The 49,056-nt window shown below is 46.6% G+C and carries 47 protein-coding genes; 22 read left to right on the top strand and 25 right to left on the bottom strand.

The features are described from left to right. Window positions 1–261 precede the first annotated feature (261 nt). Window positions 262–1,323, top strand: a complete 1,062-nt coding sequence (locus tag PJF56_RS21035) for a D-alanine--D-alanine ligase family protein (protein ID WP_283764682.1) — start codon at window positions 262–264, stop codon at window positions 1,321–1,323. Between the two features lie 158 nt (window positions 1,324–1,481). Here PJF56_RS21035 and PJF56_RS21030 read toward each other — a convergent pair whose 3' ends face one another. The 7 genes from PJF56_RS21030 to grxC form a co-directional block, all read right to left on the bottom strand. Further along, window positions 1,482–2,852 (bottom strand): IctB family putative bicarbonate transporter, encoded by a 1,371-nt coding sequence (locus PJF56_RS21030; protein WP_283764681.1) that lies wholly within the window; start codon window positions 2,850–2,852, stop codon window positions 1,482–1,484. A gap of 22 nt (window positions 2,853–2,874) precedes the next feature. Then, on the bottom strand, window positions 2,875–3,462 hold the full coding sequence (locus PJF56_RS21025; protein WP_283764680.1) for a 3-isopropylmalate dehydratase small subunit: 588 nt from the start codon (window positions 3,460–3,462) through the stop codon (window positions 2,875–2,877). Between the two features lie 167 nt (window positions 3,463–3,629). After that, a complete protein-coding gene (locus PJF56_RS21020) occupies window positions 3,630–5,237 on the bottom strand; it encodes a calcium-binding protein (RefSeq protein WP_283764679.1) in 1,608 nt (535 codons plus the stop codon). Between the two features lie 88 nt (window positions 5,238–5,325). Further along, window positions 5,326–6,075: a calcium-binding protein gene (locus PJF56_RS21015; protein WP_283764678.1), complete on the bottom strand. Its 750-nt coding sequence runs from the start codon at window positions 6,073–6,075 to the stop codon at window positions 5,326–5,328. 71 nt (window positions 6,076–6,146) lie between these two features. After that, window positions 6,147–7,079: an alpha/beta fold hydrolase gene (locus PJF56_RS21010; RefSeq protein WP_283764677.1), complete on the bottom strand. Its 933-nt coding sequence runs from the start codon at window positions 7,077–7,079 to the stop codon at window positions 6,147–6,149. A 92-nt stretch (window positions 7,080–7,171) separates the two neighbouring features. Then, window positions 7,172–7,651 carry a tRNA adenosine(34) deaminase TadA gene (gene tadA, locus PJF56_RS21005; protein WP_283764676.1) on the bottom strand — a complete coding sequence of 160 codons (480 nt, stop codon included), beginning with the start codon at window positions 7,649–7,651 and terminating at the stop codon, window positions 7,172–7,174. Between the two features lie 7 nt (window positions 7,652–7,658). After that, a complete protein-coding gene (gene grxC, locus PJF56_RS21000; RefSeq protein ID WP_283764675.1) occupies window positions 7,659–7,964 on the bottom strand; it encodes a glutaredoxin 3 in 306 nt (101 codons plus the stop codon). 137 nt (window positions 7,965–8,101) lie between these two features. Here grxC and PJF56_RS20995 point away from each other — a divergent pair, with 137 nt between their 5' ends. Continuing rightward, on the top strand, window positions 8,102–9,562 hold the full coding sequence (locus tag PJF56_RS20995) for a DASH family cryptochrome (RefSeq protein WP_283764674.1): 1,461 nt from the start codon (window positions 8,102–8,104) through the stop codon (window positions 9,560–9,562). Window positions 9,563–9,572: 10 nt separating this feature from the next. Here PJF56_RS20995 and PJF56_RS20990 read toward each other — a convergent pair whose 3' ends face one another. Together PJF56_RS20990 and PJF56_RS20985 are read right to left on the bottom strand one after the other, a co-directional pair. Then, entirely contained in the window at window positions 9,573–10,055 is a 483-nt protein-coding gene (locus tag PJF56_RS20990) for a TM2 domain-containing protein (protein WP_283764673.1), read from the bottom strand. Between the two features lie 121 nt (window positions 10,056–10,176). Beyond that, the gene (locus PJF56_RS20985) at window positions 10,177–12,678 is read right to left on the bottom strand and encodes a vWA domain-containing protein (protein ID WP_283764672.1); all 2,502 of its coding nucleotides are present in this window, start codon (window positions 12,676–12,678) and stop codon (window positions 10,177–10,179) included. Window positions 12,679–12,810: 132 nt separating this feature from the next. Here PJF56_RS20985 and PJF56_RS20980 point away from each other — a divergent pair, with 132 nt between their 5' ends. Further along, window positions 12,811–13,794 carry a DUF4351 domain-containing protein gene (locus PJF56_RS20980; RefSeq protein WP_283764671.1) on the top strand — a complete coding sequence of 328 codons (984 nt, stop codon included), beginning with the start codon at window positions 12,811–12,813 and terminating at the stop codon, window positions 13,792–13,794. Window positions 13,795–14,037: 243 nt separating this feature from the next. Further along, on the top strand, window positions 14,038–14,874 hold the full coding sequence (locus PJF56_RS20975) for a pentapeptide repeat-containing protein (RefSeq protein WP_283764670.1): 837 nt from the start codon (window positions 14,038–14,040) through the stop codon (window positions 14,872–14,874). Here PJF56_RS20975 and PJF56_RS20970 read toward each other — a convergent pair. Continuing rightward, window positions 14,849–16,915: a prolyl oligopeptidase family serine peptidase gene (locus tag PJF56_RS20970; RefSeq protein ID WP_283764669.1), complete on the bottom strand. Its 2,067-nt coding sequence runs from the start codon at window positions 16,913–16,915 to the stop codon at window positions 14,849–14,851. The genes PJF56_RS20975 and PJF56_RS20970 overlap by 26 nt on opposite strands. Window positions 16,916–17,174: 259 nt before the next feature. Between PJF56_RS20970 and PJF56_RS20965 the strand changes: the two genes are divergently transcribed. The 5 genes from PJF56_RS20965 (at window position 17,175) to PJF56_RS20945 (ending at window position 20,036) form a co-directional block, all read left to right on the top strand. Beyond that, window positions 17,175–17,489, top strand: coding sequence for a hypothetical protein (locus PJF56_RS20965; RefSeq protein WP_283764668.1), 315 nt, complete (start codon window positions 17,175–17,177; stop codon window positions 17,487–17,489). Window positions 17,490–17,642: 153 nt separating this feature from the next. Continuing rightward, entirely contained in the window at window positions 17,643–17,831 is a 189-nt protein-coding gene (locus PJF56_RS20960) for a hypothetical protein (protein ID WP_347179603.1), read from the top strand. 76 nt (window positions 17,832–17,907) lie between these two features. Next, window positions 17,908–18,471, top strand: coding sequence for a peptide deformylase (gene def / locus PJF56_RS20955; RefSeq protein ID WP_283764666.1), 564 nt, complete (start codon window positions 17,908–17,910; stop codon window positions 18,469–18,471). A 9-nt stretch (window positions 18,472–18,480) separates the two neighbouring features. Then, complete coding sequence (locus PJF56_RS20950; protein WP_283764665.1) at window positions 18,481–18,681, top strand: hypothetical protein; 201 nt, start codon at window positions 18,481–18,483, stop codon at window positions 18,679–18,681. A 20-nt stretch (window positions 18,682–18,701) separates the two neighbouring features. Continuing rightward, window positions 18,702–20,036 carry a PrsW family glutamic-type intramembrane protease gene (locus PJF56_RS20945; protein ID WP_283764664.1) on the top strand — a complete coding sequence of 445 codons (1,335 nt, stop codon included), beginning with the start codon at window positions 18,702–18,704 and terminating at the stop codon, window positions 20,034–20,036. A gap of 14 nt (window positions 20,037–20,050) precedes the next feature. Here the strand turns inward: PJF56_RS20945 and PJF56_RS20940 are convergent, their stop codons facing one another. The 4 genes from PJF56_RS20940 to PJF56_RS20925 form a co-directional block, all read right to left on the bottom strand. After that, window positions 20,051–20,653, bottom strand: coding sequence for a hypothetical protein (locus PJF56_RS20940; protein ID WP_283764663.1), 603 nt, complete (start codon window positions 20,651–20,653; stop codon window positions 20,051–20,053). A 185-nt stretch (window positions 20,654–20,838) separates the two neighbouring features. Beyond that, the gene (locus tag PJF56_RS20935; RefSeq protein WP_283764662.1) at window positions 20,839–21,084 is read right to left on the bottom strand and encodes a 2Fe-2S iron-sulfur cluster-binding protein; all 246 of its coding nucleotides are present in this window, start codon (window positions 21,082–21,084) and stop codon (window positions 20,839–20,841) included. 31 nt (window positions 21,085–21,115) lie between these two features. Continuing rightward, window positions 21,116–22,585, bottom strand: a complete 1,470-nt coding sequence (gene cobQ / locus PJF56_RS20930) for a cobyric acid synthase CobQ (RefSeq protein WP_283764661.1) — start codon at window positions 22,583–22,585, stop codon at window positions 21,116–21,118. A 33-nt stretch (window positions 22,586–22,618) separates the two neighbouring features. Continuing rightward, on the bottom strand, window positions 22,619–23,143 hold the full coding sequence (locus PJF56_RS20925; protein WP_283764660.1) for an Npun_F0494 family protein: 525 nt from the start codon (window positions 23,141–23,143) through the stop codon (window positions 22,619–22,621). Window positions 23,144–23,207: 64 nt separating this feature from the next. Here PJF56_RS20925 and PJF56_RS20920 point away from each other — a divergent pair, with 64 nt between their 5' ends. After that, window positions 23,208–23,651, top strand: a complete 444-nt coding sequence (locus PJF56_RS20920; protein ID WP_283764659.1) for a peroxiredoxin — start codon at window positions 23,208–23,210, stop codon at window positions 23,649–23,651. A gap of 242 nt (window positions 23,652–23,893) precedes the next feature. Continuing rightward, window positions 23,894–24,910: a GTPase ObgE gene (gene obgE, locus PJF56_RS20915; protein ID WP_283764658.1), complete on the top strand. Its 1,017-nt coding sequence runs from the start codon at window positions 23,894–23,896 to the stop codon at window positions 24,908–24,910. Between the two features lie 20 nt (window positions 24,911–24,930). Here the strand turns inward: obgE and PJF56_RS20910 are convergent, their stop codons facing one another. Further along, window positions 24,931–25,647, bottom strand: coding sequence for a hypothetical protein (locus tag PJF56_RS20910; protein WP_283764657.1), 717 nt, complete (start codon window positions 25,645–25,647; stop codon window positions 24,931–24,933). A 119-nt stretch (window positions 25,648–25,766) separates the two neighbouring features. On the opposite strand from PJF56_RS20910, the gene PJF56_RS20905 reads away from it, so the two are divergent. Continuing rightward, window positions 25,767–26,189, top strand: a complete 423-nt coding sequence (locus tag PJF56_RS20905; RefSeq protein ID WP_283764656.1) for a hypothetical protein — start codon at window positions 25,767–25,769, stop codon at window positions 26,187–26,189. A 27-nt stretch (window positions 26,190–26,216) separates the two neighbouring features. Continuing rightward, window positions 26,217–26,552 (top strand): rhodanese-like domain-containing protein, encoded by a 336-nt coding sequence (locus PJF56_RS20900; RefSeq protein WP_283764655.1) that lies wholly within the window; start codon window positions 26,217–26,219, stop codon window positions 26,550–26,552. A gap of 114 nt (window positions 26,553–26,666) precedes the next feature. Here PJF56_RS20900 and PJF56_RS20895 read toward each other — a convergent pair whose 3' ends face one another. Both PJF56_RS20895 and uvrA read right to left on the bottom strand, forming a co-directional pair. Next, entirely contained in the window at window positions 26,667–27,623 is a 957-nt protein-coding gene (locus PJF56_RS20895; protein WP_283764654.1) for a sulfotransferase, read from the bottom strand. Window positions 27,624–27,628: 5 nt separating this feature from the next. Next, window positions 27,629–30,469, bottom strand: a complete 2,841-nt coding sequence (gene uvrA, locus PJF56_RS20890) for an excinuclease ABC subunit UvrA (RefSeq protein WP_283764653.1) — start codon at window positions 30,467–30,469, stop codon at window positions 27,629–27,631. A 169-nt stretch (window positions 30,470–30,638) separates the two neighbouring features. On the opposite strand from uvrA, the gene PJF56_RS20885 reads away from it, so the two are divergent. Genes PJF56_RS20885 through PJF56_RS20875 form a run of 3 tightly spaced genes read left to right on the top strand, consistent with a single transcriptional unit; the run spans window position 30,639 to window position 31,579 of the window. Beyond that, the gene (locus PJF56_RS20885) at window positions 30,639–31,112 is read left to right on the top strand and encodes a type II toxin-antitoxin system VapC family toxin (RefSeq protein ID WP_283764652.1); all 474 of its coding nucleotides are present in this window, start codon (window positions 30,639–30,641) and stop codon (window positions 31,110–31,112) included. A gap of 2 nt (window positions 31,113–31,114) precedes the next feature. Next, on the top strand, window positions 31,115–31,309 hold the full coding sequence (locus tag PJF56_RS20880) for a hypothetical protein (RefSeq protein ID WP_283764651.1): 195 nt from the start codon (window positions 31,115–31,117) through the stop codon (window positions 31,307–31,309). A 3-nt stretch (window positions 31,310–31,312) separates the two neighbouring features. Beyond that, a complete protein-coding gene (locus PJF56_RS20875; RefSeq protein ID WP_283764650.1) occupies window positions 31,313–31,579 on the top strand; it encodes a hypothetical protein in 267 nt (88 codons plus the stop codon). 26 nt (window positions 31,580–31,605) lie between these two features. On the opposite strand, the gene PJF56_RS20870 is transcribed toward PJF56_RS20875, so the two are convergent. From PJF56_RS20870 to PJF56_RS20850, 5 genes are all read right to left on the bottom strand, one after another. Continuing rightward, window positions 31,606–32,292: a Uma2 family endonuclease gene (locus PJF56_RS20870; protein WP_283764649.1), complete on the bottom strand. Its 687-nt coding sequence runs from the start codon at window positions 32,290–32,292 to the stop codon at window positions 31,606–31,608. Window positions 32,293–32,350: 58 nt separating this feature from the next. Continuing rightward, window positions 32,351–33,097 carry a Uma2 family endonuclease gene (locus PJF56_RS20865; protein WP_283764648.1) on the bottom strand — a complete coding sequence of 249 codons (747 nt, stop codon included), beginning with the start codon at window positions 33,095–33,097 and terminating at the stop codon, window positions 32,351–32,353. A gap of 386 nt (window positions 33,098–33,483) precedes the next feature. Further along, window positions 33,484–35,715, bottom strand: a complete 2,232-nt coding sequence (locus tag PJF56_RS20860; RefSeq protein WP_283764647.1) for an APC family permease — start codon at window positions 35,713–35,715, stop codon at window positions 33,484–33,486. A gap of 301 nt (window positions 35,716–36,016) precedes the next feature. Then, a complete protein-coding gene (locus PJF56_RS20855; protein WP_283764646.1) occupies window positions 36,017–37,192 on the bottom strand; it encodes a homocysteine biosynthesis protein in 1,176 nt (391 codons plus the stop codon). Between the two features lie 2 nt (window positions 37,193–37,194). Then, the gene (locus PJF56_RS20850) at window positions 37,195–37,362 is read right to left on the bottom strand and encodes a hypothetical protein (RefSeq protein WP_283764645.1); all 168 of its coding nucleotides are present in this window, start codon (window positions 37,360–37,362) and stop codon (window positions 37,195–37,197) included. A 163-nt stretch (window positions 37,363–37,525) separates the two neighbouring features. Here PJF56_RS20850 and PJF56_RS20845 point away from each other — a divergent pair, with 163 nt between their 5' ends. From PJF56_RS20845 to PJF56_RS20820, 6 genes are all read left to right on the top strand, one after another. Then, window positions 37,526–38,884 (top strand): hypothetical protein, encoded by a 1,359-nt coding sequence (locus PJF56_RS20845; RefSeq protein ID WP_283764644.1) that lies wholly within the window; start codon window positions 37,526–37,528, stop codon window positions 38,882–38,884. Between the two features lie 3 nt (window positions 38,885–38,887). Then, entirely contained in the window at window positions 38,888–40,210 is a 1,323-nt protein-coding gene (locus tag PJF56_RS20840) for a DUF1822 family protein (RefSeq protein ID WP_283764643.1), read from the top strand. 188 nt (window positions 40,211–40,398) lie between these two features. Further along, entirely contained in the window at window positions 40,399–41,265 is an 867-nt protein-coding gene (locus tag PJF56_RS20835) for a PstS family phosphate ABC transporter substrate-binding protein (RefSeq protein WP_283764642.1), read from the top strand. Between the two features lie 133 nt (window positions 41,266–41,398). Further along, window positions 41,399–43,423, top strand: a complete 2,025-nt coding sequence (locus PJF56_RS20830; RefSeq protein WP_283764641.1) for a HAMP domain-containing sensor histidine kinase — start codon at window positions 41,399–41,401, stop codon at window positions 43,421–43,423. A gap of 36 nt (window positions 43,424–43,459) precedes the next feature. After that, on the top strand, window positions 43,460–45,889 hold the full coding sequence (locus PJF56_RS20825; protein ID WP_283764640.1) for a CHASE2 domain-containing protein: 2,430 nt from the start codon (window positions 43,460–43,462) through the stop codon (window positions 45,887–45,889). A gap of 12 nt (window positions 45,890–45,901) precedes the next feature. After that, a complete protein-coding gene (locus PJF56_RS20820) occupies window positions 45,902–46,624 on the top strand; it encodes a hypothetical protein (protein ID WP_283764639.1) in 723 nt (240 codons plus the stop codon). Window positions 46,625–46,637: 13 nt separating this feature from the next. Here the strand turns inward: PJF56_RS20820 and PJF56_RS20815 are convergent, their stop codons facing one another. From PJF56_RS20815 to pyk, 3 genes are read right to left on the bottom strand one after another with little or no spacing between them, the layout of a single operon-like run. After that, a complete protein-coding gene (locus PJF56_RS20815; protein WP_283764638.1) occupies window positions 46,638–46,799 on the bottom strand; it encodes an element excision factor XisI family protein in 162 nt (53 codons plus the stop codon). 34 nt (window positions 46,800–46,833) lie between these two features. Beyond that, a complete protein-coding gene (locus tag PJF56_RS22290) occupies window positions 46,834–46,947 on the bottom strand; it encodes an element excision factor XisH family protein (protein WP_430540901.1) in 114 nt (37 codons plus the stop codon). Window positions 46,948–46,957: 10 nt separating this feature from the next. Next, window positions 46,958–48,715, bottom strand: coding sequence for a pyruvate kinase (gene pyk, locus PJF56_RS20810; RefSeq protein ID WP_347179601.1), 1,758 nt, complete (start codon window positions 48,713–48,715; stop codon window positions 46,958–46,960). Window positions 48,716–49,056: the final 341 nt, after the last annotated feature.

Below are 49,056 nucleotides of genomic sequence, written 5' to 3'. Positions count from 1 at the left end.
CTTTTTAAGGGGGATTTAGGGGGATCTTTTCCGACTGTACCTCATTACCGCGCGAAGCGCGGTAAGTGTATCAACATAGGGTCTTCCCAATTGTGCCCCTTTTTCCTCAAGAACATCGATTCTGCCCATTACCCATTACCCATTACCCATTACCGCGCGAAGCGCTGTAACAGTATTGAGAAAGAGAAAATCCCTAAATTTTTTAATTTTTAATTGATATAATAAATTCTTTGTTGTTGACAGGGAGAGGAAAACAGGGTTATGAGCCAGAAGCGGATAGGACTGTTGTTTGGGGGATGTTCGGGGGAGCATGAGGTTTCGATGGTTTCGGCAAAGGCGATCGCCGCAGCGCTGCAAATGGGAGAAAATGGCGATCGCTACCAAGTCCTTCCCTTCTATATCCGTAAAGATGGTTACTGGTATGAACCAGAAACCGCCGCCCAAGTCCTGGAATCGGGTATACCCTTATCTACAGAGATCCCACCGGTAGGGAGTTTGTGGGAGTTTCCCCAGCAAGTGAACGAGATTGACATATGGTTTCCGATTTTACACGGCCCCAATGGTGAAGATGGCTCCATTCAAGGCTTGCTGCAACTGATGCAAGTGCCCTATGTGGGTTCTGGAATTGTGGGATCGGCGGTGGGGATGGATAAAATTACGATGAAAATGGTATTTGCCCAAGCGGGTTTAGCCCAAGTTAACTATAAGGCAGTGACTCGCGCTCAGGTGTGGTCTAATCCTTGTGTGTTTCCGAAACTCTGCGATGAGATAGAAGAGGCGCTGGGTTATCCCTGTTTTGTGAAACCGGCTAACCTGGGATCGTCGGTGGGTATTGCTAAAGTGCGATCGCGCCAAGAACTGGAAAACGCCCTAGATAATGCCGCCAGTTATGACCGTAGAATTATCATTGAAGCGGGTGTAACTGCCAGAGAAGTCGAATGTGCCGTACTCGGCAACGACTATCCCAAAGCGTCGGTAGTGGGCGAAATCACGTTTGAGAGCGACTTCTACGACTACGAAACCAAATATACTGCGGGCAAAGCCGATCTGTTCATTCCGGCTAACTTACCCTCCGAAGTGAGCGATCGCATCCGAGAAATGGCTATTCAAGCCTTCCAAGCCGTAGATGCCTCCGGATTATCTAGAGTAGACTTTTTCTATGTGGAGTCTACGGGGGAAGTCCTCATTAACGAAATCAACACCCTACCCGGCTTTACCGCCACCAGCATGTACCCCCAACTCTGGGCTAATACCGGCACTCCTTTCCCGGAACTGGTACATCAGTTGATTGAATTCACCCTAGAAAGACATTCAGTTAATTAGCCGCTCAAGAGGCAAGAGGCAAGAAGGGAGAGGACTTAGGGGGGAGTCTTTCAGTCTGAATAGACTTTTGCCCTTGTCTCAGGGTTAATCGAATCGATTATATTACTGGAGTGGGAGCATCTTGCTCCCTAAATTTTTATAGCGCTGCGCTATACCTATTACCTATTACCGCGCGAAGCGCTATAACTAGAGATAATAGCTACGGTAAACCACCAAAGGGTATTGACCTGGGGACGATACCAAACCGTGTCTACTGCGCCATGGGCCATCATACCGATCGCGATCGCCAATGCTCCCATTAACCACCAGCCTTCAGGTGAAGCCATCTCCCGCAGACGTTGCAGTTGTTTCCATCCCTGAGAAAACGTGACGGCTAAAAACCACAGGAACACGCTTAAACCAATGAAACCGGTTTCTACAGCCGTTTCTAGTAACACGGAATAGGCGCTGAGGGCAGAATATTTGGGAGTCATAAACAGGGGATAGATCTTATTAAAGGCGCTATTCCCTGGGCCAATACCCACGATCGGATAAGCTTCTATCATCCGCAGAGCGCCCATCCAGACATTGATGCGGAAATTATTGCTGCTATCAGAGCGACCGGCAAAAATACTAGAGACGCGATCGCGCACGGGAGGCACAAAAAACACGGCGATCGCAAATAAGGCCACCAAAACCCCAAAAGTCAAGGGAAGGGCGAACCTTTGCCAAAAGGGAGATAACTTAGCGCTCCACCAATACACCGCCAATAGACCAAAGGCCGTTAAAGCCACCACAAACCCGATCCATCCCCCCCGGCTATAGGTCAACACTAAGCAGGCAGAATTGACCGCAAACGTCAAGATCGCCAACATTTTGGGAAAAAAGCCCTTCCAAATCCAAACCGCCGCCAAGCCCCAAATAACCGCCGGTAAGAGATAGCCGGCCAGTAGATTAGGATTGCCCAAATAGCTATAGACGCGGGTGACATCAGCAGAAGCAGAAGACGGATCGACCCAAGTGGCCAGCGATCGCGCCCCAAAAAAGTATTGACGAATGCCATAAACCGCTACAGGCAAACTGGTTAATAGATAGATCGTAATTAAACTAGAGCGAATCCGTTGATTGCGAGTTAAGCGAGCCGTAAACGCAAAAAACAGTAAATACAGACCCAGTTTAATCAATCCCTTCAGGGCCGCCATTTTTACTGGCGAAAGGGCCGTAGCCACCAGGGAAATGACGGCAAACAGGAACACCACCCCATGAATCGGAGTGGCTAGGGGTTGTTGCTCCTGACTCGGATCGTCGGAGAGGGTGAGTAAAATCCAGAACCCTCCACAGGCGGCTAACAGCACACCAATTAGAGTTGTGGAGACAAAGGGGCTAAACCCTAGAACCAAGGCCACCAGAGTCGCGCCGATCCAGTCGGCATACTGCATGATGGCACTACCAGAGCGCCAGTTTCTCAGCGATCCGACGATCCGATGGAGTAGCGATCCTTGCAGCCAAGGATCGAGGGCAAAATTGGATAAAAGCAGAGTTTCCCACACAGTGATCGTTAGAGAATAGGGATTAGAACTGAAGATAGGGTAATTGGGCGGCGGTGGCGCGAATGGAGTCTACCCCTTGTAGGAGTTGGCCGCAACTGTCCCATGTGCCTGTGGTAAACATTTGTTGGGCCCCAGCGCTCAGGTGAATGGGGCTGGTGTTGCCGTCCCAGGTTAAAGTCAGGGTATTGAGATCTAGGGTAAGCGGAATTTGGGGGTTAGCGGCGATCGCCTCTTGCAGCGCCTGAATGACCTGGCTCGAAGCCGTCACACAGGGCAGTCCAATCGCCACACCATTACCAAAGAAGATTTCGGCAAAACTTTGGCCGATAATGGCTTTGATTCCCCAACGGGCGATCGCCTGGGGAGCATGTTCGCGACTCGAACCACAGCCAAAATTACCATTAACCACTAAAATTTTCCCATCTTGATACTGGGGGCGATCGAAGGGATGTTCGCCCTGCATTTGGGCCCGGTCATCCTCAAAGACCACCTCTCCTAAGCCATCGAACGTGACACAGCGAAGAAAACGGGCTGGAATAATGCGATCGGTGTCGATATCATCGCCAATTAATGGAATTCCGGGCCCAGAAATTTGTTGAATTTGACTCATAGTGAGGCTCTAACGGGTACTGTGTTGACAGCGCTTTTCTCTGGACTAACCCCTATCACGAGTGGGGGCAATTCATGAATTACCCCCTGGGGGTTAATGACCGTCAAAAACGCTATTTTTCTCTGTTCAGTTATTGTACGTCATCACCGCCAAGCGAGCTGATTTAACTATGGAATGGGAGGAGAAAAGACTTCCGCACCCACTTGCATTTGAGCCGCAGACATAGAGATAAAGTTGCCACTGCTTAAGCCGCCCGTGTAATCCACCAAAACCCCTAAACTTTGTCCAGTGGCTGCAATGCGAATTAAGGTATCGTTAGCAGAACTTCCGGCTAAATTGAGACTGATGTCAAACTCCAAGCTAGAGAAGGTTAAACCATCGGTCAGACCAATTAAATCGTCTGTACCATTCCAATCAAGAATTTGATCGATTAAACCGGGATTATCCGTGGCTTCATCGGTGCGGAAAACAAAGGTATCTGCATCTGCGCCACCGGTGAGTAAATCAGTACCTAGATCGCCAATGAGCAGGTCTTGTCCTGCTCCACCATTGAGCAGATCGTTGCCTTGTCCACCGCGCAGGACATCATTACCTACGCCTCCGGAGAGTTGGTCGTTACCGAGGTCTCCGCGCAGGAGGTCATCGCCATCTTCACCCGCGATAAAATCGTTGTTTTGTCCTCCTAACAGGCGATCGCCGCCTCCCCCTCCGCGCAGGTTATCATCACCTTCATTGCCTAAAATTACCTCACTCAAGGATGACCCCGAAACCTGGTCATTCCCATTTAAAGCCCACACGCCACCGGCATAATTGATTAGGGAGTTTGTCCCTTCTGTAGCACTCAGCACAATTACATCATCAATATCCGTGGAAATTAGACGAGGGATAGGGAATCCTGAGTCAGGAGTTAAAGTCGGATCGGTCGGGGTTGGAGTCGGGGTTGGTGTTGGACTTGGAGGCGCTACGGGGTCACTCGGAGGTGCTACAGGATCGCTTGGAGGCGCTACAGGATCTGGATTCGTCGGATTTGGATCTGTCGGATCTGTCGGATCTGCGGGATCTGCGGGATCTGCGGGGTCTGCGGGGTCTGCGGGATCATTGGCTGCTGTCCCCACTTCTATAGCAGCAGAACCCAAAGAAAAGGTAGAACTAGCGCGACCCGTTAGATCTCCCAAATATATGAAATTGGAGGTGTCATAAGGATTAAACGGTAAGGGAGTAGTGGCTTGATCAAAGTTATAGTTGCGAAGAGATCCCGTTAAAATTTGGTTCCCATTGGCTGAAAGGGTATAGCTATTACCCTCAACTGCCAGTGCATAGTTAGTCGCATTTGTCGTGTCAAAATCAACGGATTCAGTGGCCGTATTAAAATCAGTAGCTGGAGCCGAAATCTTGTTAGTTTCAAAATCGAGTTCAATCTCACTTTGACCGCCATTACTGACAGCTAGAACACTGAAGCCAAACCGAGTGTCATCGGGACTATTTTCTGAATCAATTCCCAGATTAAAGGATAAGGTATAGCCAGCCGTGGGATCGAGATTGGGAAAATTGGCATTCACCGGAGCGAGTTGAAACGGAATCAGGCTGGTTGCCTGGTAATTGGTGTAACCCACAAAGCCAGTCTGTCCATCTTCAGTAAAATCTGTATTGAGAGTGACTCGATTATTGCCTAGGGTTTCATTGGCCGCAGGAGTTGGATTAACTTGTTGTAAGCTCAGTTGTCCTTGTTGAGCCGGCCGAGTACCTAAATTTCCGTCAAAAAGAGTGGTTGCCAAAGTTCTATCCTCACTAAAAATGGATCGCTATGATTTTGGTTATTCCAGACTACAAGATCGGGTGTTGAATTTCCTGCTGGTCTTAAATTTAGGGGATCAGAGGAAAAAAGACATTAGAACCGACTTGTAAATCGTTCGGAGTAATGGGGGTAAAGTTAGCTGGCCCCAAGCCTAGGGTGTAGTCTACAACAATGCCTAAACTTTGACCCGTCGAGCCAATAACAATTAAGGTATCGTTGGCTCCTCCTCCGGCCAGGTTGCGACTGGTATCAAAACCGAGATTAGAATAGCTTAATCCATGGGTGAGGCCGATAGAGTCTTGGGTTGGATTCCAGTCCAGGATCAGATCGACTACATTGGGATTAAAGTTGGCTTCATCGGTACGCAAAACCAGGGTATCAAAGCCGGCCCCTCCAACCAGGTTATCTACGCCTAAATCTCCAATGAGGAAGTCTTGTCCAATTCCTCCGTCGAGGACATCGTTACCTTGGCCCCCTCGGAGGGTGTCATTCCCTGCTTCTCCAAACATCTGGTCGTCACCGAGGTCTCCTCGCAGGAGATCGTCTCCGTTTTCACCAAAGAGCAGGTCTTCGTTTTGTCCTCCTAAGAGGCGATCGCCTCCCGGGCCACCTCGCAACTGATCGTTGTTCAGGTTACCTAAAATCACTTCACTGAGGTTCGATCCATAGATGGTATCGTTTCCCGCTAGGGCCCAAAGTCCTCCGGCATAGTTAATGAGGGAATTCTGTCCTGGCGTAGAATTTAAGCCAATGAAGTCATTGAAATCCGTTGCTAATAGACGGGGCGGAAAAAAGGAAAAATCAGGTGTGGTTACCATAGTGATTCAATCAGGATTAAGGGGCGATCGCCCACTCTTCTTAAACAGACAAGGGGCAAATCATCCCTAGTTTAAGGGATAAAGAGGTCATTCTTTTGGCTTTTGATTCCTTGGGTCTCAATCCAATTACGGATTAACTCATTCACTTGAGTGGGGACTTCATCATGGGGACAATGGCCTGCTTGGAGGAAATGTTCGGTCAGATGGGGATAGTATTGATGGAACTTGGGACTTCTTTCCCTGGCGTTCATCCAAGGGTCAGCTTCTCCCCAAAGCACTAACAGGGGACAGGTGAGTTGTTGCAAAAGATGATCGACTTTTGCGCCGGGAGGGGTTTTGAAGACGGCAGCAAAAACATCCGGGGCCCCAACATCGCAGGAGGGGCGATAAATTTCTTCTACAAGTTGGTCAGTGACGGCGGTTTTATCCAGATAGACTTTGAGTAGGGTTTTGCGGATGGTTGAGCGCCGACGAGCATATTGGAAGAGCCAAAAGTTAATCCCAGGTTGGAGAAATAACCAACGGGTGACCTTACCGATGGTGGCTTTGATGGGGTTGGGTGGGGTTTGGGGTTCACTATCAGAAAAGGGCCCGGCACTGTTGATTAAGACTAAGCCTAGGGCTGACTGGGGATAGTGAGCGGCGACGCAGAGGGAGGCATAACCGCCGAGGGAATTTCCGGCTAGGATGACGGGTTGACCGATGACTTGGGTAATAAAGTCATGGAGTTGATCTCGCCAGAGGTCTCCACTATAGGTTAATTTGGGCTTGCTAGAGCGCCCAAACCCTAGTAAGTCAATGGCCCAAACCTGAAAGTTTTCCTGAAGTTCGGCGATGTTTTTACGCCAGTGATCGGTTGAGGCTCCAAACCCATGGACGAGGAGTAGGGGAGGGTGTGAGGGATTGGGTTTTCCGGCTTGGGTGTAGTAGATGGAGTGGGTGCGCCACTGCCAATATTGGCCGGTTGGGTGGGATGGGGGGTGAGATGAAATGGTGGTTTGCATGGATTGGGTCTGGATATGAAGAAGTGTTAATTCATATTAATTATTGTAACGCAACGTTATGGCACATTCTGGGGAGGCGGATAGGAGGGGTGCTATTGTCTTCGTTGTGCAAACCAGGATTGTAACTGCTGGCGACAGGGAGATTCAAGAATTCCTGATAATACCTGAAGACGGTGGTTGGAGGCGGCGCTATCGGGCAGATTTAAGACGGTGCGAATGGCTCCGGTTTTGGGGTCATCAATTCCATAGACGAGCTGGTGTAACCGAGCGTGGATGATGGCTCCGGCGCACATGGGGCAAGGTTCGAGGGTGACATAGAGGGTACAGCCTTGTAGGTTCCAGGAGTTGAGGCGATCGCAGGCTGCACGGATGGCTATGATTTCAGCATGGGCAGTGGGATCGCGATCGCCTTCTTTCTGGTTTGCCCCTTCTGCCAGCAACTGCCCCTGGCGATCGAGAATGACCGCGCCTACGGGCACTTCCCCGGCTTCTGCTGCGGTTTGTGCCAGCTCAAGAGCGCGAGTCATCCAATGGCGATGATGTTGGTACAGGGGATGGGTGAGGGGAGACACGGGGATTTTATTGGGTGAGGAGGGGGTTGAGTTGTCCTTGTCGGTCTAGAGTATATAACTCATCACAGCCTCCGATGTGGCGATCGTTAATAAAAATTTGCGGAACCGATCGCCGTCCTTGAGAGCGTTCTGCCATTTTGCTTCGACCGGCTTCATCGCCATCAATCTTATATTCAGTATAGGAAACCCCTTTCCACCATAATAAGAGTTTGGCTCGGATACAAAACGGGCAAGTTTGCCAAGTGTAAATTTCCACGTTTGCCTTAATCTTTTCTGACGGACGACCTAACCAAGAATTGAGGAAATCGAGCATAGGGTAAAATTATTCGATTACGATACTGACTTTCATTTTAATCAAGCCTTGCTCCTTTTATGGCAAACTGAAGAAAAGCCTGCTCAATCAATCCAATTATCCCCTAGGCAAATCTCACCAGGAGATTTCGTAGACTCATGAGCCAAAAACCGATCCTTCTTTGGTATCGTAACGATCTGCGATCGCACGATCATGAACCCCTAACCCAAGCCCTGAAAACCGGCGCTGTGGTGATTCCGGTCTATTGTTTTGATGCTCGTTGGTTGCAAAACACCCATTTTGGCTTTCCCAAGATGGGTGTTTTTCGCGCTAAATTTCTCCTGGAAAGCGTGGGGACGCTACGGCAAAAATTAAGGGATCTCGGCAGCGATTTAATTATCCGTCAAGGGTTACCGGAAAACGTCATTCCTGAGTTAGCCATAACCTTAAACGCAAGTGCTGTTTACTATCATCAGGAAGTAACAGCCGAAGAAAAGTTAGTCGAAACGAAACTCCACAAAGCCTTAAGCCAGCATCAGATTAGCACTCAAGGGTTTTGGGGGTCTACACTCTATCACATTAACGATTTGCCTTGGGCGATCGCCAAAATTCCCGAAGTTTTCACCCCCTATCGCAAAGAAGTCGAAAAACGCTCTAGGGTGCGCCCCACTTTCCCCACTCCCGATACACTTCCCCCTTTACCCAATCTCCATCCGGGCAACCTTCCCAGCTTAGAAGAATGGGGACTCGAACACCCCCGATCTGACCCGCGAGCCGTTTTATTTTTCCGGGGTGGAGAAAAAGCAGGATTACAACGGATACAAGATTATATTTGGCAGGGCAATCATCTAGAACATTATAAACAAACTCGCAATCAAATGTTAGGGGCCGATGGTTCATCTAAGTTTTCGCCCTGGTTAACTTGCGGTTGTCTATCCCCCCGTTTCATTTATGAAGAAGTACAAAAGTATGAATCAGAACGAGTTAAAAATGAATCCACCTATTGGCTGATTTTTGAACTCATGTGGCGGGATTATTTTCGCTTCATTTGTGCCAAACATGGCAATAAAGTCTTTTATGCGTCTGGACTGCAAGGATTATCTTTCCCTTGGAAACAAGATTGGCAACAATTTGAACGCTGGCAGGAAGGAAATACTGGATTTCCTTTAATTGATGCCAATATGAGAGAATTAGCGGCTACCGGCTTTATGTCCAATCGCGGTCGGCAAAACGTCGCCAGTTTTTTAACCAAAAATTTGGGCATGGATTGGCGCATGGGTGCAGAATGGTTTGAATCCTGCTTAATTGATTATGACCCCTGTAGTAATTGGGGAAACTGGAATTATATGGCAGGAGTGGGGAACGATCGCCGAGGCTTCCGCTATTTTAATATTGCTAAACAATCCCAAGATTATGACCCAAAAGGGCAATATGTCAAGCATTGGTTACCGGAATTAGCCAATGTTCCACCGACTAAAATTCATCAACCTTGGAAGTTGTTAGCGGTGGAACAAAAGCGATTTGGCGTACAGATGGGGGTGGATTATCCTTTACCCATGGTAGATTTAAGTGAATCGGTACAAATGAATCGTCATATTTATGAAATCACGAGATCTTAGGGAATTATGATTACAGTTCCTCAAATCGGTACAAAACCACCCCAGTCTGTGGATGATTATCTACAGTGGCATAACCTTTTTTGAGCATCTCGATTAACAGGCTTTCCACCTCATGAAAATCTAAACCGGTATCTACTACTGCTTGGGTGACTGAAATTTGTCCTCCTCGTGCAGCCGCAGCTTTGACCACTTTCACTTTAGCTGGTTCTGGCGCTTGCTTTTCGGTTACGTCCACAACTTGACAGGGAATCGTCTGACGATCTAAGGGGACACCTGCGGGGGATAAGCCATGTTTGGCCCGATATTTGAGGTTATATTCATCGACCATGTTAGGAATAAAGATCAAGTCAATAAATTGACCGACCCCAAACAGGCCAAAGGTACAACACCAGAGGATTCCTGTAGCGATCTTGCCATTATAGAGGCGATGGATACCGTTGGCTCCAAACATGCCGAGGAACCAGAGGATGTAGCTTGTACTAACCTTGTTCATGGGTTGAGTATAGCGAGTATAGGAGAAGCAGAACCTGCTGTTTCTCCTATGCTAACACGGAAAACTGTGGGGGGTTGAGGGGGATTTTGGCGATCGCCCCCAACCCCTTGCCGAAAGTCCTTTACGATACGCTATAATACTCAGTCTTAGGATAAACGCTGAGGATCAGATCCCCCACTTCAAAGAACATGCCCTCTTTTTCCGACTTAGAAAACTTCAAATCCCCAGATTTAGCAGCCAGTTCATCCGCAGTATAAGCAACAGCGTCTAACTCATCGGGAATAAGTCCCGTTGCCCCAATATAAAACACCAACGGCGAAACCTTGTCTCGGTAGAGCGTTTCTAAGGCTTGATTTACCTTCGCCAACCCTCCACTTAAGGCTTCCACAAACTGCTCGGTATCCACCGTTTCTCCTTGCCATTTTTTCTCCAGCAAGCCGACTAAATCGGATGCACCCAACTGATTCAAAATATCGGTCATGCTGCCGTTTTTCTCCAATCCCAAGAATTCATCAAAAATCGGTTTCATCAAATCATCAACCTTGGTCACTTTTGTCCGCTTCGATAGAGTTTTATGACCAAATATCACCGCCCGGTCTAGGGTTTGATCGAACGTCGGTTTATCCAGCTTGTCTCCAGTTTCCTGCTCATAAACCTCATAAAATCGGTCTAAAAACTTATTCGCTGAATGCAATTGACCTAAATTGAGAATTTCACAATTGCCCAACTCAATTTTATAACTCACCCGCGAATCGACTTTACCCGTATTCAAGGCTTCTTCTAAATCTGAATACTCCGTAGTCGTGGGAAAATTCAGATACAAACTCTTGGACAAATAATGCTCCTTCAGGGCAGCCACCTGATCGGCGGTATAGGTATCCGAAACCTCTTTTAGATGGGCAGAAAAGAGACTTGATAATACTCGCAAAATCGCCGACCGCGAAAAGATGCCCTGCACTTGAGTATAATCGGCTGCCATGGGTACAATGGGCAATGGGGTTAAATCAATTTCGTATTCTGTATTGCCATCAAACGAGTCTGCATTGGAGAGTAAATTCTGTTCTTTGAACACCTTAAAGACTTTGCGATTACTAAATTTAACCTTTAAACTCTCCACATTTAACTGACCATCGCCAACCAGGGTATAGTTGTTGTAAGACTTCAAGTCATTGAGCAGAATTCCCGCTACTTCAGTAATGGGCGTTTCGTCGTCAGCTTTGACTAATTTCACCGGCCGAGTGATGAGTAAATTGATGGTTGCGGTATTACGGTTAATATCAAATGACCCCATTTGCACATATTCGCCTCCATCTAAATATTCAGTGGTCAGCCAAGGTTTGACCAGGTTGCCATCATCATCTCGTTTGCCAGGGACGCGCTTTACTCCTCGCCGTTGATAATGGTCTTGCAAATGTTTGAGATTGAGAATGATTTGGTCTTTGTGGGTCTCGAATAACTGAATCAGCTCTAAAATGGGCAAGTTTTTGTTGACGGGAACTTCGGAGATAATCTGGTGTTCTGTTAAACTTTGGGGTTCATAGATTGCCTGGTCTAAGGCTTGGGATAACTCCACCAGTTGACTATTGGTGATGGCTTTGCTATGCCCCTGGGATAAGGTGGCATCAAAGGTGCTGACGAGGGCATATTTAGCCTGATTTAAATTACCATCAATCAGTTGCGCTTTGGCGAAGGCAAAGACGGATTCATCGGTTTGAGCCAGGGGAATGTCGGTGAGTTGCTCAAATTCGGTTTGGGTGAGTTTTTGATATTTATAGAAGATGCCGTCATCGTCTGGTTTGAGTCCCAAAATTTTCAGTTTTCCAGCGTTGCCATTGAGCTTATGAGCGCTATGGGAGAGGAAGATTTGATAGTCGTATTCTTTGAAGAGGGGTTCTTCGATCGCTTCGGCGATCGCCTCCCCTAAAATCTTGGAAGTGTTGTACAGTGCATCATAGACCTGTTTGACTGTGCCCGCTTGCACGCAAGTTCCGGACACCAGGTTGGCTAAACGGGAGAGCAGCTTAAAGTCGGAACTGGCAGAATAGGCGATCGTGTTCAGGAAAACGTTGCTCTGGTTCAGATTCTGGCAAATTTGTTCTAGGGTTTCTACTTCCGATCGCACATTTGGATGGTTTGCATACCCATCACTATGCAGCGCGATCCCGGTTAGCTCATCCGGTTGAACTAGCTCAGTTGCCAGTTGCAACGCTTGGGAAATGCAGGTTGCACCGGAAACCCTAATGTTTTGAATCTCTTGCAGATAGGAAGAATTGAGCTTCATCACTTCTTGAATGGGGACGCGCTGGAAGTGAGAGATTAAATTGCCTTGAGAGGAATAAGAAATCAGGGTAACCAGCAGTTGAGAATGGGTGTATTCTTCTAGAGTGAGGAGCTTGATCAGGGTTTCTTTGAGGGGGTTGATGTCATGGTACATCGAGCCGGAGCGATCGATCGCGATAATACTATGGGCGATCGCCTCCACTGCTTCCGTATTCGAGTTCTCTTGCTTCTGACTTAACGGTTGGCGATCGACTCGATAATAAGCCTTTGGCTCACCTGCAAGGTTATAGAGGACAAACTTAGTCGTCGGTACAGAGGTCAATTCAGCAGCGTTCTTCACCATAGGTTATCCAAGCCTCTTGCATCATTACCCCCCTATTCTAATTGGTGTTGATTATTTTGTCAACTAATGACTAAGCCCTAGGCACACTTGCACTACTAATATTAGTAATTTTTGATTACCACATTTAACATCATGTCTAAAATCATTGACCACGATCGCCTATTTAAAGAACTACTCTCAACCTTTTTTGTAGAATTTCTGCAATTATTCTTCCCTCAAGTCATCAACTATATTGACACCCAATCTATCATTCTATTAGACAAAGAAGTATTTACCGATGTCACCGAAGGTGAAAAACACGAAAGTGACTTAATTTTCCAAGTCAAATTTCGCGGAAAACCCTCTTATTTTCTCGTTCATGTAGAAGCACAATCGAGTTCCAAAAAAGACTTTGAACGGCGCATGTTTGTCTATTTTGCTCGCTTACATGAAAAATTCGCCTTACCGGTTTATCCTATTGTCCTCTTTTCCTATGATACCCCTCTCAAGGAAGCTAAAAATAAATATAAAGTCACCTTTCCTGACTTAAACGTTTTACAATTCAATTATCAGGTCGTGCAACTCAATCGCCTCAATTGGCGAGACTTCCTCAATCAGCCCAACCCCATAGCTTCTGCTTTGATGGCTAAAATGAGAATTGACCCCCAAGATAGACCAAAAGTCAAGGCCCAATGTTTACGATTATTAACAACGCTGAAGCTAGATCCAGCCCGGATGCAGTTAATTTCAGGATTTGTGGATACCTATCTCAAGCTCAATGCCTCAGAAGAGATACAATTTGAACAAGAAATTAGCACATTTACCCCACCAGAACAGGAGTCAAGTATGGAAATCATCACCAGTTGGATGGAAAAAGGCATTGAACGAGGTATAGAACAAGGTATCGAGCGAGGCATAGAACAAGGCATCGAGCGAGGCATAGAACAAGGCATCGAGCAGGGATCAATCCGAGAAAAAGAATTAATCACCCGTCAAATTAAGCGTAAATTAGGCGAAATCAATCCCGAACTCGAAAGCCAAATTAAAGCCCTAGATATCGATCGCCTAGAAGCCTTGGGAGAAGCCCTACTAGACTTCAATTCTGTTGAAGATTTAATCGCCTTTCTCCAACAATGAATTAGCGACATCTTCATGCCCCCTCTTGGAGTGAGAGAGGGGGTTGGGGGTGAGGGCTAACGACACTCCTTAAAACGGCCTAATAACATTCTCCATCCCGGTCGAGAAAATCGGGCGCACCAATATCCCCCCATCCCCGACACCCCACACCACCCTGGTACACAAGGAAATCTCAGAATATGATTGACACAAGGAAAGCAACCAAACGATTTCCCCCAAAACTCAATTGATGAGGAACACGCAATGAAGGCTTCAGAATTATTAGAACGCTATCGTGCCGGAGAGCGGAATTTTTGCCAAGTCAACTTGGCAAACGCAGACTTGCGCCAAGCCAATCTCTGCGAAATCAACCTAACACGAGCGAATCTCGTCAAAGTGAATTTGGCGGGGGCAACCCTAGGGGGAGCCACGTTTAGTCAAGCCTTTATGAATCAAGCAACGCTGACTGGAGCGAACCTGATTGGGGCACACTTGGAAGAAACCTGTTTACACGAAGCTTTCCTCAGCGATACTAATCTCCAAGGAGCAAATTTACAAGGGGCGAATCTAAGCGACAGCAATCTCAATGAGTCGATTTTAAACCATGCCAATTTACGTGGGGCTTGTTTGAGTCGAGCCAAACTGATTAATGCTTCTATGCACCATGCGATTCTGGAATATGCGAATTTAACCCACGCTATTCTTAATGGTGCGATGCTCCAGCAAGCTAAGTTAGCCCATAGCATCCTAGCCCAATGTACGTTAGAAAATGCGGATTTGGAACAAGCGGATCTCAGTCAAGCCATTCTCATGGGAGCCTCTCTGCGCCGGACGATTTTGCGAGAGGCGAGTTTACGCTCAACGAATTTAATGGGGGTTTCCTTTCGTTCGGCCGATCTCCATGGAGCTACCCTCTATCGGGCCCAGATGTGCTGGACAAACTTCACCCAAGCAGATTTGAGTGAAGCAGTATTAATGGATACAGATTTTACCCTGTCCAACTTATCGGAGGCGAATTTAGAGGGTGCGTCAGTGACAGGCGCTCAGTTTCCCAATGGATTTGATGTGAATCTACTTAGGCAATATCGAGAACTTGGCTAAGAAAGGCCCATTTATCCGCAATTTCTTGGATTTGTTTGCTGGTGGGTTTTCCCGCGCCATGGCCGGCTTTGGTTTCAATGCGGATCAGGACTGGGGATGGGCCTTGATGGGCAGCTTGGAGGGTGGCGGCAAATTTGAAACTGTGGGAAGGAACAACGCGATCGTCGCGATCGCTTGTTGTAACCAGAGTAGCTGGATAGGCGGTTCCCGGTTTCAGGTTATGCAAGGGAGAATAGCCATAGAGGTTTTCAAAGTCTTCTGGATTGTCGGCACAGCCATATTCATCGCACCACGCCCAGCCGATGGTAAATTTATGGAAGCGCAACATATCCATAACACCGACAGCAGGAAGGGCAGCACCAAATAAGTCGGGGCGTTGGGTCAGACAAGCGCCGACTAATAAGCCGCCGTTACTGCCACCGGCGATCGCCAATTTCTGAGAACAAGTATACTTTTGCTCAATTAACCACTCCGCCGCCGCAATGAAATCATCAAAGACATTTTGCTTATTCTCTTTCATCCCCGCTTGATGCCAGTCCTCGCCATATTCTCCACCGCCGCGTAAATTGGGAACCGCATAGATTCCCCCCTGCTCCATCCACACAAGATTGCTAACGGAAAAACCCGGAGTGAGGGAAATACTAAAGCCCCCATAGCCATAGAGCAGAGTGGGATTCGATCCATCCAGCTTAATCCCTTTTTTATGGGTAATAAAGAGAGGAATTTTTGTCCCATCTTTGCTCGGATAAAACACTTGCTTGCTTTCATACTCATCCGGATTAAAGCTTACCTCTGGTTTTCGGTATAAGGTACTTTCGCCCGTGAGAAAGTCATAGTGATAAATGGTGGTGGGAGTGGTATAGCTGGTAAAGCTATAAAAGGTTTCTGTATCTTCGGGTTTACCATTAAACCCACTCACGGAACCCAAACCCGGTAACTCCAGGGTTTTGAGATGCTCTCCCTCTAAGCTATAGATCTTGACTTGGGAGTGGGCATCTTCCATGGATCGCACCACAAATTGATGATTCAGCAGACTCACTTGGCCGATCACATCGTTGGATTCAGGAATGATTTCTCGCCAATTCTCTGGTTGAGGGTGGTTGAGATCGATGGCAATTACGCGCCACTTGGGAGCGTGCAAATTGGTTTTAAACCAGAGAGTTGAATCTTGAGAGCCAATGAATTGATAGCTGGCTTCAAATTCAGAGATTAATTCAATAATCGGGCTGTCATCTTGGGTTAAATCTTGATAGAAGACCAGGTTTTTGAGTTCCGTCGATCGCCAGACTCCAATCAGCAAGTATTTCCCGTCTTCGGTGATTTGGGGAGAAAATCCCCATTCCTTTTGATCGGGACGTTCATAGATCAGTCGATCCTCTGGTTGGGGATCGCCGAGCCGATGGTAATAGAGTTTTTCGTAATAGTTTTGTTCTTGGTATTCCTGTCCTTCTTTGGGTTCGGCGTAGCGGTTGTAATAAAACCCTTGATTGTCTTTAGACCAAGTGACGCTAGAAAATTTAATCCATTTTAAGCGATCGCTTAAATCCTCTTGAGTATCGATCTGTCTTACTTTCCATTCTTGCCAATCGGAACCCGATTGGGATAAACCATAGGCTAGGTATTCCCCATTGTCAGAAATGGAAATTCTGGAGAGGGCGATTGTGCCATCTTCGGATAAGGTGTTGGGATCGAGTAAAATTTGGGGGTCTGGATCGGGGGCTTTGAGACAGTAGAGAACGGATTGGTTTTGCAGGCCGGAGTTTTTGAAATAAAAGAGGCGATCGCCCTGTTTAGAAGGAATACCATATTTCTCATAATTCCAAAGTTCTTCGAGACGGGCTTTGAGGGAGTCTCTGGTGGGGATTTTCTCTAAAAATTCAAAGGCGATCTGGTTTTGAGCTTCAACCCAGTCTTGGGTTTGTGGGGACTCTAAATCTTCGAGCCATCGATAGGGATCGGATACGGGTGTACCGTGGTAATCATCGACTCGATCGACTTGGCGGGTTGGGGGATAGTCGAACACTGGGGAAACCTCAGTCATAGGAAAACACTTCATTAGGAAGAAGACTGAAAATATACTTAAATATACTGATTCAAGTCCTCTCGATCTTGATTGTATAGCAAATATTACCCTGATTCAGCATTTAATTAATTTATGGATATATAGATATTTTTACAAAAAGATATATGAAGATTAATATAAATTCAAAAAAATTTAAAAAACTCTTCCAAATCTGAGAAAATTTGATAAAATTTAACATAACGACTGTCTATACCATTGATTATTAATAGCCAAGCCCATGTCTCAAGACTATTTCCTCTCTCCTGACGATGCCAAAACCTTCGGCGACATCAACTTCATGCGTAAAAAGCAGCGCATCAAGCACACCTATCCTAAAGGTAAGCGTCCCAGCGATCTGATCGAAGCGTCTTCTCTGGAAATGCAAATCCGCTCTGAAGGTCAGGTGTTCCCTTCTGTGCCTGCGGTTTCTGAGCCGCAAGTCCCCAGTCAACCTTCACAGCAGCAGACCCCTGCTCGTCGCCCGTCCAACACCAGCAGCAACAGTGGGGGTCTAGACTTCCTGAAAATGGCTAAGGGAATGAAGAAAAAATAGGGGTCGGGTCATCGGCTTCAACATTTGCACATCTGTCTAAACAATAAATCCTCGATCGCTCTTCATCCGATCTTTAGATGAAGAGCTTTTTTTATCGAGAAAGTATCAAGTTTTGTTAAGCTATACATCAGTCCTATCTCAATGAAGCAAACCATGGATCTATCTACGATGCAAGCAAAAGTCACCCTTCTGGAAGGCAAGCGGGAAGCCCTAGTACAGTTACTCGAACAACCGAATCTCGGAAGTCTAAGACTCGATGTGAATCAGGCCTTAGAAGAAATGGATGACCTGATTGAGGAATTTAAGCAAACGTTTCCCCCGTCCTCGGACGATCGCAGTTAATCCGAGTAGAGACCGTACTTGGTTAGAATAGATCAAGATGATTCACGACCTTTAGCTGCTTTAAGATACAGACCTTATGACTTCTAGCGTTCTGGTAGAAAAGATAAAACTCGATCGCCCCCCACTCGATATCCATACCCTAGGCGATCGCGTCCTGCGAACCAATGCCAAACGGATCTCGAAAGTTGATGAGAGCATTCGTCAATTGGCTAAAGAAATGTTGCAAACTATGTATACTTCGGATGGTATCGGCTTGGCAGCGCCACAAGTGGCGATCGGCAAACAAATGGTGGTGATCGACTGCGATCCGGAAGAGCCAGCCAACGTTCCCTTAATCCTGATTAACCCCACCATTAAATCCTACGGTCGTGACATCTGTACCTATCAAGAAGGATGCCTGAGTGTTCCAGGGGTGTACATGGATGTCAAGCGACCGGATGCGATCCAAGTGAGCTACAAAGATGAGTATGGCCGGCCCAAAACCTTAAAAGCCGATGGTCTCCTCTCCCGTGCCATTCAACATGAACTCGATCATCTCCAGGGGGTGATGTTTGTAGACCGGGTAGAAAATGCGATCGCCCTGAATGAAGAACTGAAAAAATTTGGTTTTTCCAACCAAGACGTTAAACCTTACTCCTAGGAACAACCCATGGCTTTAACTCCCAAAAGTGGCTTACTGTTAGGCCTGTGCTGTATTGCGGCGATCGCCGCCACAGGCTGTATCTTTGAACTCTCTTCCGGCACACCTGACCTAGGAGTGGCAACCACTAGCATTATCCTGGCTATCAGTATCCCCGTCACCGGTTGGTCTTTTTTTGCCGCCGTCCAGGATGCCAATAGCAATAATTAATAATTAATAATTATTAATTTATGAGTGGGACTGAGCCTCAAGGATTTCTAAAACTGATTCGGGGATTAGGCAAAACCAAGTCTAATCCCCCCTATCCCCTATGGGGAACCGAGGAGATTACCATCGGGCGCGATCCCAGTTGCCAAATTGCCCTGGATGCTCATCAATATACGATTGTTTCCCGCAAACATGCGGTGATTCGCTGTTCCCCCACTCATAGGGATTGGGAAATTTGTGACCTGGGGAGTGCTAACGGAACCTATGTGAACCAAACCCTGTTAAGGGGATGTCAGCGCTTAAGTCATGGCGATCGCATTATGCTCGGTCTCAAGGGGCCAGAATTTGAAGTAGAATTGCACTCTGGGAGCGTTGCCTCTACTCCCCCCACCTTGATTTCCACCGCACACAGTTCCCTACCCGTTGCCACCCAGTCGGTTACCCTCACCCAACTGTTTCCCATCTTCTCCACCGGACAAGAATTAACCCGTAAAGCTTATCTGATTCCTGCTAGTTTAACTGCCCTGGTTGCGGTGCTGCTGTTTTTCCTCCGAGTTCCGGAACTGTTTAATCTGGTTCTAGGGGGCTATTTAGCGGCGATCGCCTATACCTATATCTATCAACTCTGCGGCAAACATAAACCCTGGTGGCTGCTGCTCGGATCGGCTCTGTGGACGCTCCTACTTGCCATTCCCCTGGTCAAACTGCTCGCTCCCCTGTTTTACCAAGGTCTGGCAGGATGGGCAACCGGAGACCAATTTGTACCCACCTTAGCCCGTCACACCCTGGGCACAGGCTTGTTAGAAGAGTTGATCAAAGCCCTACCCATCTTCCTGGTTCTGTTATGGGGTAAATTCGGTTTTGTTTCATCTCGCCAAACCTGGGGCGTGCGAGAACCCCTCGATGGTATCTTAATCGGGACAGCTTCGGCTGTGGGATTTACCTTAATTGAAACCCTAGGCTTGTATGTACCCTCGCAAATTCAAAGCATTGCCGCCATTTCTGGAGGCGATATGGGACAACTGGCGGGATTACAGTTATTAATTCCTCGCATTTTAGGATCGGTGTCTGGACATTTAGCCTATAGCGGCTATTTGGGCTACTTTATCGGCCTGAGTGTGCTGAAACAAAAGCAACGATGGCAAATTCTGGCCGTGGGGTATAGCACTGCTGCCTTACTACATGGACTTTGGAATACTACGGGAACTTTTGTTGCCTCCCAAGTGTCTCTATTCGCTGGGTTGATCTCTCTAGCGGCCATTGGCATATTGTCCTATGCCTTTTTAGCTGCGGCGATTTTGAAAGCTCGGGCCCTGTCTCCGACGCGATCGCAAAATTTCGCTACCCGGATTAAATAAATTAAATAAAGGGTCTACTCAACTTCATTTCGATCCCGATAGGCGATCGCATACCGAGCGACAGCTAACGTTAACCGCGCCTTTTCGAGTTCCGAAGAGGATTCCCAATCAAGGGTACTGGCTCTTTGCACCACCCGGTCTAAGGCAGTTTTTTCTTCTCCTCCCCGCATGGCATAGGCAAAGGGACGAGCGAGAACCAAAAGATCGTCCATATCCCACTGGGGTAAGCTCTCTTGGACACAGTAAATTAATCGATCGGCGATCGAAGCTGAAGAAGCCGTTAATTGCTCTACCTTAGCTGCAATCGTTGCCAGCACCTCCTGGGGAACCATCTGACTAAACTTGGCTTCTAATTGAGCGTTTAACTCACTGACTGTTAGTGGCTTGACTGACTCCCATAACTGATCTAAGTTTAAGTAAAATTGGTTGCATCCTTCATCCAAATAATTAACTAAGTCAGGGGCGTGAGTTCCCATGGAATTCTCTATTTCCGAGAAATAAGGCTCTGCCTCTAAAGTTAAGGGATTCCACGGATAAAGTCGTTCCTGATTCAAGAAAAGGGTTTCCAGCAGCTCTCTATCTATGGGAGAACCCGGAGAGGGGAGGTCTGAGTTCATGATTAATTGATCCGTCATAATACTTAAGCAATTCGGCACTTGCATCTCAATAGCACAAGTAACTACAACGGAGCCATTTCCTGTTCCGTAACCAGCGCCTGAAAATTATTCTGACAAAACAGAAAGAGTGGGTATGAGATTTTCTCTTTCCTTTTGCCTCTTGCTTTTTGCCTCTTGCCTTTTGCTTACCATAACGGATCGCTCTCCAGATTGACTGTGATTTCATCCGCTCCTGCGGGAACTCCACTAATACAAGCACAAAGGGTAGAGCGGCCGACTATTTCCACTTCGCAAGCATGGCAAGACCCCATTAAACACCCCGTGGGAATGGTCACCCCGGCCCGTTGGGCCACTTCTAACAAGGGTTCTCCCACTTCAGCTTTGACCGTCACTTCATCGGGCAAAAATCGAACGGCGATCGCCTGACTCATCTTTTTCCTCCACTGCAAACCTGATCCCCTATCAAAGAAGCGTGCGAACATTCAAGTGTTCGGCTACTCGATCGCTGAGAATATCTAAAACCAATTCTCGCTGTTCCCGATAATTGGGAACCCCTGTAGGTAATGCTAACAAACCTCGCTGTTTACGCAACCGATTCAACCACATCCGTCGCCAGGGGCCATTATCAAAAATGCCATGTAAATAGGTTCCCCAAACCCCTTGGTTATGAGTTACCATTCCCAACTGAGGATCGTCAAACAAACAATGGTGATCTCCACCAGCAATTAAACTGGTGCGTCCTTGATGAATTTCAAACCCAGTAATGGGTAAACTGTCTTGGGGATAGCGAGAGGTGACCGATCGCTGGCGGGCCACTTTTTTGCCTAAAATCACGGTTTGAATAGGCAACAAATCCAAACCGGAATAGCGTCCCTCTTCCCCTTCTAGGCCTTCCGGGTCGGCAATCATTTTACCCAAGATTTGGAAGCCGCCACAAATTCCCAAAATGGTTCCGCCACTGGCGGCATAATCCTTTAACTCTTGGGCCATACCACTTTTTTGCAACACCATCAAATCGGCGATCGTAGTTTTAGAACCGGGAATAATCACCGCATCTGGATATCCCAAGGATTCATGGGGGCTAATATATTTAACCTGCACGCTCGCTTCTGAATCCAGGGGGTCAAAATCGGTAAAATTAGCAATATGGGGCAAGCGTAGCACGGATATCGTGAGATCGGCTGACTTTTTGGAGCTACCCCCATCCCGTTCGAGTAAACTGAGGGAATCTTCCGCCGGAAAGGCCATATCGAGCCAGGGAATCACCCCTAAAACGGGAATGCCGGTATAGTTTTCTAACCATTCAATGCCCGATTGCAAGAGGGAGCGCTGACCGCGAAATTTATTAATCACAATGCCTTTGATTAAACTGCGCTCTTCGGGTTCGAGTAACTCTAAGGTTCCGACCACATGGGCAAAGGCTCCGCCGCGATCGATATCTACGACCAAAAGGGTCGAGGCATTTAAGTGTTTAGCCACCCGCATGTTGGTTAAATCTCGATGTTTGAGGTTAATTTCTGCCGGACTGCCTGCTCCTTCACAAACGACCAAATCAAATTCATAGGATAATTGCTCTAGGGATTGGGTAATGGCTTTCCATCCGCGATCGAAGTAATCTTTATAGTAATTTTCGGCGCTTACTTGTCCCACCGCTTCTCCGAGCAAAATCACTTGGGAGGTCATGTTGCCTTGGGGCTTGAGTAAGATGGGATTCATGACCACTTGAGGGGGAACCCCAGCGGCCCAAGCTTGTACGGCTTGGGCATAGCCAATTTCTCCCCCAGTGGGGGTCACGTAGGCGTTTAAGGCCATATTTTGCCCTTTGAAGGGGGTTAAATGCCAACCTTGCCGCGCTAAAATCCGACACAAGGCCGTACATAAAAGGGATTTGCCTGCGTGGGAGGTCGTTCCCACTACCATAATTGCTTTCATAGGAGATTGAACTAAATTAGGGGCTAGTGAGGGTTATCGCAGAAACCAGGGAATCAGTTGATGAATACGGTTATAGAGGCGATCGCCCATGGAGGGAGCCGGAAGGGTTCCGGTTTCCTTTTCCCAGTGTTCAATCAGTTGACGACCTAAAGGAGTGAGGCGAAATCGGTCGGTAATCCCCTGTCCATCGACTTCCCGGCGTAAAATTCCCACCTTAATTAACCAGAGTAGGGCATCTTCAGCCCCGATTTCCGTTAGGGGGGCGCGGGTATAATGGGCTGAAAATCCGGCTTGAGAGGCGATTTCTGCCAAGGGAATACTGCGGATTTTGAGGTCAGTAAACAATTGCAGTTGAAAGGGAGAACACCGCAGAGCGCGATCGGCTCGCGTCCAGGTGGGGCTATCTTGTTGAGGTAGGGGAGAAGAGTGAACCAAGGACATATGTACAAGGGTGGACAAAGAGTTTAGCGAGAGCAACAAGTAAAAACTCACCCTCGCTTCTTCTAATCTAGCACGGGGCTTGAGGAGATTAGGAGGCGATCGCCAGGCCCATGTCAAAACTCGCAGCAAGCTATTGTAAAATTACAAAAGCAGTTTTTAATTTAACCCAAAAACACTCTCTATGTCTTTATCCGTCGGCACAACCGCCCCAGCATTTACCGCCAAAGATACCCATGGTAATTCGGTTTCCCTCTCTGACTTTTCCGGCAAAACCGTGGTTCTCTATTTTTATCCCAAGGATGATACTCCCGGATGTACCAAAGAAGCGAACAGCTTTAAGGAAGCTTATGGGGAATATCAAGGCAAAGAAATTGTCGTCTTAGGGGTGAGCATGGATGATGAAGCCTCTCACCAGAAGTTTACCGAAAAATATGGCTTAAACTTCCCCCTCTTGGCTGATACCGATGGCGCACTGACCAAAGCTTACGATGTTGAAGGTAGCGGTTATTCCAAGCGCGTGACCTATGTGATTGATGGTTCTGGAAAAATCATCAAAGTCTACGAAGGCGCTAACCTGAACACGGCAACCCATGCCCAAGATATTTTAGCGGAACTCGGTCTTTAATCGACTGCTTGCACCAGTCAGTCCATAGACAATCATAGTGCCATAGTGCCGTGACACAGCTAATTTGGTGCATTACATTCTGGGGAGTGCGTAGCGTGTCCGCAGGACAAACGTCTCGCTCGCTAGTAAGGAATAAGCGAGCAAGATGCTCGCACTCCTCTAATAGAATATGCTTTACCCATTACCCATTACCAATTACCCATTACCAATTACCCATTACCCATTACCCATTACCATAAAATATGCAATTTATCGATCAAGTTGAAGTACAAGTAAAAGCCGGAGATGGCGGAGATGGGTTAGTCGCCTTCCGGCGGGAAAAGTATGTGCCTGCGGGAGGGCCATCCGGTGGTAATGGGGGTAAAGGGGGATCGGTCATCGTTAGAGCCACAGAACGATTGCAAACCTTATTAGATTTTCGTTATAAACATTTATTTCGAGCCGAAAATGGTAAACGCGGTGGCCCCAATAACCGCACGGGAGCCAATGGCGCAGATCTGGTTTTAGAAGTTCCCTGTGGAACCGTAATTACTAATGTAGAAACGGGCGAATGGGTAGGGGATTTAGTGGAAAATGAACAGACGTTAGTGATTGCCCAAGGGGGAAAAGGAGGTTTAGGTAATCAGCATTTCTTGAGTAATAAAAACCGTGCCCCCGATTATGCGCTGCCGGGTTTAGAAGGTGAAGAAGGACTTTTTCGGTTGGAGTTGAAATTATTAGCGGATGTGGGGATTATTGGTTTACCGAATGCGGGAAAATCGACGTTTATTTCCGTAGTTTCCGCCGCGCAACCGAAAATTGCCAATTATCCGTTTACCACTTTAATTCCCAATCTGGGAGTAGTGCGGAAACCCACGGGAGATGGCACGGTATTTGCTGATATTCCGGGGTTAATTGAAGGGGCAGCCGAAGGCATTGGCTTGGGCCATGATTTCCTCAGACATATTGAGCGGACGCGGGTATTATTGCACCTGATTGATAGTACGGAGCCGGATATTTTTGCAGTCTATAATACGATTCAACAAGAGTTAGTGGCCTATGGCAAAGAGTTGGAACATCGCCCCCAAGTAATTGGGTTAAATAAGATGGATGCGGTCGATCGCAGTGAAGATTGGCAGGCGATCGCCCATTCCCTCCAAGAATATACAGGGTTTCCCGTATTCCTTTTATCGGCTGCCACTCAAACCGGCATTCAAGAAATCTTACAAACCATATGGCAAATGCTAGACCAGCCACCTCATCCCTTGACCAGCTTATAGCCTTAACTGGTTACCCATCCCTATTGCCTGTACTTGCGATCGCGCTCTTGAGGAATCGGCCGACGACGGGGGCGCGGTTTCGAGGGCATCGACTGGCGGCGTAGGGTTTGGCTCACGTCTAAAAACACATCGCGGCGCAGATAAGGGTAATCACTCACCCACAAATTAATCTGGGGCAGATAAACATCAGAAATGCGATTAATCCGGCTTAAGTCCGGTTGATTCGACATCACCACCATTTCCGCAATCATCCCCACATCAATGGCTCGGTACTGGCGACGGATGGGCACTTGAAAGCGGGTTTCAAAGCCAGTGTCGTCCCCTAAATCCAGATTTAAACGCCGTTCCCGGTTTTCAACAATCACTAACTCTCCACGATTGTTAACCGTTTCTTCCGTATTAATTAATTCATCCGTAACAAACACACCTAAGACTTGACCGCGCCAGAATCCGCTATAGGGAAATTTTCGGTACTTGGCATTCCGGCGACTCGCCCAGAAAATTGGCCCCCATAACCAATAGGTTCCGATGGTAATTCCAATCAAAAATAAGAGTAACTCAAAACTCTCCCCCAAGGCAGTGAGACGGCCAAAGAAGATCACCAGAGCGCCCAAAACGGAGGCCAGTAAGCGTCTGAGGAGGTCAGGAAACTTGCCCCAGCAGTATTTGTATTGATTTCCTGTCCCAATCAGAGGAATCAGTTGTTCAAACCGGCTGCGATTTAAGGGAATAAGCATAGGGTCTCAAGCTTGTCGAGTTACCAGAGTTTTCCCTATCTTGCCACATTCTTGGGTATTCCCACTGCACGGCGATCGGATTCTGATCTATGATAATGCCAAGTATCAGGGAGTGGGTAATGGGATCGAGTCGAGAGAATGAGTCTTCAGACTCCCAACGGGATTTTTACCGCCAGATTGCTGAAGCCATCCGGGTGTTAAAGCGTAACGATCAAATGCTCCATAACTTGATGTTAATGGAGTTCTGGTCAATTGTCCGTACCATGGACGAACTCAATTCTGGATTCTGGTCTCGGTATATGAAAAACCATCAGCAGGTTTCCCAGCAACGGCTTAAGCAATGGCAAGCAGAAAAACAGGCTTCACAAACCAAACGTTCTCCATCTTTTTCTCGCCCTTCTTCCCCCTTTGAATCAGAAGAAGAAGCAAAACAAGTACAACAAAAGTTGTCTGAGCGGATTGCTTTATTTTCTGATATTATTGGAGATGAAATTTCTCCAACGCGACGGTCAAACCGTGAATCTTATGAAGACCACAGTTAAGTAAGTTTTAGTTAAGATAAAAGTCCTATGATTGAAGAGTTAAATGTTCAAAAATTAGCCGACTTGAGTGACGAAGAGCGATCCAATTGGCAATTTATTGATGTTCGCGAGCCACAGGAAGTGGATATAGCTAAGATTGAAAGTTTTGAAGTTTTATCCTTAAGCCAGTTTCGGGAATGGTCAGAAGATATTCATGCTCGGTTTGACAAGGATAAACCAACCGTCGTCATGTGTCATCATGGAATGCGATCCCAGCAAATGTGTCAATGGCTCATGAATCAGGGATTTACCGATCTGAAAAACCTATCCGGTGGCATTGATGCCTATTCCCGTTTAGTCGATCCTTCTATTCCTCGCTATTAAGTTAATTAAAAATTAACAATTAACAATGGCTAAGTTGTAGGGTGGGCAGGAGCATAAGCGATTGATTCAACTTCAACAACTCTATGCCCTGCCTACCCTAGCTGCCACTTGATATTAAACTTCATAACCTAGACGAGAGAGCATATCTCCTGCTAGTTCTTCCCATAAGGCAATATCTTCTGAAGATAAGCGAGTTTTCCATTCCCCAATAGAACCTTTCCGAACATGCTGATCTTCACCTTTATTCTTGATTTTACTAATATCTGTTCTATCAATAATTTTATCTACGAAAGCTTGATCGTAGTCTAAACCAACAAAGTCAAAAATTTTGGTAAGTTCCTCTTGTGGGGAAGTACGCAAATTTTCATAACGTACTGAGTAGATGCGATCGCTAATTTCTGGATTGGCTTTAGCTTTTTCTCCATTCCTAATTGCCTGTTTCCATATCTTAATCACACTCTCCGTACTCTGATTGGCCCAATACTGAGTTTTTCCCCTAGCCTGATAAGACACACACACATCGCGTCCATCACGAATAATCTCTACTACTTTTGCTTCTGGAAATTGGTTAAGAATTACATCAATATAACGAACATGCTGTGGAGTTTTTTCTAGCAATATATCTTGGCCAGACTCTCGATTTTTTTCAAAAAACTGGTCAAACATTAATTGAATTAAAATTTTAACGTTGGTTATATCATTTCCAGAAGTAGATCGGGCTTTTGACATCAATTCTTTTAACTCCGAATAGTTAACTAAATTATCAAGTCCAATTGGATACTTATTACTTTGATAAATTCTATAATTTTTGAGAATTCCTTTCCAGATATCATCTGACTCGAAACCTAAAAACAAAGGCTTCAATCCATAATATTTTAAAATCCACAGTGCTGATTTCAATCTTTTTTCTAATTTTTGTTTTTTAAAATAAGTAAAGTAATGATAAGTTACTGAGTAAGCTTGACTTTCTGAAGGGACTTCTATAATCCTAGAATGGGGAATAAGCATTGATCTCAACCAAGTTGTTCCTGAACGAGGACAACCGACTACAAACAATTTACTGTATGTCATGTTTTTTATTGATTCTCCCTAGACTCTAGAACTTCTCGCAAGTAAAACCCAGTATAAGACTGGGAATTTTGGGCCACATCTTCTGGCGTACCAGTGATCACTACCTCACCTCCTTTATACCCTCCTTCTGGGCCTAAGTCAATAATCCAATCGGAGCAGCGAATTACATCTAAATTATGTTCAATCACAATAATAGAATTCCCTTTATCCACCAAACGCTGTAAAACATTCAGCAGTTGATGGACATCATAAAATGAGAGTCCAGTGGTGGGTTCATCGATTAAATAAAGCGTTTTTCCTGTGGCTCTTCGGGATAATTCCGTGGCTAATTTCACCCGTTGCGCTTCTCCTCCAGAGAGGGTGGGGGCAGGTTGTCCGAGATGAATATAGCCTAAGCCAACATCGACTAAAGTTTGTAAGCGACTAACGGCTTTAGGGATATTTTGAAACACTTCTAAGGCTTCAGAAACCGTCATGTTCAAAACATCGGCAATGGAATAGCCTTTATATTTCACTTGCAAAGTTTCCCGGTTATATCTAGCTCCTTTACAGACCTCACATTGCACATAAACATCGGGTAAAAAATTCATTTCAATCACATTTACCCCCTGTCCCCCGCAAGCTTCACAGCGTCCTCCTTTGACATTAAAGGAAAAGCGTCCGGGTTTATATCCTCTAGCTTTAGCTTCGATGGTTTCGGCAAAAATGGCGCGAATGGCATCAAAAACACTGGTATAGGTGGCAGGATTGGATCTTGGGGTTCTGCCAATGGGAGATTGATCGATGACAATGACTTTATCAATGGCATCAAGTCCGGTGATTTTTCCTAATTTTTGGGGAAAGGCAATGTTGCGGGTTAAATGATGTTGGAGTGCGGGATAAAGGAGGTCATTAATTAGGGTGGATTTTCCGGAACCTGAGACTCCAGTAATGCTGACGAGTTTTCCTAATGGAATCTCTAGATCGATCTGTTTGAGATTGTTTTTATGGGCATTTTTAATTTTGAGCGATCGCCCGTTTCCTTCACGGCGTTTTTTGGGCGTTTCAATGGTTTGCTTTCCGGATAAATATGCTCCGGTTAATGATAGCTCATTGTTGAGTAAGTTCTGTAGATTGCCTTGGGCGACAATTGTACCTCCATGAACTCCCGCACCAGGGCCAATATCGACTAAATGATCGGCGCTGCGGATGGTTTCTTCATCATGTTCGACGACAATTAAAGTATTGCCTAAATCGCGCAATTTGGTTAAGGTTTGCAGGAGGCGATAATTATCCCGTTGATGTAAGCCAATACTGGGTTCATCTAAGACATATAAAACTCCGGTTAAACCGGCTCCTATTTGGGTGGCTAACCGGATGCGTTGCGCTTCTCCTCCAGATAAGGTCATTGCGGGACGGTCTAGGGTGAGATAGTCTAAACCGACATCGATTAAAAATTGTAGTCTGGCTTGAATTTCTTTGAGGGCGAGTTCGCCGATTTTGGCTTGGCGCTCTGAGAGTTGCAGTTGCTTGATTTTATCTAAACAATCGGCGATGGAAATTTCGGTTAAATTGTGAATGTGATATTGTCCTAAACGGACGGATAAGGCTTCGGGTTTTAGGCGCTTTCCTTGGCAAGAATGGCAGGGTTGATCGATGAGATAGGGTTCGAGTTTCTGTTTTTGTAAGTCGGAGCCGGTTTCATGGTAAATGCGATCTAAAATGGGAATGACTCCCTTAAATTTGGCATGATAACCGGAGACTTGGCGATAGTCGGATTGGGGTTGGAGATAGATTTCTTCGGTTGTGCCATGGAGGATGATTTCTTGTTGTTCAGGGGTGAGTTTTTTCCAGGGTGTGGTTAATTCAAAATGGTAGGCTTCTCCCACACTGTCGAGCAAGGATAAATAGTAGGTGTTTTCTTTTTCTGCCCAGGGTGCGATCGCCCGCAAGAGGGGAGCGTCTGTATCGGGAATGAGCAGCGCTGGGGAAAATTGGCGATGACTCCCTAACCCGTGACAGTCGGGACAAGCGCCATAGGGAGAGTTAAAGGAGAATAATCGGGGGGATAATTCTTCCATGACTGCGCCATGTTCGGGACAGGCAAAGTTTTCGGAAAAGAGGAGGGTTTGGGGGTCTGTATCGCTGATAATTTCAATCATGGCCATCCCTTCCCCGTGGTGGAGGGCGGTGCTTAAGGAGTCGGTTAGGCGCTCTTGTAATCCGGGTTTGATGATGAGGCGATCGATGACGATTTCGATGTCATGTTTATGGTTTTTTTCTAGTTCAATATGATCGGAGAGTTCTTGGACTTCGCCATTAATTCGCACGCGCACAAATCCTTGGGAAGCTAAACTAGAGAGGAGCTTTTTATGGGTTCCTTTTTTGCCGCGTATGACAGGAGCGAGAATTTGGAAGCGGGTATGGTTGGGAAGCTCTAGGATGCGATCGCACATTTGATCGATGGTTTGGGGAGCAATGGAGCGATCGCATATGGGACAATGGGGTTCTCCCGCACGACCAAACCACAAGCGCAAATAGTCATAAATTTCCGTCACCGTCCCCACCGTAGAGCGCGGGTTATGGGAGGTTGATTTTTGGTCGATAGAAATGGCTGGACTCAACCCCTCGATGCTATCGACATCCGGTTTATCCACCTGACCCAAAAATTGCCGCGCATAGGCACTGAGGGACTCTACATAGCGCCGTTGACCTTCAGCAAAGATGGTATCAAAAGCGAGGGAGGATTTCCCCGATCCGGACACCCCAGTGAAGACAATGAGGCGATCGCGCGGTAATTCCAGGTCGATATTCTTGAGGTTATGCTGTCTCGCTCCTCGGATGCGGATGGTCTTGTCTTGGGTCATGGGCGGCGATCGGGAATGGGTGAATGTCAGTTCGACAGACTCAGACTAAATTAGAAGCATTGAGTATTCTAGCGTGTTTAGACATCACCGCTAACTTTTGAGCGTACCCCATTCTATCTTTATCTGAAAACTACGTTAAAATAGCAAGAGACTACTGTCCATTTCCTGAATGAGTGAAACCGTTTACATTGAAACAAGTATCTTGGGCTATCTGACGGCTCGACCGAGCAGAGACCTTATCGTTGCGGCTAATAGTGAGATAACTAGAGAATGGTGGGAGACACGCCACAGTTATTTCCAACTCTACTCCTCACTAGCAGTTGTCAAAGAAGCATCAAAAGGCGATCCGAAAATTGCATCTCAAAGACTAGAATTTATGCGTGACTTTACACTACTTGATTTAAACCAGTTAGTGTTTGATTTAGCCGCGCAATTCTTGGAACAGAGCAACCTGCCAACAAAAGCTAATGTTGATGCCGTCCATATGGCAGTTGCAACTATTCACAGTATGGATTATTTGCTTACATGGAATTGCAAGCATATTGCCAATGCTCAAATTCAAAGGAAATTGGCAGAAATCAGTCTAGATTTTGGATACAAGCTACCCATTTGCTGTACACCCTATGAATTACTTGGAGATTAATTATGTATCAAGATCCAATTGTTGAGGAAATCCACAGAATTCGTCAAGAGTATTCTGCCTTATTCAATCACGACCTAAAAGCTATCTTTGCTGATTTGCAAAAGCAGCAAGCAGAAAGTGGTCTAGAAATTGTGGACTTATCAACCAAAAAATCTGACAAACGGCTAGATCCGGTAAGCGAGAAATATCAAGGATAAATAATGCAACATCAAGAATTCCTCAGTGAATTTTTAGCCCTCCCTCCTGAAGCACAAACTCAAGCGATCGGGCTGATAGAGTCTTTGAAAGAGAAGTATAAAGATGCTGAATCTACTTCTTCATCATTGAATGGCGATCTAATGGATGATGAGTTTATTGGCATGTGGCGCGATAATGCGACCCATCGCTACCGCGATCGCCAAGAATTAGGAAGTAGGAGTTGGCTAAGAAATTTGCGCGAGAATGAGTGGTCAAAAGCTGATGAATAGTGCAACGATAATCGATACTGATATCATCATTGACGCTGGTCGCAGTTGGGATCGATTCCCAATTCCCTCAGTTTTTCGGTCAATTGTGCAATCTGTTGCCTTGCTGATAACAATTGCTCCTCTGGAGTTAAATAACGCTCTCCTTGCTCATTATACCAATACAACCATTCTCTAGTGATTCCTTGATAGGTTCCTTCCGCTCTACCGAGTCCTAAATTAAGTTCTGGCAACCAGAATGGTTCTCCTTGGAGATCTTGATATTCTTCTCCTTGCAATTGATAGACTTCTAGTCTAGGCTTCCGTTTCCGTAAAGGGTTATAAATGGCATAATATAAGACTCCAAGTTCGGCATAATCTTCTTTCTTTTTGCTATATTCTTTGCGTGCTGTTTCAGACACTACTTCTAACACGAAAGTAGGCGGTTTTTGTTCTTCCCACAGGACATAGGATAGGCGTAAATTGGAGTCAATTATTCGAGGTACTCCGATGCTCAGAAAGCCATCAGGGACAATAGCGGGTTTTTTCGGATGGTAATAAATTCCCATATCGACTCCAAAAAACCAATCCATTCGTTCTGGCCAAATGAGCGCAAGCATGGCTTTGAGCAGGCCAGGAATTAAATCTTGTAGTTCGTTATCCACGGGAGTCTCGTCAGAGTCGGGGAGGTCTTTAGCCGAAGGGAGGTCAGCTTTAGGATTATAGTAGAGGATCATAGGTTTTCAAGCTAGAAAATGACATTTTGATTGTAGCAATAGTATGGGTTTTTATTCCCTAACCCAAACTACTCGGATCGATTCCCAATTCCCTCAGTTTTTCAGCCAACTTTGCCACTTGCTCCTGAGCTTCACGAGCCTGCTGCTGGGCTTCTAAAGTTTGCCTTTGAGCTTGCAGAGTTTGTTCCTTGGCGGATAACAATTGCTCCTCTGGAGTTAAATAACGCTCGCCTTGCTCATTGTACCAATATAACCATTCTCTGGCGATTCCTTGATAGGTTCCTTCCCCTCTACCGAGTCCTAAATTAATTCCCGGCAACCAAAAGGGTTCTTCTCCTGAGATCTGTTCATATTCTCCTCCTTGCAATTGATAGACTTCTAGCCTCGGTTTTCTTTTTCGCAAGGGGTTATAAATGGCATAATATGAAATTCCCAATTGGGCATATTCTGCTTTCTTTTCGGTATATTCTTTCCGTCGGGTTTGAGAGACCACTTCTAACACGAAAGTAGGCGGTTTTTGTTCTTCCCAGAGGACATAGGAGAGGCGTAAATTGGAGTCAATTATTCGAGGTACTCCGATGCTCAGAAAGCCATCGGGGACAATAGCGGGTTTCTCAGGATGGTGATAAATCCCCATATCGACTCCAAAAAACCAATCCATTCGTTCTGGCCAAATGAGCGCAAGCATGGCTTTGAGCAGGCCAGGAATTAAATCTTGTAGTTCGTTATCCACGGGAGTCTCGTCGGAGTCGGGGAGGTCTTTCGCCGAGGGTAGGTCAGCTTTAGGATTATAGTAGAGTATCATGGGTTTTCCAGTGACGGGATGGTGCTTTGATTGTAGCAATAGTGGGGTCTGAGAGAAGTGCGAGCATCTTGCTCGCTTGTTCTTTCTAGCGAGCGAGACGCTCGCACTCCCTAAAATTTAATGCAACAAATTAGAGTGGTCGGGGAAATATAGCGCTGCGCTCTATAGTGTTTACAAATACTGGAAAATGGCATCTTGCCCGCTTGTTCGATATCAAAGCTATAGCAAGGCGCGATCCCATTCTGCGACCTGACTACCAATTACCCATTACCTCTTATCCTATTACCGCGCGTTTCATGTCTGCGAAGCAGAAAGCGCTATAATTTCTCACTGATTCAAGCTACTGGGATCGATTCCCAATTCCCTCAGTTTTTCAGGTTTTGATCTTAATTTTCGGTCAACACCTCTTCAAAATCGAAATCGGGAGCCGCTAATACATAGACCAACGTGGGCAGATTAGCGGTTTTATCATGCAAGGTTTCATAATACTGGGTGTATTGGTGAGGCGGAATTAAATCCGGTTTCGCCAGTCCCAAGAAGATTAAGTCGGCATTTTGGGAGCTTTCGTGGAGGATATCTTCAAATAAACGGCCTTCAGATACAATCACTTGGGCGATCGCCCCCAAACGCAATTGACCCATAAACTGTTCCAGATTCAGCCGGGCTGATTCGGCTGCCGCTTCATCCGTCACAATAATTTTGACAAAAATTTGCGCCTGATGCCAATCGATATCGGTACGCAACAGATAAGCCAACAACAGCATTAATCCGCCATTGGCCTGCATTCCCCGCCACCAAATATCAATCCGCCGCCGCGTCCCAAATCCTCGTTCTGCGTTTTCCCGAAACACAATCACGCTGCGTTTGGCTTGGTGTAATTGGGCAATCATTTCACAATATTGATCCCGTCGTTCCGGTGATTCACTATCGCCCAACAACACCGTATTGGGAACTAACGGCCCTAAGCCATAGGTTTCCACTAAGCGCACAGCCCCCTCAAAGGGATCGGGAGCTGTAATCACTCTTACTAAGGCTTGTACCCCTCGTTTTTCCACATATTCGCGAATCATAATCTCTAATTCCCCTTGCTGGGAGAGATCTCGCGATCCTTCTGGAAGCACGCTCGAAATGGTAATTAAGCCTCGGTTATGGGTCAGGCTATCAGCCAACTCAATCAGGGGCCAGCGTTTGCGGGGAATTCCAGATAAGACCAATAAATGGGGCCGCCAGTTTTTGGGGTCTTCTGCATGATCGAGTTGGAGGAGTCCCTCGCGCAGAATGGCCATCCAAAGGCCTCGCCGAGTATCTCCCCAAGTGGCTTCGAGTTCCCGCCGTTGTAACCAGAGGAAAATGCCCAGAACAATAATTGCTGCCATCACGGTCGCTAGGGCATCGATGAGGAACATGACGGCTAAACAGCCGATCGCCCCTAAAATGGAGAGATACCAGGGAACTTGAAAGGCAGGACGATAGGAGGGACTTTGCAAAAAGGCTTCGATACCCGCCGCAATATTGAGAACCATGTAGGTGGTGAGGAAAAACATGGTCAGAATGGGAGCGATCAGATCCAATTCCCCTAAAGAGACTAAGGCTACGGCTAACCCCAAGGTAATAATAGTGCCGATCCGGGGTTCATCCTCTCGACCGCTTCCCGTTCCCAAAAAGCTTAACCATTCGGGAAGTACCCCATCTCTGGCTAAGGCTTGCAAGACCCTAGGTGCGCCTAAAATACTGCCCAAGGCACTCGATAGGGTGGCTCCCCAAACCCCTAACAAGATGGCTGGCCCCCACCAGGACAACTGTTGCATAATCAGACGATCGGCAATTAAACTGGCTGCATCCGATCGCAGGGACAAGACGACCGGCAAAATCATATAGATGACATATCCAGTCACCACGGCAGCTAGAGTGCCATCGGGAATCGAGCGGACTGGGTTTTTCAAGTCGCCGGACATGCTCACCCCAGACATGATCCCAGTAACTGCGGGAAAGAAGACGGCAAACACTGTCCAAAAGGGAGCGCTGCTTTCTGGAGGCGCTCCCCATAATCCCATGGGGGTGACATCGGGCAGCCCTGAACCCCAGGCAAAGGAGGCTAGGGATAATAAGATTGCCCCCATAATGAAATATTGGGCTTTGATGGCAATGCTGGCGGAGGTGAGGGCCATAACTCCGACCAAAATTGTGGTGATAATGCCCACATAGAGTTGATTCAGAAATGGAAAGGTTTTGGCTACACTTTCGGCAAAACCGATGGTATAGAGGGCAATGGAAAGACTCTGGGCAAAATATAAGGGAATGCCTACTGCTCCCCCGGTTTCAATGCCTAGGGAGCGACTAATCATATAGTATGCGCCGCCTGTGCGGACGACGCGATCGGTGGAGATGGCGGAGATCGATAGGGCTGTGAGGAAGGTAATGGAGGTAGCTAGGGTAACGATCGCCAGGGTAGACAATAATCCCACACTGCCCACCACCCATCCAAACCGGAGATACATGATTACCCCTAGGATGGTCAAAATCGAAGGGGTGTAGACTCCACCAAAGGTTCCCAAGCCCGTTTTTACTGGCTCTTCTGAGGCAGATATCTGTGAAACTTCGGCACTGGTTTTTTTCATAAAGGGAATAGGGAATAGGGAATAGGGAACAGGGAATAGGGAACAGGGAATAGGGAACAGGGAATAGGGAACAGGGAATAGGGAATAGGGAACAGGGAATAGGGAATAGGGAACAGGGAATTTCTCCGCGTCCCCGTGTCTCCGCGTCTCCGCGTCTCCGCGTCCCCGTGTCTCCGCGTCTCCGCGTCTCCGCGTCCCCGTGTCCCCGTGTCCCCCCGTCCCCGTGTCTCCGCGTCTCCGCGTCCCCGTGTCTCCGCGTCTCCGCGTCTCCGCGTCCCCCCATCCCCCATCCCCCATCTCCCTAATTAATCGATTCCATAAGCCGATCTTGGGGGAGGAAGGAGCGATCGCTAGAAATCGGTGCTACGGGTTCGGTGAGGGTAAATTGGCCGCTATCAATCCAGTTTTTCAGGGCGATCGCCACTTGGCGCGATCGTTGGAGACTGGCTAAGGGAGCAGTGCGTACCGGTGTCCCTTCGATGGTAATTTTACCACTTTTGAGTTGGGCATAACTAACTAACCCAAAAGTGGGGCGGTTGCGTCGGGGAATGGAGAAATCCACAATGGGAGCGACCAGGTTTTGGTCTTGCACGGCGCAGCATTTGACCACTTCTTCATTCAACACTGGAAAGGGAATTCCCACGCCTAACATCAGGGAGGGGCCATAATTTTTGAAGTAACAGCCTCTTACCCATTCTCGACTCATCTGTTTGGCATCTCCGATCAGGGAGAGAGTGGCAGCAGGGCCAATGGGGGTACGGTTAGGAAGGCGTTTTTGTCGGGGAAAGTGTTGGGTTCCTTCCCAGCTAATATAGCCGATCGCACCTCCGATAAAAATCCTCGTGCCAATGCCAATCCAGCTTAAGTCTGGGTCGTTGAGCAGGGGAGAGAGGGCCCCGGTATTGGCATATACGGCGTTACCGAGACGGGGCAGTAGGGGCCCTAGGTAGGTATAGAGGGTGCGATCGCCCCCATTGACTCCGACGATAAAGTTTTGGTACAGATTGCGAGGATTATAGAGATAAAATTGGTTAATGGTTTCCTTGCTAATGGTCGTTTCAAAGGATTCTCTAGGGTAGCAATCTGTACCTTGTCCCAGGGCCCGTAGGGGTAAGGATTTTCCAGCAATTAAATCTTCGATCACCTGGCCGCCCCCCCGATCTTTGAGGGTTTCGCCTTCTCGTGTTTCTGCCATTTGAGTTGCACCCAAATAGAGGTCTACCGCTCCAAATCCAGAGTAGGCAGGCACGCCATCAATCCAGCATTGACGGATTTTCATGGGTGGATCGGTTTGTCCCAAGTTGACGATCGCTCCGGAGGATTCCATGGTCTCAAAAGTTCCCGTGGTAATCACATCGACCTGTTTAGCCACTTCAGAAACCGTACTTTCTGCCACTCTAGCTTTCAGTTCTTCTACGGTAACGACCACCGCTTCTTGGCGGCGAATTTTATCATTGATTTCGGCAACGGTACGCATGATCAAGAGATATCCAGAATAGCGATCGAGGGGGCATACTGGCTAGAGAGGGGAGGGGCGGGAACCATTTCTCCTCGGAAGTCAAGCAGTTGTACCATAATCAGGTAGGCGATCGCCAAAAGTAAGGAAATAGCTCCCGTGAGAATCGCCACAAATTTAGAACGGTTCATAAAGATAGAAAGGGAAGAGGGTAGGCGAACTATGAAAATGATATAACATAACCTTTCAAACCTTGCAGATAAAACCTGACAAGATCAATCATTCATAGAGGATCGTTAATAATGGACAAGAACCCTCTTGTTGGTTAGAGGAAAACCTGGTTGGATGAGACCGATGAGTAATGTATCCCCCTACTGGATTTGGGTAAGAGTGAATGCGTTTGGTACAGGGCAACGGGTTGAAGACGAGATTGCTCATGATTTTTTTCAGGATCGGTTTTCGGCTCTGCTCTCACAAACTCCTTTTCCTCACCCACAGATCCAACAGCAACTTCACCAATGGAATCGGGATTCAGACCCGTCTGTAAGCCCTGCCGAGCGGTGTTTGCGCTGTTTTATTTCTAATCAGATCAAACAGGTTTGTGTGGACTTAGAGCAGCGTTTTGGGGCGACTCATGATTTTACCCATCGGGAACTGTTGCCGTTTGTTCTCTCTGAGTCTCCGAGTCCGGTTTTTCATGGCTCTAATCCGGGTTTAGTCGATCGCATCTTAGAAACGTTTGATCCCAGTAAAAGCACGCTTTCGGCTTGGAGTGCGAGGTTATTTAAGAGCGATCGCCTAGTGAAGCGTTTTCTGCTCGATCGTGGCATTGAACAAGTCACAGATTGGTTGATTCTTAACCGCACATCTTTGGGAAAACTGACGGCAGTTTTACAGCAACAACAGGCAACACAGCAGGAGATCCAAGAAGCAACGGAGCTGTTAGAGCAGTATCACCAAGTGTATCGAAAAGACTTGTTACAACAGCGCTCTGAGGGCACGAAGCGCCGCTTTCCAGAGCCAACAGATGCTCAATTGGAGGAAATTGCGGCTGCGCTGAAGCTCTCACCCCAACAAGTCTTAAAGCAGCTCAAATATTTAGCCGGAGTCATGCGGGTAGCGCGGATTCAAGCTAGGGGTGGGATTCTACCCCCTTCTGTGCAACTGCCAACTCTAGAATTAACTCCTCCGGTCGATCCTCCAGAGCAGTCAGAATTCCTCGATCGCTATTATCAAGAATTTCAAGAAGCCTTGCAAGGGGCGATCGCCCAAGTGATTAACACTCGCTTACAAAGCTATGACACTGGAAAAACCGAAAAACAAAGGCTCAAAACCAAACAAAAACAAGCGCTCTTTCTAAACGGGTTGTACTTGTTCCACTGTCAGGGAATATCCATGGGTGAGATTGCCCAACAGTTAGAGTTAGGAGATCAACCCAGAGTGAGTCGCCTACTTCAGCTTAAACGACTGCGGGCCGATATTGGTCGATGGACGTTACAGTTACTCGGCGATCGCGTTTTCAACCTCGCTCAAGCTTATGTCGATCCCGAACACTTGTCTCAAGTGGCGGCTAAAATTTACGCCATTTTAGATGAACAAGTGCAATCAACCTTAGACGAAGCCATCCGAGAAGCCAGTTGTAACCAACGTCCGACAGTTCCCAGTCAACTTACCCAGTCTATTTGTCACTATGTTAAAACTCAATTGGAGTGAACTATGACCAACTCTACCCTTTCTCCCCTGGACTTTTCCGATCGCTCGGTTGAACTTTCCCCCAGTTTGGAGCCGTTTGTGCTGACGGAAACAGACGATGAAGCGGCTAAACCCTTTGCTGACAACTGGTCAAATTATACTCAAGCTTTGGCCATTCTGGGCTTTTATGGTTGGTTAGGCGATCGCGAACCCACCTTAGCCTTAGATCCCGATCCCCTGCGCGTGCTGAATCGCCTCTATAGTCAGCATCTCAACGCCATCTTTCATCTACCCGTTAATGGGTTTAAGGTTTGTCTTTTGCCCACGATATCCTGGAGTGAGGAGGAAGTTGCCGTGCCCAGAGTGGCCGTTGAGTTAGCGGAGTTTACGGATCAACTGTATATTATTGTTAGCTTAGATGAAGACTTAGAGGCGATCGCCATTCGCGGATTTCTCAACTTCCCCCAACTAACTGCCCGAACCGCCCAAATTCACCCCAGTCCAGATTGGAATTATTATCTCCCCATTGCCCAATTCCATCCCAATTTAGATGACCTCCTCTTAACCCTACAATGTTTATCTCCAGCAGCCATTAAAACCCTAGAAACACCACTAGATCCTTCGACCTTACATTCCTATAAACCACACTTACAAGAGCATCTACCTCAAATTAAACATCGTCCCCTCTGGCAAATTTTAACCTGGGAAGAAAGCATAGCGCTCTGGCTCTATCCCGAATTACTGCAATGGTTAGAACCCAAACCTGAAGAACAACCAGAAACCCTAAACAAATACCTCGGCGACCTTCTCACCCTACTCATTCAACCCGCCATTGATGTCACCAAATGGCTGCAAAATGAAGTAGAAGACCTACAAAACCAGGGACATGAGGGGGGATGGCAACTCATTCCCGCCACCGCCTTCCGTCGCCATTTACCCCTCTCTCCAGCCACAGATTTAAGCACCTTGCTCACCCAAATTTATCAAGAAACAGGCGTGAGCGTCCCTTCAGATGCCGGTCGTGCTTATCAGGATTTAAACTTAGGATTAGGAGTCAGACTCTATGCCATTACCTGGTGTTTATCCTACGAAGACAGTTGGACTTTATTATTGATTTTAGGCAGTAGTTCCAGACAACCCTTAAACTCAGACCTCGGTTGGCGAATTAGCGACCAAACCGGTATTTTAGTCGAAGAGAAAGTGAACCTCGATCATCCCAGTACCTATCTGTTTACCCAAGTGATTGGAACCTATGACGAGAAATTTGTGGTAACCTTATTCTCATCCCTAGGAACAGCGATTAGCTTGCCTCCGTTTGCCTTCCCTTGGGGAAAAGTCTCCCTATAGCAAACCTAAATGAGTTGTGTAATAACTGCCCCTCATCCCCCTGCCCCCTTCTCCCGCAGGAGAAGGGGGAAAAGTCCCTCTCGGAGTGGGAGAGGGATATAGGGAGAGGGCATTTCCCGTTGTACAACTCATTTAGACTAGCTATAGATCACCCCTGTTAGTCATCAGTCACGCCATGGATATAGGGTATGCAGCTCAAGAGCGTTAAGATCGGATGGATCGGCATCATCGTTGGAGCCATGTTAATGAGCTGTACGGCTAATGTCCCTGATGGCGATCGCCCTTTATCTTCCCAGAGTACCATCAAAATCGGGGGGTCTTCCGAAGCCTATCCCCTTTTAGAACTCTTGGCAGACGCTTACGAGCAACAGCAAGACAATGTTGAAATTGTCTTTATGCCCAGTAGTCAAAGTCGTGGCGGACTCAGTAGCCTGCGAGATAATGTAATTGATATTGGAGCAATTAGTAGACCTCTAACCCCCGCAGAAAAAAAAGAAGCCCTTCAGTATCTGCCCTTGGTTCGCAATCCATTAGTCTTGATTGTCAATCAACAGGTAAAAGACCTCAACAACTTAAGCAGTGATGCCATTAAACAGATCTACAGTGGTCTAATTACCAATTGGAAACAATTGGGCAGTGTAGACGGCGAAATTGTAATTATCGATATCCCCGAAGACGAAACCGACAAACAACTGTTACGAAAACATTATTTAGGACAAGACCTGAAAATAAAACCCCAAGCCATCTTATTTGAAGAGGATGAGGAAGTCTTAGAAGGAGTCGCCATTATACCTTACAGCATTGGTGTCATTGCCCAATCCCAAAAACTGAAAGAATTTCCCGTCACAATTCTCACGCTGGATCGGATTGCTCCCACTATAGATAATATTCAGAATGGCAACTATAAGATGATTCAAATCATTGGGATTGTTTTCCCAGATCGAGTCCAACCAGCAACTGAAGATTTTATTAATTTTATATCGACTCCAGAAGCTCAAGAAATCTTGAAATCTAATGGATATGTGTTCTTTAACGCTGAATCTCAATCCCCATAGGAAATTGTGCAGGAGGCAACCCAATGGAAGGCTTTAAGTATAAACGTATTGATTACCGATAGAAAAGAAAGATCAGTAGCGCTATACTGATAACTAGAGTCACCCTCAAATCTCCCAACTCCCCCTTTTTGCAATGATTGCCAGTGAAAACCCCTCCAACTTTTGGACAAAAAATTTACTGTTTAGAACGTACTCAAAGTTACCGTTACAGCAGAAAATCAGTGTTCCATTTGTTTGTGTCTTCCTAGGATTATGGATTTTGGGGACAGTTGGTATTGGTTATTACTTTTTAAAACACTTAGAAAAAAGGCAACTGGCAGAACTGCAAAGTGTATCAGCATTGATGCTACAGCAATTCCACAATGAAACTGAAAAATTGCGTTTAAATACCAAACTTGCTGTCGAATCAGAAAAAGTGCGTCAAGGAGTTGAAGATGCTAACACAACCATATTGCTACAACATTTATTACCCTTAAAGCTTTTATTAGAACTCGATCTCGTTCAAGTTATTGATGTTGGAGGGAAATCATTAGTTAATTTAAAACTTAATAGTCTTAGCGACTCTAAAATTAACAATGAAATGCCGGTTTCACAGTCCATGAATGGAGTCAGCATTTCCACAATAATAAATGCAGAAAACGAAAATGAAAACGAAAACGATCGATCGATTTTAATTAGCACTGCCCCGATCAAATCTAATCAAGGAATAATTGGTGGAGTGATTATTGGGCGTGTGATGAATTATAATTTTTTAAATGGTTTGACTGAACAAATCAATGAATCAATAGTTGTCTTCCAAAACAATAAAATTATTGCTTCTAGTTTATTAGGAGCTGAAAATTTTGTCTGGCTCCCTCCTTCGGAAAACTCCGTAAATAATTTTCATCAGTCGATCGTAAAAATTGGCGATCGCTCTTACCTAGGGAGGACAGTTCCTATCTCAGGAATTAATCAGTCTCAATTACAATTGGTCATTCTTGCTCCTCTAGATTCTTTAGAAAAAGCTAAACGAAATTTTTTAATTGGACTGGTTGTATTTTGTTTGGTAGGATCGGTGATTGCCATACTTGTGGGTTATTTTGTTTCTAGCTTAATAGCTCTTCGGATTCGCTCAGTCACGAAAGCAACTGAACAATTGGCTAATGATGATTTATGGGTTAAGTTACCTGTGCTTTATAATGATGAGTTAGACCGGTTGTCTAAGTCCTTTAATCGTATGGCAAAAAAATTAAAAAATAGGGATGAGGCGTTAAAAATAAAAGTAGAAGAGTTGGAAGAGACGTTAGAAAAACTTTACTTGACTGAATCTCAACTCATCCAGTCAGAAAAAATGTCGAGTTTAGGGCAAATGGTGGCGGGTATTGCCCATGAGTTTAACAATCCAGTCAATTTTATTTATGCGAATATTGAACCGGCGATTCATTATGTGGATGACTTGTTATACTTGATTGATATCTATCAAAAAGAATATCCAAGTCAAACGGATAATATTGCCGCAGCTTTGTCTGATATAGATTTTGATTTTTTAGCTCAAGATTTCCTACATTTATTAACTTCAATTAAGGCAGGAGCAGAACGAATCAGTGTAATTGTTCGAGGACTCAGAACGTTTTCTCGGTTGGATGAAACAGGGATCAAAAAAGTCAATCTTCATGAAAATATAGAATCAACTTTGTTGATTTTACAACATAAGATGCAAGAGCAGATTCAAGAAGGTAAAATTCTAAAAAGAGAAATTTATCTTGTTGAAAACTATGCGGATTTGCCTTGGATTATCTGCGATCCGAGTCAATTAAATCAGGTGTTTTTAAGCTTGATTGATAATGCGATTTATGCGTTGGATGAGTTAAGACAGGATACGGAGAATGCTAAACTTCCGCAAATTGTGTTAAAAACAGAATGTGGCGATCGCTCTTCAGTCAAAATCACTATTTCGGATAATGGGTGTGGCATGAGTGAGGAGGTTAAGAACAAGATTTTTGATCCCTTTTTTACGACTAAGCCAGTAGGGAGTGGAACGGGTTTGGGCTTGTCGATCAGTTATTCTATTATTGTGGATCGCTGTGGAGGAAAATTGAAGTGTCATTCAATTCCAGGAGAGGGAACTGAGTTTATTATTGAGCTACCCCTAGAGGGAAGCGGAGGGAGTAATTGTTAATTGTTAATTGTTAATTGTTAATTGTTAATTGAATTCATGTTTTCCCAAGTCTATAAACTGCGCGTCCGACAAGTGAACCAAGTTTGTGACTTTGAGCTGACTTGGGGAGAAGGACAAACTCTATCGACGGAATTACCTTATCCGGCGAATTTGTCCGAGAGTTATCAACGATGGCAAGAAACTTATTTACAGTTTTATCGGCAATTGCGGGGCAAGGTTGTTAAGCGGGGACAGGTGTCTAAACCGTCGGAAGATTGGCGCTCTTTGTTGGTACAAGCGGAGGCGGAATTACTGGATCAATTTCATTATTGGTTGCTCTCTCCGGAGTTAGTCGCGATTCGCCGACAGTTGGCAACGACGGCGGTGAAGTGTTCTCAACCCCTGATGGTATGCTTGACTTGTACGCCCTTAGATTTGGCGAGGTTGCCTTGGGAAACGTGGGAAATTGGTACGGATTTAGGGGCAGCTAATTCGATTTGTTTGGTGCGAACTCCGGGAAATATTGCCCATGAACCGGTTTATCCTCGGCGCAGAAAAGCGAGGGTATTGGCGATTTTAGGGGATGATACGGGATTGGAATTTGAAGGCGATCGCACGGCGGTTACTTCCCTGTCTCGACTGGCTACGGTGGAGTTTGTGGGATGGACGGGAAAAGAGGATATTCAGCACCTCAAACATGAGATTTGTCAGGCGATCGCCGATCCACGGGGATGGGATGTTCTCTTTTTTGCTGGACATAGCAACGAAACTGCCTTAACTGGCGGGGAATTGGCGATCGCCCCAGGGGTTTCCCTCTCCATTCACGACATCAGCGAATCCCTGCATCTGGCAAAAACTAGAGGCTTACAATTTGCCATTTTCAACTCCTGTAGCGGTTTGGCGATCGCCCAATCCCTGATCAACCTGGGCTTAAATCAAGTTGCCGTCATGCGCGAACCTATTCACAACCGCGTCGCCCAAGAATTCCTGCTCCAATTTATCAAACACCTCACCCAATTTGACACCGTTTATCAAGCCTTATTCCAAGCCTCCCACTACCTCAAACAACAGGAAAAACGCCTCACCTATCCCAGCGCCTACCTCGTTCCCTCCCTCTTCACCCACCCAGAAGCAGAACTCTTTCACCTTCAACCCTTTGGCTGGCAAGAACACCTGAAACAATGGATACCCAACCGATGGGAAACTGCTACATTAGCCACCTTTACCACCCTCAGTTGTCTCTTTCCCCTGCAAACTTGGCTCCTGAATCAGCGCATGGGAATACAAGCACGCTATCGTCACCTCACCCAACAAATCGAACCCACTCCCAACCCATCCGTGGTATTGATCCAAATCGACAATCAATCGATCGCTAAAGCCGGAATTTCTAGCCCAGTTCCCATGAATCGCACCTATCTCGCACAACTGATCGAGCGACTGACGGAACTCAACGTCAACGTTATTGGTATCGATTATCTCCTCGATCGCCCCCATCAGAACCTAGGCAATGGCAGCAGCGACACCATCTTGTCTCAAACCCTACAAACTGCCGTTCAAGATCGGCAAACTTGGTTTACCTTCGTCAGCAAACGCGATCCGCGCCAAGGCTGGATCGGTGTCTTGCCTGAAATAGCCGATCCCAATTGGAGTTTACAGGGACGACTCAACATCTTTAAACAGGGCTACATGCAATTGCATATTCCCCAAACTCCCGCTATTCCCTTGCCCTTTTCCTATCTCCTGGCTCTCTCCCATTCTTTCACGATCTATGGCGATCGCAACCCACCCCAACCCGATCTCAACAGTCAGCAAAACTTCGAGCAACAAATTTTATCCTATCTGTCTCAGTACCCCAATCCCCTCCCCGCAACTGCCCAAACTTCCCCTATTACTGCATTTTCCTATCCTCTCAAGCAAATGTGGTTACATCCGATTATTGATTACTCTCTCCCCCCTTCCCAAGTCTATTCCTGTCTTACGGCTTGGCAGCTTTTAGAACAATCTGACTACGGGCAAAATCGGGACGATCATTATTGTCAACCTCCCCCCACCCCAGAAACCCTAGCTGATGCCGTCGTGATTATTGCGCCGGGAGGCTATGATGAAGCGGGAATTACCCCCGGTGGTGATAATCTTAGCCCTCCTCCGGCTGCGTTTGAATATTGGACAAACCAGAATTTGCTCACGGGAGGAGAGGTACATGGGTATATGCTCGATCATCTGCTGAAAAATCGGTTAGTGGTTCCCATTCCCGATCTGTGGGTGACTCTGATGGCTGCTGTGTTGGCGAAAGGACTCACGTTAATGGTGGGTTTGACTCGTTATCGTGTTCGTCGAACGGCGATCGCCCTCTCCATCGGAACAATCGTTTACGGATTGCTCTCACTACAAGCATATGTTTCCCTGGCAATCCTCTTACCCTGGTTTTTTCCTACAATCATGGTATGGGGATTTGTCCTCTCACAGACTATCCACAACCGAGAATAAGGAATACTCGTCATGGCTACAATGGTGCAATACGCTCGCATGGGTTTACTGAGCTTGATCGGTGCTGGACTCATGGTAACCCATGGGATGGCCAGTTCCGCCCAAAGCCCAGAGATTACAGAAAAACTGCGTAACTTGATCGAATTAAATCCCCCCGCAGATGAAGGAGAAGGGGGATCGCGATCGGGTAGTGGCGTTGAGTTAATTTGTGCCATTTCTCCTACCCGCGATACCGATTTAGAAGTCCTAACATGGTTAGAACCAGAAGTGATTTGGAGCGATCGCCCCCTCTTCCTTTGGCATCCCAAAACCGACGATCTCGTGATTCAATCCATTCAAGTTTTACGAGACGATACCGAAGAAATCATCTGGGAATCTGCCATTCCTGCGGCTCAAAACTTTATCATTTATCCCCCCGATGCTCCCCCCCTGCAACCCGGAGTTGCCTATATTTGGCAAGTCGTGAGCGATCGTCCCTACATGCAAGCCACCTTTCAAATTTTAGACGGTGCAGAACGGCTATCGATTGACAACCAAGTGCAAGCCATTTCCACCCAACTAACTCGCGAAGGCGCAACCCCTACCGATATTGCGCTCACTCAAGCCCTTTATCTGGGAGAACAAGAGCTTGTATCCGATATGCTCAAATATATTTACGCTGTTGATCAGCCCTCAGAATCCGTTCAAAGTCTTCAAAATCAGATTGTCACTCAATTTTGCCCCTCAGACTCTTAGGAACATCACCGTTTCAAGAACTATTCCAACCCACATCTAACAACAGATAATGATCTCGTTCCTTATCCAAAATGATTTCCGAAAAAACATCTTTTTCTTGACGAGAAGTATTATAGTGGTGTAATTCTTCCAATATTTGAATGACTGCACTGCGTAAATGTTCTAAGGTAGCCATTGTTGAATTACCTCCTCCTCTGGATTGTAAATCATTAAATATAGGTTGTTGTATTTCCCCACTTCAAAAACAACGGGTCGTCAGTCACCGTCCAGCCTTCTTTTTCCAATCCCCTCTTAACTTGTTCGTGAAAAATATCCTTTGCCATCTCAGGTTAATTACATTCTTGATGACCCAGAATAGACTAAACCCCGCCCCATATCCAACGTCACAAACTCTCCATCGCGGATCACCTCTGTCGCTCGATCGACCCCCACAATTACCGGAATGCCTAAGCGCAAGCCAATAATCGCCGCATGGGATGTGGTGCTATCTATTTCCACAATAATTCCCCCCGCTTTCCGAATCGCTTCAATAAAATCAGCTCCCGTTTCTGGGGCAACTAAGATATCACCGGGATGAAAATGGGTCGCCTCTAACCCATTATGGGCAATTCTGGCTCGACCGCTAACTAAGCCTTGGCCAATACCCGTTCCTTTGCCTAATACCGCCGTCACAATTTGCACTTTTATTAAATCCGTTGAACCCGATACTCCGGTTAACGTTCCTGCTGTCATCACCACTAAATCGCCTTCCTGGAGTAAATGTTGCTCTTGAGCGGCATTAATCGCCGCTTCAAAAGTCTGATTCATGGAGGGTAAATCCAGAACGAGGAGGGTGTCTACTCCCCAAACCAACTGCAAACGCCGGGCCACAGACACTTGTGGGGTAATCGCTAAAATGGGAGCGATGGGCCGAAACTTAGATACATTGCGGGCCGTTGCCCCACTTTTTGTGAGGGTCATAATAGCCCCGGCATTGAGCTGTTCGGCAATGCGGCTGACCCCTTGGGAAATGGCGCTGGGAATGGACTGACGACCATTGGTATCCGCGTTACGGGTATGGGGTTCTTGTTCGATCCGTTGGGCAATGCGGGACATAGTAGCTACGGCTTCCACGGGGAATTTACCGACGGCGGTTTCGTTGGAGAGCATCACCGCATCGGTTCCATCGAGGATGGCGTTGGCCACATCGGAAATTTCTGCACGGGTGGCGCGGGGAGAGTTGACCATACTATCGAGCATTTGGGTGGCGGTGATCACGGGAATACCAAGACGATTAGCGGTGGCGATCAGCCGTTTTTGAAGCATGGGCACGTCTTCGGCAGGGACTTCTACTCCCAGATCTCCGCGAGCGACCATGGCTCCATCAGATAGGCTCAGAATTGCGTCCATTTGTTCGATCGCCTCGTGTTTTTCGATTTTGACGATCACCGGCACTTGTTTGCCCGCATTGGAGATGATTTCCTTAATTTCGAGAACGTCTTGGGGGTTACGGACAAAGGAGAGGGCGATCCAGTCTACGCCCTGATCTAAACCAAAAGCGAGATCGACTCGGTCTTTATCAGTTAAGGCTTTAACGGAGAGATAGACCCCCGGAAAGTTAACCCCTTTGTTGTTGGAGAGAGTTCCCGGAACGATCACCCGACAGTGGAGTTGATGAGTATTGCGATCGATCTTTTCGACTTTCATCTCTACCCGACCATCATCGAGGAGAATGGTTGACCCAACGGGGACTTCTTCGGCCAGGCGATCGTAGCTGACAAAACTAATCTCTTGTGTTCCCAACATGCGATCGCTCGTCAGGGTGAACATATCTCCCCTTTTCAGCACCACCGACCCTTGCTCGAATTTCCCCAACCGAATTTTCGGCCCCTGTAAGTCCTGTAAAATGCCCACCGGCTGATTCAGCTCAAAGGAGACTTGACGGATCAGACGGATATTGCGCTGATGATCTTCGTGGCTGCCGTGGGAAAAATTCAGTCTGAGGGTGGTTGCTCCTGCTAAAATCAACTGGCGAAGCACATCTGCACTGCTGGTAGCTGGGCCAATGGTAGCAACAATCTTGGTTCGACGGGGAGAATACTGCGATCGCATGGAATCTTTATCAACGATGAAGTCGTTGTTCATTGTACCGAGCAACCTAGGCCAATGGATCATTTCAATTGGGATAACTACCGGGCAAGATGCCTACACTCCCTCAATCGGTTGATATTACTGGAGTGGGAGCATCTTGCTCCCTAGGTTTTTAATTTAGGTTTTTAATTTCGGACGCAGTCCGAAACAAGCGGATTTGATATACAGCGCTTCGCGCGGTAATGGGTAATGGGTAATTGGTAATGGGAAAACCATTTTTCACGCTATAATCCCCATTTTTCAGGCTTTTCATGGGAAGGCACTCAACCCTTAAAATTTCGATAACTGTACCTCATAACATC

It is taken from the genome of Roseofilum halophilum BLCC-M91 (genome assembly GCF_030068445.1).
Lineage (GTDB): Bacteria > Cyanobacteriota > Cyanobacteriia > Cyanobacteriales > Desertifilaceae > Roseofilum > Roseofilum halophilum.
Note: the sequence above shows the minus strand (reverse complement) of the source record. Positions and strands in the feature narration are given on the sequence as shown.

Coding starts and splice junctions, on each gene's coding strand:
- PJF56_RS20840 (WP_283764643.1), top strand. CDS start 38,888: ATGACCAACTCTACCCTTTCTCCCCTGGACTTTTCCGATCGCTCGGTT.
- PJF56_RS20995 (WP_283764674.1), top strand. CDS start 8,102: ATGAGCCAAAAACCGATCCTTCTTTGGTATCGTAACGATCTGCGATCG.
- PJF56_RS20885 (WP_283764652.1), top strand. CDS start 30,639: ATGAGTGAAACCGTTTACATTGAAACAAGTATCTTGGGCTATCTGACG.
- PJF56_RS20990 (WP_283764673.1), bottom strand. CDS start 10,055: ATGAACAAGGTTAGTACAAGCTACATCCTCTGGTTCCTCGGCATGTTT.
- PJF56_RS21015 (WP_283764678.1), bottom strand. CDS start 6,075: ATGGTAACCACACCTGATTTTTCCTTTTTTCCGCCCCGTCTATTAGCA.
- PJF56_RS20855 (WP_283764646.1), bottom strand. CDS start 37,192: ATGCGTACCGTTGCCGAAATCAATGATAAAATTCGCCGCCAAGAAGCG.
- uvrA (WP_283764653.1), bottom strand. CDS start 30,469: ATGACCCAAGACAAGACCATCCGCATCCGAGGAGCGAGACAGCATAAC.
- PJF56_RS20870 (WP_283764649.1), bottom strand. CDS start 32,292: ATGATCCTCTACTATAATCCTAAAGCTGACCTCCCTTCGGCTAAAGAC.
- PJF56_RS20830 (WP_283764641.1), top strand. CDS start 41,399: ATGATTGCCAGTGAAAACCCCTCCAACTTTTGGACAAAAAATTTACTG.
- PJF56_RS20950 (WP_283764665.1), top strand. CDS start 18,481: ATGGCTTTAACTCCCAAAAGTGGCTTACTGTTAGGCCTGTGCTGTATT.
- PJF56_RS20920 (WP_283764659.1), top strand. CDS start 23,208: ATGTCTTTATCCGTCGGCACAACCGCCCCAGCATTTACCGCCAAAGAT.
- PJF56_RS20910 (WP_283764657.1), bottom strand. CDS start 25,647: ATGCTTATTCCCTTAAATCGCAGCCGGTTTGAACAACTGATTCCTCTG.
- PJF56_RS20875 (WP_283764650.1), top strand. CDS start 31,313: ATGCAACATCAAGAATTCCTCAGTGAATTTTTAGCCCTCCCTCCTGAA.
- PJF56_RS20980 (WP_283764671.1), top strand. CDS start 12,811: ATGTCTAAAATCATTGACCACGATCGCCTATTTAAAGAACTACTCTCA.
- pyk (WP_347179601.1), bottom strand. CDS start 48,715: ATGCGATCGCAGTATTCTCCCCGTCGAACCAAGATTGTTGCTACCATT.
- PJF56_RS20825 (WP_283764640.1), top strand. CDS start 43,460: ATGTTTTCCCAAGTCTATAAACTGCGCGTCCGACAAGTGAACCAAGTT.
- PJF56_RS20975 (WP_283764670.1), top strand. CDS start 14,038: ATGAAGGCTTCAGAATTATTAGAACGCTATCGTGCCGGAGAGCGGAAT.
- PJF56_RS20940 (WP_283764663.1), bottom strand. CDS start 20,653: ATGAACTCAGACCTCCCCTCTCCGGGTTCTCCCATAGATAGAGAGCTG.
- def (WP_283764666.1), top strand. CDS start 17,908: ATGACTTCTAGCGTTCTGGTAGAAAAGATAAAACTCGATCGCCCCCCA.
- PJF56_RS20815 (WP_283764638.1), bottom strand. CDS start 46,799: ATGGCTACCTTAGAACATTTACGCAGTGCAGTCATTCAAATATTGGAA.
- PJF56_RS20965 (WP_283764668.1), top strand. CDS start 17,175: ATGTCTCAAGACTATTTCCTCTCTCCTGACGATGCCAAAACCTTCGGC.
- PJF56_RS20970 (WP_283764669.1), bottom strand. CDS start 16,915: ATGACTGAGGTTTCCCCAGTGTTCGACTATCCCCCAACCCGCCAAGTC.
- PJF56_RS20900 (WP_283764655.1), top strand. CDS start 26,217: ATGATTGAAGAGTTAAATGTTCAAAAATTAGCCGACTTGAGTGACGAA.
- PJF56_RS22290 (WP_430540901.1), bottom strand. CDS start 46,947: ATGGCAAAGGATATTTTTCACGAACAAGTTAAGAGGGGATTGGAAAAA.
- PJF56_RS20835 (WP_283764642.1), top strand. CDS start 40,399: ATGCAGCTCAAGAGCGTTAAGATCGGATGGATCGGCATCATCGTTGGA.
- obgE (WP_283764658.1), top strand. CDS start 23,894: ATGCAATTTATCGATCAAGTTGAAGTACAAGTAAAAGCCGGAGATGGC.
- PJF56_RS20845 (WP_283764644.1), top strand. CDS start 37,526: ATGAGTAATGTATCCCCCTACTGGATTTGGGTAAGAGTGAATGCGTTT.
- PJF56_RS20960 (WP_347179603.1), top strand. CDS start 17,643: ATGGATCTATCTACGATGCAAGCAAAAGTCACCCTTCTGGAAGGCAAG.
- PJF56_RS20935 (WP_283764662.1), bottom strand. CDS start 21,084: ATGAGTCAGGCGATCGCCGTTCGATTTTTGCCCGATGAAGTGACGGTC.
- PJF56_RS20880 (WP_283764651.1), top strand. CDS start 31,115: ATGTATCAAGATCCAATTGTTGAGGAAATCCACAGAATTCGTCAAGAG.
- PJF56_RS20860 (WP_283764647.1), bottom strand. CDS start 35,715: ATGAAAAAAACCAGTGCCGAAGTTTCACAGATATCTGCCTCAGAAGAG.
- PJF56_RS20820 (WP_283764639.1), top strand. CDS start 45,902: ATGGCTACAATGGTGCAATACGCTCGCATGGGTTTACTGAGCTTGATC.
- grxC (WP_283764675.1), bottom strand. CDS start 7,964: ATGCTCGATTTCCTCAATTCTTGGTTAGGTCGTCCGTCAGAAAAGATT.
- PJF56_RS20945 (WP_283764664.1), top strand. CDS start 18,702: ATGAGTGGGACTGAGCCTCAAGGATTTCTAAAACTGATTCGGGGATTA.
- PJF56_RS21035 (WP_283764682.1), top strand. CDS start 262: ATGAGCCAGAAGCGGATAGGACTGTTGTTTGGGGGATGTTCGGGGGAG.
- PJF56_RS20895 (WP_283764654.1), bottom strand. CDS start 27,623: ATGACATACAGTAAATTGTTTGTAGTCGGTTGTCCTCGTTCAGGAACA.
- PJF56_RS20865 (WP_283764648.1), bottom strand. CDS start 33,097: ATGATACTCTACTATAATCCTAAAGCTGACCTACCCTCGGCGAAAGAC.
- PJF56_RS20985 (WP_283764672.1), bottom strand. CDS start 12,678: ATGGTGAAGAACGCTGCTGAATTGACCTCTGTACCGACGACTAAGTTT.
- PJF56_RS20905 (WP_283764656.1), top strand. CDS start 25,767: ATGGGATCGAGTCGAGAGAATGAGTCTTCAGACTCCCAACGGGATTTT.
- PJF56_RS21010 (WP_283764677.1), bottom strand. CDS start 7,079: ATGCAAACCACCATTTCATCTCACCCCCCATCCCACCCAACCGGCCAA.
- cobQ (WP_283764661.1), bottom strand. CDS start 22,585: ATGAAAGCAATTATGGTAGTGGGAACGACCTCCCACGCAGGCAAATCC.
- PJF56_RS21025 (WP_283764680.1), bottom strand. CDS start 3,462: ATGAGTCAAATTCAACAAATTTCTGGGCCCGGAATTCCATTAATTGGC.
- PJF56_RS20850 (WP_283764645.1), bottom strand. CDS start 37,362: ATGAACCGTTCTAAATTTGTGGCGATTCTCACGGGAGCTATTTCCTTA.